The organism is Bradyrhizobium dasycarpum (assembly GCF_042019905.1).
GTDB classification, from domain to species: Bacteria; Pseudomonadota; Alphaproteobacteria; order Rhizobiales; family Xanthobacteraceae; genus Bradyrhizobium; species Bradyrhizobium japonicum_B.
This window is the reverse complement of sequence record NZ_CP169574.1, coordinates 4,691,101-4,748,771: the sequence shown is the minus strand read 5'-3', so window position 1 is coordinate 4,748,771 and position 57,671 is coordinate 4,691,101. Positions and strand designations below refer to the sequence as shown.

Sequence of the window (57,671 nt, the reverse complement as noted above, 5' to 3'; positions counted from 1 at the left end):
GGTGCGGCTGCCGGACTCGTTGCCGTAATAGGAGGCCATGCCGGAGAAGCTATGGCCGCTGCCCGAGGTCGGATTCATCGACGCATTGGCGTTGCGCCAATCGGAGCTCGCATTGGTGTCGGCCTGGGCGTGGTGGCGGTGATGATGCTTGTGGTGGCGGGATTTGGCGGAAGCTTCGGTGGCAGTTCCACCGATCAGGAGAGTTGCGGCAACGAAAGCGATCGCCGTACGCGGCCGGGTCACAAAGCCCAGCGTCTTCAAAGACAGCATTTATTGGTCCCTAAGCTAGTATTGCCACATATGTGGCAAGTGGAGCCCCCATCAATTTGTGAGCGGTCTGGCGTTTCGATTCCCAATGCGGCGTGAATTGGGCAGTAAATCCGTTCTGTGTCGTCATGAAACATCTTGTTACTCAAACAGGATATTCAGCTCATGTTTCCTAATCTTCGCCTTTAACGATTTATTAACCTATGGATTACTTGCGAATACTGTAAAGCGAAGTTATCCCTTCCGGCGTTTAGAATTGGGTAAGTATTCGGCGAGTGATGCTGTCGGCGCTGGAATCACGGCTCAGCGATCCGTGTTCATGGCCGCTATGCACTGGGGGCAGGAACCAATCCGGGCAGCGCGGCGAACCCGCCAATTCCGCGACCGGGAAGATCGCCATCCAAGTCCTTGATCGAGTCCTGCTCCGATCGCCGAACCGGACCAAAGATGTCGCAGCGTGCGACGAACTGGCGACAGAACCTCGTGCCTTTAATTTGGCGTCATGTTGCACCTGCGCGCCTGCTATGTTAGCAAAGCCGCGATTTTAACGAGCCCGGCACGTCCCGTGCTGGTCGAAAATCGAAGTCCCGCTTGAATTCCAAGGGCTTGGATCGCTAGGCGCCGCTTCGTGGCGACGGTTTTTCCCTTGCGAGTTTGACAGCAAAAAGAGCGCGTCTGTGGCTGCAGAAGATACCTCCGTTTCCGGTGTGTCCGGCCGTTATGCAACGGCCTTGTTCGACCTGGCCCGCGATCAGAAAGTGGTCGACGAGGTCAAAGCCGATCTCGAGAAATTCGAGGCCCTGCTGAACGAGAGCGCCGATCTGAAGCGCCTCGTCCGCAGCCCGGTCTTCGCCGCCGACGCCCAGTCCAGGGCCCTGTCGGCCGTGTTGGCCAAGGCCGGTATCGCCGGCATCTCCGCCAATTTCCTCAAAGTGCTGACCGCCAACCGCCGCCTGTTCGTGGTTTCGGACGTCATTCGCGGCTACCGCGCCCTCGTCGCCAAGTTCAAGGGCGAGACGACGGCCGACGTCACGGTGGCGGAAGCGCTCTCGGACAAGAATCTCGACGCCCTCAAGGTTGCCCTGAAGTCGGTGACCGGCAAGGACGTCGCGCTGAACGTGAAAGTCGATCCCGCGATCATCGGTGGCCTCGTCGTCAAGCTGGGCAGCCGCATGGTCGATGGTTCGCTTCGCACCAAACTCAATTCGATCAAGCACGCGATGAAAGAGGCAGGCTGATGGACATCCGCGCCGCGGAAATTTCCGCGATCCTCAAGGACCAGATCAAGAATTTCGGCCAGGAAGCTGAAGTCTCCGAAGTCGGACAGGTGCTGTCCGTCGGCGACGGTATCGCCCGCGTCTACGGTCTGGACAACGTCCAGGCCGGTGAAATGGTCGAGTTCGAGAACGGCACCCGCGGCATGGCGCTGAACCTCGAAACCGACAACGTCGGCGTCGTCATTTTCGGTGCCGACCGCGAGATCAAGGAAGGCCAGACCGTCAAGCGCACCCGCGCCATCGTGGACGCGCCGGTCGGCAAGGGCCTGCTCGGCCGCGTCGTCGACGCGCTCGGCAACCCGATCGACGGCAAGGGCCCGATCCAGGCCGACAAGCGCATGCGTGTCGACGTCAAGGCGCCCGGCATCATTCCGCGCAAGTCGGTGAGCGAGCCGATGGCGACCGGCCTCAAGGCGATCGACGCCCTGATCCCGATCGGCCGCGGCCAGCGCGAGCTGATCATCGGTGACCGCCAGACCGGCAAGACCGCGATCGCGCTCGACACCATCCTGAACCAGAAGCCGCTCAACGCGCAGCCGGACGAGAACATCAAGCTGTACTGCGTCTACGTCGCGGTCGGCCAGAAGCGCTCGACGGTTGCCCAGTTCGTCAAGGTGCTGGAAGAGCAGGGCGCGCTCGAATACTCGATCATCGTCGCCGCCACCGCCTCGGATCCGGCGCCGATGCAGTACATTGCGCCCTTCACCGGCTGCACCATGGGCGAGTACTTCCGCGACAACGGCATGCACGCCGTGATCATCTATGACGACCTTTCGAAGCAGGCCGTCGCCTATCGCCAGATGTCGCTGCTGCTGCGCCGCCCGCCGGGCCGCGAAGCCTATCCCGGCGACGTGTTCTATCTGCACTCCCGCCTGCTCGAGCGCGCGGCGAAGCTGAACAAGGACCAGGGCTCGGGCTCGCTGACCGCGCTGCCGGTCATCGAGACCCAGGCCAACGACGTGTCGGCCTACATCCCGACCAACGTCATCTCGATCACCGACGGCCAGATCTTCCTGGAAACCGACCTGTTCTTCCAGGGCATCCGTCCCGCGGTGAACGTCGGTCTGTCGGTGTCGCGCGTCGGCTCCTCGGCGCAGACCAAGGCCACCAAGAAGGTTGCCGGCAAGATCAAGGGCGAGCTCGCGCAATACCGCGAAATGGCGGCGTTCGCGCAGTTCGGCTCCGACCTCGACGCCTCGACCCAGCGCCTGCTCAACCGCGGCTCGCGCCTCACCGAGCTGTTGAAGCAGCCGCAGTTCTCGCCGCTGAAGATGGAAGAGCAGGTCTGCGTGATCTGGGCCGGCACCAACGGCTATCTCGATCCGCTGCCGCTCAACAAGGTGCGCGCGTTCGAGGACGGCCTGCTCTCTCTGCTGCGCGGCAAGCACGTCGACATCCTCAACGCGATCCGCGACAGCCGCGACCTCTCCGACGACATTGCTGCGAAGCTGAAGTCGGTGGTCGAAGGTTTTGCGAAGAGCTTCGCGTAAGAAACAACCGTCAGGGCCGGGCTAAAGCGCGAAGCGCGTCTTCGCAACTGAAGTCCCGGCCATCCACGTCTCTCGGCGTGGCAGACGGCACGTGGATGCCCGGGACACGCCCGGGCATGACGAGTGGGATAGGCTAGCGGCTTGATCGCAAGGATCGAACCGCCGGGGTGAACGAAGAATGGCGTCACTTAAAGACATGCGCGTCCGCATCGCCTCCACCAAGGCGACGCAGAAGATCACCAAGGCCATGCAGATGGTCGCAGCCTCCAAGCTGCGCCGCGCGCAGACCGCCGCGGAAGCGGCGCGTCCCTATGCCGACAAGATGAGCGCGGTGATCTCCAACATCGCCAGCGCCGCGGCGGGCTCGCCCGGCGCACCGGTGCTGCTGGCCGGCACCGGCAAGGACCAGGTCCACCTGCTGCTGGTCTGCACCGGCGAGCGCGGCCTGTCCGGCGCCTTCAACTCCTCGATCGTGCGTCTCGCCCGCGAGCGCGCCTTGGCGCTGATGGCGCAGGGCAAGGACGTGAAGTTCTTCTGCGTCGGACGCAAGGGTTACGAGCAGCTGCGCCGCCAGTTCGACAAGCAGATCGTCGAGCACATGGACCTGCGCAGCGTCCGCCAGCTCGGCTTCGTCAATGCCGAGGAGATCGCCAGGAAGGTGCTGGCGCGTTTCGACAACGGTGAATTCGACGTCTGCACGCTGTTCTATTCCCGCTTCCGCTCGGTGATCGCGCAGATCCCGACCGCCCAGCAGATCATTCCGCTGGTGGTGGAGGAGGGCGGTGCCGCCAACACGACGTCCTATGAATACGAGCCGGAAGAGGACGAGATCCTCACCCGCCTGCTGCCGCGCAATCTCGCGGTCCAGATCTTCCGCGCGCTGCTCGAGAACAACGCCTCGTTCTACGGCGCGCAGATGAGCGCGATGGACAACGCGACGCGCAACGCCGGTGAGATGATCCGCAAGCAGACGCTGGTCTACAACCGCACGCGTCAGGCGCAGATCACCAAGGAACTGATCGAAATCATCTCGGGTGCCGAGGCCGTCTGACCAGGACGCTCAGCACCCATTACACGCAACATCCCGGTCACGCTGACCGCGGTTTAGAAGTTCGGATCGAAGGAGACATTCAATGGCAGCCCAGGTCGGTCGCGTCACCCAGGTCATCGGCGCCGTCGTCGACGTGCAGTTCGAAGGCCACCTCCCGGCCATTCTCAATTCGCTCGAGACCAAGAACGGCGGCAACCGCCTGGTGCTCGAAGTCGCCCAGCATCTCGGCGAGTCCACCGTCCGCACCATCGCGATGGACACCACCGAGGGTCTGGTCCGCGGCCAGGAAGTGACCGACACCGGCGCCCCGATCCGCGTTCCCGTCGGTGAAGGCACGCTCGGCCGCATCATCAACGTCATCGGCGAGCCGATCGACGAAGCCGGTCCGGTCAAGACCGAAGGCCTGCGCGCCATCCATCAGGAAGCGCCGACCTACACCGACCAGTCGACCGAGGCTGAAATTCTCGTCACCGGCATCAAGGTCGTCGATCTCCCTGGCTCCCTACGCCAAGGGCGGCAAGATCGGCCTGTTCGGCGGCGCCGGCGTCGGCAAGACCGTGCTGATTCAGGAGCTGATCAACAACGTCGCCAAGGCGCACGGCGGCTACTCCGTGTTCGCCGGCGTCGGCGAGCGGACCCGCGAGGGCAACGACCTCTATCACGAGTTCATCGAATCCAAGGTCAACGCCGATCCGAAGAACCCCGATCCGAGCGTGAAGTCGAAGTGCGCGCTGGTGTTCGGCCAGATGAACGAGCCGCCCGGCGCCCGCGCCCGCGTCGCGCTCACGGGTCTCACCATCGCGGAAGACTTCCGCGACAAGGGCCAGGACGTGCTGTTCTTCGTCGACAACATCTTCCGCTTCACGCAGGCCGGCTCGGAAGTGTCGGCGCTGCTCGGTCGTATCCCTTCGGCGGTGGGTTATCAGCCGACGCTGGCCACCGACATGGGCGCGCTGCAGGAGCGCATCACCACCACGCAGAAGGGCTCGATCACCTCGGTGCAGGCCATCTACGTTCCGGCCGACGACTTGACCGACCCGGCGCCGGCGACCTCGTTCGCGCATCTTGACGCGACCACGACGCTGTCGCGCTCGATCGCCGAAAAGGGCATCTACCCGGCGGTGGACCCGCTCGACTCGACCTCGCGCATGCTCTCCCCGCTGGTCGTCGGCGAGGAGCATTACGCGGTCGCCCGTCAGGTCCAGCAGGTGCTGCAGCGCTACAAGGCGCTCCAGGACATCATCGCCATTCTCGGCATGGACGAGCTGTCGGAAGAGGACAAGCTGACCGTGGCCCGCGCCCGCAAGGTCGAGCGCTTCATGTCGCAGCCGTTCCACGTCGCCGAAATCTTCACGGGCTCGCCTGGCAAGTTCGTCGACCTCGCCGACACCATCAAGGGCTTCAAGGGCCTCGTGGAAGGCAAGTACGACCACCTGCCGGAAGCCGCCTTCTACATGGTCGGCACCATCGAAGAAGCCGTCGAGAAGGGCAAGAAGCTGGCGGCGGAAGCCGCCTAAGCTGGCGAATAGCGAATAGGGAGTGGCGAATAGCTGCTCCCTGCTTCAACCACTCGCCATTCGCCACTCACCATTCGCAGGTTTCTTATGGCCACCTTCCACTTCGATCTCGTCTCTCCGGAAAAGCTCGCCTTCTCGGGCGAGGTCGACCAGGTCGACATCCCCGGCGTCGAGGGTGACTTCGGCGTGCTGGCAGGGCATGCGCCGGTCGTGGCGGCGATCCGCCCCGGCATTCTCACGATCACCACCGGCGGCAAGCACGAGAAGATCATCGTGCTCGGCGGCATCGCCGAGGTCTCGAAAGGGGCCTGACCGTGCTCGCCGACGTCGCGACGTCGCTGGCCGAGCTCGATCGTGCCCAGTTCGCCGAGACGATTGCGGAGATGGAAGAGAGCCTGAAGGAGCACGAAGGCGGCGAGCTCGATCACGCCATCGAGCGGCTCGACCACTTCAAGAGCATTCAGCATCAGCTCAACGCGACGGCTATGCACTAAGCCCCGGGGCACCGCTCCGGGGCTCAAGTCTGAAATTTCTGAACAGGCTCAGCGCTCGTCACCGACCGTGGCGGGCGCTGAAACTTTGTTGCTTGACGATGGCGGTCGCCCACACGCGCAACCGCAAACGGTCGGCCGAAATTCTCCAACGATTTCAAACCCCGTTCTACTGTGCATGGGGTTGTTTTCGCAGTTTTCAGTTTGCGAAGGGCGCAAACTGCCCGGCCACCGCGCGATAGACCTCGCGCCGGAACGGCACCACGATGTCGGCGACGCGGTCGAGCCGCTCCCAGCGCCAGGCGTCGAATTCGGCGGGCTGGCCGTTGCGCGGCGTCAGCGGATCGATCTCGTCATCCTTGCCGGTGAAGCGCAGCGCGAACCACTTTTGACGCTGGCCGCGGAATTTCGCCAGGCGATGCGTCTGCGGGCCGTCGTAGGGCGGGAATTCGTAAGTGTACCAGTCGGTCTCGCCGAGATAGTCCGCGCTGACGACGCTGGTCTCCTCCCAGAGCTCGCGCATCGCCGCGTCGCGCAAGTTCTCGCCCTCGTCTACGCCGCCCTGCGGCATCTGCCAGTCGAGGCCAGGCAGGATGATCTCGGGCCCGTCGCCCTTGAAGCGGTGGCCGACCAGCACGCGGCCATCGGCATTGAACAGCGCGATGCCCACGTTGGGCCGGTAGGGTTTTTCATTGGTCACTTGCAGATATCTCTTGTCGTCATTCCGGGGCGCGCGCAGCGCGAGCCCGGAATCTCGAGGTTCTCAGGTGCGCACTGCGCACCATAGTTCGATGCTGTCGCATCGCCCCGGGACGACGGCAAATCATTTATTCGTCCGCCAGCGCGGAAAATTCCTGCACCACGCGCTCATAGACCGGACGCTTGAACGGAATGATCAGTCCGGTCAGGTTCTTCATCGGTTCCCAGCGCCAGCTGACGAACTCGGCCTTGTGGCCGCCGCCGCCGGGCTTCTCGACGTTGATCTCGCTGTCCTTGCCGGTGAAGCGCACCGCGTACCATTTCTGGCGCTGGCCGCGGTAGCGGCCCTTCCAGGCGCGTCCGGCGACCGTGCGCGGAATGTCGTAAGTGAGCCAGTCCGGGACCTCGCCGAGCCGCTCGACCGAGCGCACGCTGGTCTCCTCGTACAGCTCGCGCTTGGCGGCCTCCCAGGTGTCCTCGCCGGGATCGACGCCGCCTTGCGGCATCTGCCAGACATGGGTGTCGTCGACATGCTCGATGCCGCCGGCGCGGCGGCCGATGAACACGCGTCCTTCCTTGTTGAGCAGCATCACACCGACGCAGGTCCGGTAGGGCAGATCCTCGTAACGCGCCATTCCGCCAGACCTCTCACATGCTGCCGGTACGGCTGAACCGGTCCCCCCGTCAGGACAAGCGCCGTACCAATCCGTTGATTTAGCTGGATTTTGATTTCAGCATCGCTGTTGTCAATGGCACCAGGAGGATGCCCCGGTCGGCCAATGTCTTGGTCCAGGCGGCGATGCGGTCGATCGAGACGGGCAGGGCGGAGGCCGTGCCGACCGCGATGCCGCGCTCGCGTGCCGTCGATTCGAGCTTGTTCAGGGCACGGTCGATCTCGGTCGCCGTCGGCACCACGTCGATCGCGATGTCGCCCTTGCCGAACGGCATGGCCTGGCTCGCTGCCGTCTGGGCTGCGATGCTGCGGGGCGAGGAGCCGTCGTCGAAGAAGCCGAGGCCGCGCTTGGCCGCCTCGCGGACGATCGGCTGCATCGCCGGCTCGGTCGCGATGAAGCGGGCGCCCATGAAATTGGCGATGCCGGCATAGCCCTGCATCCGGCTCAGATGCCAGTACAGGCGGTCCATGTTCTGGTCTGCGCTGAGCGAGGTCAGCAGCGTCTGCGGTCCCGGGTCGTTGTCGGGAAAATCGTAGGGCTCCATCGGGATCTGGAGGAAGATCTCGTGGCGCTGCGCACGGGCCCGCTCGGCGAGCTTGCCGGGATCGGCGCCGTAGGGCGTGAAGGCCAGCGTCACCGCCCCCGGCAGCTTCATGATGGCGTCCGTGGTCTTGGCAGCGCCGACGCCGAGCCCGCCGATCACGATGGCGACGACAGGCATCTTGGCGGCCTTGGCGCGATCGGCATCCGCGGCATAGACGTTGAACGGCTTCAGCCCGTCGGCCACCACCGGGATCATGCCGTAGCGCGATTTCTCCAGCAGTTTCGGATTGATCCCGGCCATCACGGGCGGCGGGGCCGACGCTGCGGCATCGCCCTTGTCGGCGCCATCGCCGGCACCGATGACCACGTCGTGGCGGGCGCCGGTGGAGCCGTCGATCATCGTGACGGTCTTCTGCTCGCCGGGAGAGGCCTGCTTCGGCGCTTCCTTGGTCTCGTGCCTGCTGTCCTGAGCGGCGGCGGGCTTGTCATCCGCCGCCTTGTCCGCCGGCTTGATCGCGATCCGGGTCATCGGCTCGCCGCCGAGCGGATCCTTGTTGAAGAGGGCGAAGCCGGCAAAGGTGACAAGGAACAGGCCGAGCAGCACGGCGAGCAGCTGCGTGGCCGTGAACGGCAGCCGCAGCCGGCGTTTCCGGCGCGGCTTGTCCTGTCCGAGCGGAGCGCTCAGATCATCGGCCGTTTCAGTCATGCGCGATCCCGAATCACTGCGAATGACGATACCACGCCGAGGTCAAGCGGCGGCAGGCCGGGAGAGGCCGGGGATGCCGGGAGTTCCCAAGCAAAAAGGGCGGCTCCTGGAGCCGCCCTTCAGGGATCGCGATACGCGAGCTAGTTCGTCGACCTAGTTCGCCGCCTTCGGCTTGTCGGTCGTGGCCTTGCTATCGCCGCCGGGCGCAGGCGCGGCCGAGGCGCTGTTCTTGATGCCGTGGAGCAGGTCGCCGGCGAGCTTGAGCGCCTTGTCGTCCTTGGCGTCCGGCGGGACGTAGGATTGCGAGCCGGTCTTCTCGTCGCCGTCGTTCTTGAGATGGCCGCGCAGCGAAGCCTCGCCCTTGGTGTCGGTGCGCGCCTTCAGCTCGTCCGGCACGTCCTGCAGCACCTCGATATCGGGCACGATGCCCTTGGCCTGGATCGACTTGCCCGACGGCGTGTAATAGCGCGCCGTGGTCAGGCGCAGCGCGCCGTTGCCGCTTCCGAGCGGGATGATGGTCTGCACCGAGCCCTTGCCGAACGAGCGCGTGCCGACGATGGTCGCGCGCTTGTGGTCCTGCAGCGCGCCGGCGACGATCTCCGACGCCGAAGCCGAGCCGCCATTGACCAGCACGATGACCGGCTTGCCCTTGGTGAGGTCGCCGGAATGCGCGGTGCGGCGCTGGGTCTCCTCGGCATTGCGGCCGCGGGTCGAGACGATCTCGCCCTTCTCCAGGAAGGAGTCGGAGACGGTGACCGCTTCCTCGAGCAGGCCGCCCGGATTGTTGCGCAGGTCGATGATGAAGCCCTTGAGCTTGTCGCCGCCGATCTGGTTCGTGAGGTTGCCGACCTCGCGCTTCAGGCCTTCGGTGGTCTGCTCGTTGAAGGTGGTGATGCGGATATAGCCGATGTCGTCCTGCTCCACGCGCGCGCGCACCGAGCGGACACGGATGTTGTCGCGCACCAGGGTGACGTCGATCGGATTGTCCTGGCCCTTGCGGATGATCTTGAGCTTGATCTTGGTGTTGACCGGGCCGCGCATCTTCTCGACCGCCTGGTTCAGGGTCAGGCCCTGCACCGCCTCGTCGTCGAGATTGGTGATGATGTCGTTGGCCATGACGCCGGCGCGCGAGGCCGGCGTGTCGTCGATCGGCGAGACCACCTTGATGAGGCCGTCTTCCATCGTGACCTCGATGCCGAGGCCGCCGAACTCACCGCGCGTCTGCACCTGCATGTCGCGGAAGCTCTTGGCGTCCATGTAGCTGGAATGCGGATCGAGGCCGGTGAGCATGCCGCTGATGGCCGATTCGATCAGCTTGGTGTCGTCGGGCTTCTCGACATAGTCGGAGCGCACGCGCTCGAACACGTCGCCGAACAGATTGAGCTGGCGATAGGTGTCCGCGGTGGCGGCTCGTGCGCTGGAGCCCATGAAGACCGCGCGCGGCTGGGTCACGAACAGCGTCAGCGCTGCACCGGTGGCGGCGCTGAGGAGGATTACTGAAGTCTTGCGCATCATCCGCGAACCTTCTCGCCTTCATTTGCGGCCCACCATGGGCCTGGATCGATTGGAGTGCCGTCCTTACGGAACTCGACATACAGCACAGGTTGACTCGCGTTCGTCGCGAGAATGGAGGCGACTTGAGATGTCGACCCCATGGTCGCGACCGGCTCTCCCGTGAGCACGAACTGTCCGATGTTGACCGAAATACGCTCCATCCCGGCGATCAGGACATGATACCCGCCCCCGGCATTGAGGATCAAGAGTTGTCCATAGCTGCGGAACGGGCCGGAATAGACCACCCAGCCGTCACACGGCGTTGTGACCTGGGAGCCGGGCTTGGTTGCCAGCGAAATGCCCTTCTGAACCCCGCCGACCCCGTCGGAACCGCCGAAATCCCTGATCTTGTTACCGTTAACCGGAAGCGGCAGCAGACCCTTGGCCGAGGCGAACGCGATGGCGGGGGCGGTCCGGGACCGGTCCTTGAATGCGCCCGGGCCCGACTTGGCGCTGGCGGCCGCCAGCTTGGCTTCCTTGGCCTCGGCCTGCCTTGCGGCCTCGGCTGCCTTCTCGGCGGCCTTGGCGGCGCTTTGCAGGTCCTGCTCCATCTTGGTGATCAGGCCCTGGAGATCGCCGACCTGCTTCGAAAGCATGATCGCGCGCGCGTTCTCGGCGTCGAGATCCTTTTCGCGCGCCGCCTGCTGGCGCTGCCGCTCCTCGACCAGGGCGGTGAGCCGGGTCTGGTCGCTGCGGACCCGGTCGCGGTCGGCGGCGAGCTGGTCGCGCTCGGAGGCGATGGTCTTGCGCAGGGCCACGAGCTCGCCGAGCTCGCTTGCGATCTTTTCGGCGCGGCCGCGCAATTCCGGCACCACCGCGCCGAGCAGCATCGCGGTGCGCAAGGATTGCAGCGCGTCTTCGGGCCGCACCAGCAGCGCCGGCGGCGTCCGCCGCCCCGCCCGCTGCAACGCCGCCAGCACCTCGACGATGTCGCCGCGGCGCGAATCCAGCGACGCGCGCATCTCCTGCTCGCGGCCGTTCAGGGCTTCGCAGCCGCGCTTCGGTGTCGTCGATCTTGGTCTCGACCATGCGCACATTGGCCGCGGTGTCGATCAGCTGCTGATTGAGCTGGGTGCGGTCCTTCCCCAGCGAGGTGATCTCGGCCTTGAGCTTGGCCTGTGCCTCTTCCGCGCTCTTCTGCCTGGCGCGGGCGGCTTCCAGCTCCTGCTCGCGCTGCTTGATGGCATCGGGCGAGACCGCGGCGGTCTGCGGCGGCGCCGTCTGAGCCTGCGCGAGGCTTGCGCCCAGAACGCCTGTTTGCAGGACGCTCGCGATCAGCAGCAGGTTGAGGACAGGCGCTCGCATTGCTTCAGGCAAAGATGCTCGTTGTGGCGCGCATCACGCGCGGTGATAGGGATGGCCGGCCAGAATGGTGGCGGCCCGGTAAAGCTGTTCCAGAAGCATGACGCGGACCATTTGGTGCGGCCAGGTCGCAGAGCCGAACGCGATCGCGAGCTTGGCCTTACGGCGCAATTCGGGCGAAAGTCCGTCCGCCCCTCCGATCATGAAGATAGTATGTCCGGCGCCTTCGTCCCGCCAGCGCGCCAGATGCCGTGCGAATACGGTGGAATCGAGATTCTGCCCGCGCTCGTCCAGCGCCACCAGGATGGATTTTTCCGGGACATGCGCCGAGATCGCCGCGGCCTCCTCGGCCATCCGCGTCGCTGTGTCCCGCGCGCGGCTTTCGGCGACTTCGTAGACGCTGAGCCCGCGGAATCCGAGCTTGCCGCCGGCTTCGCTGAACCGCTCGAAATAACGGTCGGCAAGCTCCCGTTCGGGCCCCTGCTTCAGCCGGCCCACCGCAATGACGGCAACACGCATGATCTTTTCAGGGTCGCGTTTTCAACACCGCGCGCATGATGCGCGCGCACGACGCCAGCATGCGCGTTAGCCGATTCGAAATCGGCCCGATGAGCCTAGATCGCCTTCGCCGCCCCTGGGCCCTGCGTGTACAATCGCCTCGAGATTGTAGAACTCGCGGACCTCGGGTCTGAACACGTGCACGATCACGTCGCCGGAATCGATCAGCACCCAGTCGCAATTGGGCAAGCCCTCGACATGGATGTTCTTGATGCCGTTTTCCTTCAGGCTCTTGGTGACGTTTTCCGCGATCGCGCCGACGTGCCGGTTGGCCCGGCCGGTGGTGACGATCATGTAGTCGGAGTACGCCGATTTGCCGCGAAGGTCGATGGTGACCGTCTCTTCCGCCTTCATGTCCTCGAGGCGGGAGAGGATCAGGCTCAGCGTCTTGTCGGCGTCGGGTTGCGCCTCCAAGGCCGCAGCTTTGGTCGATGTTTTACGCGCCGGCTTGGCAACCTTGGGTAAAACAGGCTTCGTCGAAGCTGACTTCGTGGAAGTAGACTTGGACAATACAGATGCGGTCAGGGACCATTCCTTTCACTGTATCGCGAACGCCGAATCCGGCGTCCACCGGTTACACTACATCATGTGGGGTTAAGGGTTTCAATATGCCAGAGAGGCCCGAAGCCCCCACGCCCCCCAAGGTCTGACTCACTTCGTACCTTTCCAGCTCCCGTCCGGGTTCCGCAGGCCCGTCGAGGACAGGTTCAGCTTCATTCCGGTCAGGAAGACCCAGGCCGGTGCCGGTTGATCCGCAAGGAGCGGGGCGTTCTTCTCGGGCAGGCGGTAGCGCGCCAACGCCTTGGCAGCGGGCGAGGCGAGGGCGCGAAAACTCTGCGGCGGGCGATCGACCACCGCAATCGGCACCTGGTCGGCGATGCGCCGCCAGTGCTGCCAACGATGGAATTGAGCGAGGTTGTCGGCGCCCATGATCCAGACAAAGCGCAAGCCGGAGAGGCGGCGGCGCAAGGTGTTGATCGTATCGATAGTATAGCGGGTGTGAATGACGGATTCGAGACAGCTGACCTCGATCCTGGGATCGTCGGCGACGTCGCGCGCGGCCTGCATGCGCGCGCCGAGCTCATGCAGCGGGCCGTTCTCCTTCAGCGGATTGCCGGGGGTCACCAGCCACCAGACGCGATCGAGTTGCAATCGCTTCAGCGCGAACTGGCTGATGGCCCGATGCGCCTGATGCGGCGGATTGAACGAGCCGCCGAGCAGGCCGATGCGCATGCCTTCGGTGTACGGCGGTACGGCCTGCGCGAAGAAGCGTGGCACGACGAAATGGTTGCTCAATGCCCCGCGCCTTGCAACGTTACCTACGGCCGCGTCTGCCCGGTGCCGTGAACGCGGTATTTGAAGCTCGTCAATTGCTCGGCGCCGACAGGGCCGCGGGCGTGGAAGCGACCGGTGGCGATGCCGATCTCGGCACCGAAGCCGAACTCGCCGCCATCGGCGAACTGCGTCGAGGCGTTGTGCAGCACGATCGCGGAATCGACCTCGCTCAGGAATTTCTTCGCAGCCGCTTCATCCGCGCTCACGATCGCATCGGTGTGATGCGAGCCGTGGGCCTGGATATGCGCGATCGCGCCGTCCACGCCATCCACGACTTTCGCGGCGATGATCGCATCGAGATATTCGGTGTCCCAATCGTCTTCGTTCGCAGGCTTGACGCGTGCATCGGCCTTTTGCACGGCATCGTCGCCGCGTACTTCGCAGCCGGCCTCGATCAGCATCTCGACCAGCGGCTTCAGGTTCTTCGCAGCAGCGGCGCGGTCGACCAGCAGCGTCTCGGCCGCGCCGCAGACGCCGGTGCGGCGCATTTTCGCGTTGAGCACGATCGACTTCGCCATGGCGAGGTCGGCGCTGGCATCGACATAGACGTGGTTGACGCCTTCGAGATGCGCGAACACGGGCACGCGCGCCTCCTGCTCGACGCGGGCGACGAGGCTCTTGCCCCCGCGCGGCACGATCACGTCGATGGCGCCGTTCAATCCTGACAGCATCATGCCGACCGCGGTGCGGTCGCGCGTCGGCACCAGCGTGATCGCAGCTTCAGGCAGGCCGGCTTCGCGCAGGCCCTGCACCAGGCATTCATGGATGGCGCGGCAGGAGCGGAAACTGTCGGAGCCGCCACGCAGGATCACGGCGTTGCCCGACTTCAGGCACAGCACGCCGGCATCCGCCGCAACGTTCGGCCGGCTCTCGAAGATCACGCCGACGACGCCGAGCGGCACGCGCACGCGCTCGATGGTCATGCCGTTCGGCCGCTGCCAGCTTTCGGTGACGGTGCCGACCGGGTCGGCGATGCCGCGCACAATGGCGATACCCTCGGCCATGCCCTCGATCCGCACCGGCGTCAGCGTCAGGCGGTCGATGAAGGCGGAGGTGGCATTGCCGGAGGCGCGGGCCTCGGCGACGTCCTCGGCATTGGCGGCGAGAATGGCGGCCGCATGGCTGCGGATCGCCCGCTCCATGGCCTCCAGCGCCCGGTTCTTCTGCTCCGGCGGCGCCAGCGCCAGCACACGCGCGGCAGCGCGGGCACGGGTGGCGAGATCGGACATCAGCGCCTGGAGATCGCTGGCACGATCGGCATTGCCGTCGACGGCTTTGAGGGGGCGGCCATTGGAGTTTCAACCTTCTGCTAAGGCAGTGTCCTAGCACGGAAATCCCGGGTTTGCGAAGGGCGGGCAGGGTATGGCTGGTACTTCCGAGACGGGCCGGCTAGGGTAGTCCGCCGTCATTCCGGGGCGATGCGAAGCATCGAACCCGGAATCTCGAGATCCCCGGTGCGCAATTGCGCACCTGAGGTCTGGTCCTTCGCGCCATCCCGGAATGACGGCTCGGGCTCTAGCCGCCCACCACCAGATCGTCGCGGTGGATCATCTCGGCGCGGCCGCTGATGCCGAGGATGGCCATCACGTCCGGGGAGGAACGGCCCCTGATCCGCTCGGCCTCGTCGGCGTCGTAGGCGATCAGGCCGCGGCCGACCTCGCTGCTGTCGGGGCCGCGCACGATCACGGCGTCGCCGCGGGCGAACTGGCCCTCGACCTTGATCACGCCGGCCGGCAGCAGGCTGGCGCCGGCGCGTAGCGCCGTGACCGCACCGGCATCGATCGTCAGCGTGCCCTTCGGCTCCAGCGTGCCCGCGATCCAGCGTTTGCGCGAGGTGATGGGGTTGGCGGGCGTCAGGAACCAGGTGCAGCGGCCGCCATCGGCGATCGCCTGCAGCGGATGCTCGATCTTGCCGGACGCGATCAGCATATGCGTGCCGCCTGTCGTGGCGATCTTGGCCGCCTCGACCTTTGTGCGCATGCCGCCGCGCGACAGCTCGGATTCGGCATCGCCCGCCACCGCTTCGATCTCCGAGGAGATGCTCTCGACCACCGGAATCAGCTTGGCGTTCGGGTTGTTCTTCGGCGGGGCGTCGTAGAGCCCGTCGATGTCGGACAGCAGCACGAGCAGGTCGGCACTCGCCATGGTGGCGACGCGCGCGGCGAGGCGGTCGTTGTCGCCGTAGCGGATCTCGTTGGTCGCCACCGTGTCGTTCTCGTTGATCACGGGGATGGCGCGCCATTCCAGCAGCTTGCCGATGGTGGAGCGCGCGTTGAGATAGCGGCGGCGCTCCTCGGTGTCCTGCAGCGTCACCAGGATCTGGCCGGCGCCGATGCCGTGGGCGCCGAGCACCTCGGACCAGATCCGCGCCAGCGCGATCTGGCCGACTGCGGCCGCGGCCTGGCTCTCTTCCAGCTTCAGCGGGCCGCGCGGCAATTTCAGCCGGCTGCGGCCCAGCGCGATCGAGCCGGAGGAGACCACGAGGACGTCGCGCCCTTCCTCGTGCAGCTTGGCCATGTCGTCGGCAAGCGCGGCCAGCCAGGACGCCCGCACCTCGCCCTTGTCGGAATCGACCAGCAACGCCGTGCCGACCTTGACGACGATGCGGCGGAATTGACTGAGTTCGGGGCTGGCCATCATTCGCTTGGACGATCTGCACTGCGTTGGAAACGGCGGAGCGAAAGAGCGGCGCCGATAGGCCCGCTTTTGCAGCAGGACGATGTCCGGCGCAAGGCGGCCGGCATGGTAAACGGCCAAGATCGGCCTTGTCCGGGACGCTGCTCCGGTCCTAATTGATACCAATCAAAATGGGGTCAAAGGGGAAACGCATGGATCGCCGCGAATTCATGGCCGGATGTATCGCTCTGCCGCTGCTGGCGCAGGCGGGTGAGACGCACGCGCAGGCCGGGCTGACCAAGATCATCTTCCCGTTTGCGGCAGGGGCCGGCGGCGACACGCTGTGCCGCTTGCTCGCGCAGGAGATGGCACCGGTGCTGCAACGGACCATGGTGGTCGAGAACCGCACCGGCGGCGACGGCCTGATCGGCATCAAGGCGGTGAAGGGGGCTAGCCCCGACGGCAGCATGGTGCTGGTGACGACGGGACCGACCATGTACCTGCTGCCGATGGTGGAGAAAACACCGAGCTTCGACACCGCCAAGGATTTCATGCCGGTGTCGCTATTGGCGCGGTTCGAATTCGCGCTGGTGATCAATCCGGCGGTCGAGGCGGCCGATTTCAGGAGCTTCGTGGCGTGGCTGAAGGCGCATCCGGACAAGACCTCGTTCGGCGTGCCGAGCAACGGCACCATTCCGCACTTCACAGGCTCCAAGCTCGAGAAGGACCTCGGCATTCCCCTCACCCGCGTGCCCTATCGCGGCAGCGCGCCGATCCTCAACGACCTCGTCGGCGGTCACATCGCGTTCGGCATCACGACGCTGGCGGATGCGCTGCCGCAGCACCGCGCCAAGGGCGTCAAGATCATCGCGGTGTCGAGCGCCGAACGTTCGCCGTTCGCGCCTGAAGTGCCGACGCTGAAGGAGAGCGGCATCGATCTCGTTGCCGACGCCTGGTACGGCATGTGGCTTCCCGCCGGCAGTCCGCCGGACTTCGCCGGCAAGCTCGCCGCGGCCGCGAGTGCGGCGCTGGCCAAGCCGGAGGTGAAGGAGAAGCTGACGGCGATCGGGTTGATTCCGGTCGGCTCGGCCCCGGACGGATTGACCAAGGAACTCGCCGCCAACACCGCGTTGTGGCAGCCGATCGTGAAGGCGACGGGGTACAAGATCGAGAATTGAGTCTCTCCTAACGTCATTGCGAGGAGCCCTTGCGACGAAGCAATCCAGAATCTCTCCGGGAAAGAACTGGATTGCTGCGCGGCGCTCGCAATGACGGCGTGGATGGATGTTCGATCGTATCGACGTTTCGAACGCGCGGAGCAGTTCACATCTTCGCGCGCTGGGCGATGCCGTCCTTGATGGCCGCGAGCTCTTTCTCGTCCCAGATGCCGATCAAGACCCCGTTCTTTACCTGGAGCTGATTATCCGCATAGGCCGCGATCTTCTCGCGGGGCGTGGTGATGTGGCCGTTCGGATGCAGCGCCCAGTCGAACAGCTCGGCCTGCAATCGCGCGACGATGCCGGCGCAATCGGGATCGTCGCCGCGATCCAGATATTCTTCCGGATCGGTCTCGAGGTCGTACAGCATCGGGCGGAAGCCGGAGGCGTGGATGTATTTCCAGCGGCCGTCGAACACCATGAACAGGCGGCAGCGCTCGATCGGCTGGTTCAGCTTCAGCCTGACGTCCTGCATGGCGTAGTCGTATTCGGAGAACGCCACCTTGCGCCAGTCCGGGGGCGTCGGCCCGCGCAGCAGCGGCAGCAGTGAGCGTCCCTCGAGGATGTGGCCCGGCACCTTGCCGCCGAAATAATCGACGAAGGTGGGGGCGAGGTCGATGGCCTCGACCAGCGCGTCGCTGCGCGTGCCGCGCGTGGAATCGGCCTCCTTCGAGGGGTCGATGATGATCAGCGGAATCTTCGCGGATTGCTCGTGGAACAGATCCTTCTCGCCCATCCAGTGATCGCCGAGATAATCGCCATGATCGGAGGTGAACACGATCATGGTGGTGTCCAGCAGATCGCGCTCGCCCAAGAACTTCATCAGCACGCCCATCTGGTCGTCGATCTGCGTGATCAGGCCCATATAGGTCGGGATCACCTTCTCGCGGGCATCGTCGCGCGCCATGTTGCGGGAGTAGCGCATGTCCAGATAGGCGCCGAACACCGGATGCGGATTCTGCCGCTCGCGCTCCGAGCGGATCACCGGGATCATGTCTGATGTCGAATACATGCTGGCATAGGGCTCGGGCGCGATATAGGGCCAGTGCGGCTTGATGTAGGACAGATGCAGGCACCACGGCTTGCCCTCGGTCTCGGCCTCGCTGATGAAGTCCATCGCGCGCCGCGTCATGTAGGGCGTCTCGGAATGCTCCTCCGGCACGCGCGCGGCCTTGTCGGCGTGCACCAGCAGCCAGCCGTTCTGCAAGCTGCCGTCGTCCGCCGCGCCGGAATTGGCCCAGTGCTCCCAGGGATTGGTGGCTTCAAAGCCCTGCTGGCGGAGATACTCATCGTACTTCGGGCGCGGCCGCCCCGTCGGATGCAGGCCATCGTCGCGCTCGTAGGGCTCGAAGCCGCATTCGGCGACATGCACGCCGATGACCGATTCCGGCGGGATGCCGAGCGCCTTCATGCCCTCGAGATCGGGCGCCATGTGGGTCTTGCCGACCAGCACGTTGCGCACGCCGATCTTCTTGAGGTGATCGCCGAGCGTGGGCTCGCCAACGCGCAGCGGCCAGCCGTTCCAGTGCGAGCCGTGCGAGCGCATGTAGCGGCCGGTGTAGAACGACATCCGCGAGGGCCCGCAGATCGGCGATTGCACATAGGCCTTGCTGAACAGCACGCCGCGCCTGGCCATGGCGTCGATATTGGGCGTCTTCAGCGTGGGATGGCCGGTGCAGCCGAGATAGTCATAGCGAAGCTGGTCGCACATGATCCAGAGAACGTTCTTCGCGCGCGCCATGCGTCGTCCCTTGTCGCTTCTTGATTGTTCGATGCTGCGCTATTGACGGCGTGAAGACAAGCCAGTGCTCAAATTCGGCTGTATCACAAGCGCCGAACCTCATCCTGAGGAGCCCGCGCAGCGGGCGTCTCGAAGGATGGCCGCAGCTGAGAGCCGGGCCTTCATGGTTCGAGACGCGCGTTCCGCGCTCCTCACCATGAGGGTTTCTCAGCGAGATCCACTACGCCGACCAGGGCTCCGCTTCCGCCGCGCTCTTCGCCTTCGCCGACACCGGGGCTTCGCCGATCACCTCGGCCAGCGCGCGCAAGGCTTCCTTGACGCCCTGGCCGGTTACGCCGGACAGCAGCAGCGGGGTCTTCTTGGCGGCGCGCTTCAGCCGCTCCTTCTGCTTCTTCAATTCGTCCGGCTCGACCGCGTCGATCTTGTTCAGCGCGACGATCTCGATCTTGTCGGTGAGCTGGCCGCCATAGGCGTCGAGCTCCTTGCGCACCGTCTTGTAGGCCTTGCCGGCATGCTCGCAGGTGGCGTCGACCAGGTGCAGCAGCACGCGGCAGCGCTCGACATGGCCGAGGAAGCGGTCGCCGAGACCGGCGCCTTCATGGGCGCCCTCGATCAGGCCGGGAATGTCGGCCAGCACGAACTCGCGGCCGTCGGCGTTCACGACGCCGAGCTGCGGATGCAGCGTGGTGAAGGGATAGTCGGCGATCTTCGGCTTTGCCGCGCTGACCTTGGACAGGAAGGTCGACTTGCCGGCATTGGGCAGGCCGACGAGACCGGCATCGGCAATCAGCTTCAGACGCAGCCAGACCCAGCGTTCCTCGCCGGGCTGGCCGGGATTGGCGTTGCGCGGCGCGCGGTTGGTCGACGACTTGAAATGCGCGTTGCCGAAGCCGCCATTGCCACCCTCGGCCAGCACGAACTTCTCGCCGACCTTCGTGAAATCGTGGATCAGCGTCTCGCGGTCCTCGTCGAAGATCTGGGTGCCGACCGGCACCTTCAGCACGATGTTCTTGCCGTTGGCGCCGTGACGGTCCGAGCCCGAGCCGTTCTCGCCCTTCTGGGCCTTGAAGTGCTGCTGGTAACGGTAGTCGATCAGCGTGTTGAGGCCGTCGGCGACCTCGATGATGACGTTGCCGCCGCGGCCGCCATTGCCGCCGGAGGGGCCGCCGAATTCGATGAACTTCTCGCGGCGGAACGCCACGCAGCCGTTCCCGCCGTCGCCGGAGCGGATATAGACCTTTGCTTCGTCAAGGAATTTCATCGGCCATAGGTAGGCCAGCCGGTGCCTTGCGGCAACCCGGATAGACCCGCAAATCGGCTGAAATTCCGCGAATTTGGGGCGTGCTTAACCGGCCGGCCGCTTCCGGATCAGGAATTTCTGCATCCCGTCCAGCACCAGCTCCTTGCGCTGGTTGAACACGGTGCTGCGCAGCGTCACCGCGCCGGTGGTGCGGCCCGGCAAGAGCTCGGTGACCTCGAGCGCCGGATAGATCGTGTCGTCCGCGAACACCGGCTTGAGAAACCGGCTCGACTGCTCGAGGAAGCCGACCAGGGATTCCTCGACCATGAACGGAAACAGGCCGGCGCCGGGCGCGGTGTGGATCAGGGTCTGGAAGCCGTGGGCGAGCAGATGCGGCATGCCGCGGCTGCGGCAATATTCCACGTCGTAATGCACGGGATGGGTGTCGCCGCTCGCGGTCTGGAACGCCGCGAAGATCGCCGAGGTCTGGGTGCGGCCCGGCAGCACGAAGCGCTCGCCGACGACGAAATCCTCAAACCAGCGTTGCGTGGGGATCATGCGATGCTGGGTCGGATCGAAATCGGTCATGTCGGAGCTCTCTCGGTCGCTGAGCGTTTATCGCTACCGCGATGCGAGGAGTGCGACAATCCGTTCAATTCGGCGGATGCGGGCTTGTCCGGCGCGGCCACGTCATTAAAACGACCGCAGGCGACTCTAATCGTCGGATTTCCGCGCTCTCTCCGCTCGTCATTGCGAGCGAAGCGAAGCAATCCAGCCTGTTTCTGCGGAAGCAGACTGGATTGCTTCGTCGCACCAGCGCAAAATTGCTTCGCAATTTTGTCGCGGGCTCCTCGCAATGACGGCTCCCACACACTCACGACGGCAATGCCCCTCTTCAAGACTCCCTCCGCCTATGACGACCGCTCCGCGCGGCTGGCCGGCATTGCGCTCATGGTGCTGTCGATCTTCATGTTCTCGTTCGGCGATGCCATGGGCAAGTTCCTGGTCGGGACTTATTCGGTGGGGCAGCTGTTGTTCCTGCGCGCCTGCGCGGCGCTGCTTTTGCTGTCGCCGCTGATCTGGAAGCAGCGCGACCTGTTCCTGCATCTGGAGCGGCCGGGCCTGCAGCTGTTCCGCGTCGTGCTGTCGACGCTGGAGGTCGCCGCCTTCTTTCTTGCGACCGTCTATCTGCCGCTTGCCGACGTCATCACCTATTATCTCGCCGGCCCGATCTTCGTCACCGCGATGTCGGCGATCTTCCTGGGCGAGAAGGTCGGCTGGCGGCGCTGGACCGCGATCCTGATCGGCTTCTGCGGTGTCCTGATCGCGCTGCGGCCGTCGGCCCAGACCGTCAGCCTGCCGGCGCTGATCGCACTCGGCGGCAGCCTGTCCTTCGCAACCCTGATGCTGATCACGCGCAGCCTGCGCAAGACGCCCGACATCGTGATGGCGTCCACGCAATTCGTCGGCACGTTCTCGCTGGGCGCGGTGCTGTCGGCCTTCAACTGGGTGCCGCCGACCCCTGGCAGCCTCGTCATCTTCGCGGCCGCCGGGCTGGTTTCGGTCACCGCGCTGTTCTGCGTCAACCGCTCGCTCAAGCTGGCGCCGGCCAGCGTCGTGGTGCCCTACCAATATTCGATGATCGTCTGGGCGGTGATCTTCGGCTTCGTCGTGTTCGGCGACGTGCCGTCGGTCGCAACCCTCGTCGGCGCCGCGATCATCATCGGCGCCGGGTTCTACATCTATCTGCGGGAGCGGGATCTCGGGCGGGAGAGCGTCGAGGTGAATCCGCCGGCGTAGCCACAACGTCGTCACGGGGCGCGCGCAGCGCGAGCCCGGGACCCATACCCACAGGCGGATGTTTTGCGAAGACTTCGGAGTGGGCGCGTCGCCCCGCACCCCCGGTTGTGGTTCTGGGTCCCCGCCTTCGCGGGGACGACAATTGTGTTTGTAGGAGCGCCGTCGCCTACCTCATCCGCCGCGCGCTGCTCCAGCTCTTCAGCGAGGCCCACACGCCGCGCGACAGGCGGAAGCAATCGACCGGCGTCGAGGAGCCCAGCGCCAGAAATCGATGCAGCTGCACGCCGCTCCATTGGAAGCCGCACTTCTCCAGCACCTTGCGCGAGGCGGGGTTGGTGACGCGCGCGCCGGCATGGAGATGCTCGTCCTCGAACTCCTCGAAGAAGAAGTCGATCGCGCCGCGCGCCGCCTCGGTGGCAAAGCCGCGGCCCCAATGCTCGACGCCGAGCCAATAGCCGAGCTCGGCATTCCCAGGCGTGGAGCAGTCGATGCCGACCATGCCGACCGGCACGGTGTCGTGCTCGATCAGGAACACGGTCTCAGCTCCGAGCGCGGCGGTGGCGCGGATGAATTCGACGGCGTCGTTCTGCGAATAGGGATGCGGCAGGCGGCGGGTGTTTTCCGCGACGCGGCGGTCGTTGGCGAGCCGGGCGATGGTCCTGACGTCGGCCAGCGTCGGCCGCCGCAAGGTCAGCCGTTCGGTGGCGACGACGCTGGGTCTCGCCTCGGCCAAGGTCACGCCTCGAGAAATCCTGCAACATGTCCGGCTCCGTGAAAGTCACTAAGTCAAAGTGAACAAGTCAAAAGAAAAGGGGAGGCCGGTTTCCCGCCTCCCCTGGAGCCTTCGATCGCTATGATCTGGACTCCGCCGGTTCAGTCGGGACCGGCGGACTCCATTTGATCCACCGTCTATTCAGCAGCCTCTGCGATCGGGAGTACCGATACGAAGGTGCGGCCGTTGGCTTTGGCCTGGAACGCAACACGACCCTCGATCTTGGCGAACAGGGTATGGTCCGTGCCCATGCCGACATTAAGGCCGGGGTGCCAGGTGGTGCCGCGCTGACGCGCAATGATGTTGCCGGGAGTGACGAGCTCCCCGCCGAACGCCTTGATACCGAGGCGCTTGCCCTTGGAATCGCGTCCGTTACGCGATGAACCGCCTGCTTTTTTGTGAGCCATGGCTCGTCTCCGAAATCCTGCGTATGTCTAGGTCAATTCCTTGACGGAATCATTTCAAAATTTCTCACGCCTCAATTCGTGAATGGGCGTGATCGATCTTGCGTTACTCGGCGGCTTCCGCGGCCGGCTCCTTCGCCACCTTCTCCCGCTTCGGACGCGGGCCCTTGGTGGGCTTGGCGCCGTCGGTCAGGATCTCGCTGACGCGGAGCACCGTGATCTCGTCGCGATAGCCGCGCTTGCGGCGCGAATTCTTGCGGCGGCGCTTCTTGAACGCGATGACCTTGGGGCCGCGCTTGTGGTCGAGCACCTCGACCGCAACGGACGCGCCTGCGACCGTGGGAATGCCCAGCACCGGCGTGTCGCCGCCGACCACCAGAACTTCATTCAACTGCACGATCGAGCCGACTTCGCCTTCGATCTTGCCTACTTCGAGAACATCATCCGGCACGACGCGGTATTGCTTGCCGCCGGTTTTGATGACTGCGAACATCGTTCTTTCTCCGTGTTCAATCCCGGCCTCGTGACGGATTGTCCGGGCCGGCTTTTTGTCAGTCGCTACGGGTTTATCTACGTTTTGTGCGGGTGGGACTTATCCCTTTGAAAACCCACGCAAAAACAAGCGGCGCGAGAAACGCCCCGCGCCGGCTGTGGGACTTATAGCCGCCATCGGCCACAAGTCAAGGAAAACCGCGGAAAAAGGCCCGGATTTGAAGGATTTGGCCGCACTGCCGGCTTTCATCCGAAATTCGACGGCCGTTGCAACAAACCGGTTCCCGCGCCGTTGTCCCGGCCGGAACAGGTAAGCGGGCAAGGGCTCTTCAATGGCAACGGACGAACTGGTCAAGACGACGACGGGCATCGCCCATCACGGCGCCGAGCGGCTGCCGTCGGTGGACATCGACAGCTTCAACATCGAGATCAAGGACGAGGACGGCTTCCTCGGCGACCGCGCCAGCAAGGGCGCGTTCCGCGACATCCTCGACCGCTGGCGCAAGCCGCTGCGCAAGACCGGCGAGGACCCGTTCGGCAAGGTGCCGACGGAGGAGATCAACAAGAAGACGCTGGATGCCATCATGATCGGCGACGACGCCGAGGCCGCGGCCGTGGTGCACAGCGCGATCGAGGATTTCGCCCAGGAGCTCGCTTATGTCACGCGCCGCTTCCTCAAGACCAAGGCCTGGGCCAAGACCGAGCGCATCATCGTCGGCGGCGGTTTCCGCGATTCCCGGCTCGGCGAGCTCGCGATCGCGCGCGCCGAGATCATCCTCAAATCCGAGGAGTTCAAGATCGACATGATGCCGATCCGCCATCACCCCGATGAAGCGGGCCTGATCGGCGCGCTGCATCTGGCGCCGTCCTGGATCTTCGAGGCCCACGACAGCATCATTGCGGTCGACATCGGCGGCACCAACATCCGCTGCGGCCTGGTGGAAACCGGCTGGAAGAAAGCCAAGGACCTGTCGAAAGCCAAGGTGGTGCATTCCGAGCTGTGGCGCCATGCCGACGACGAGCCGACGCGCGAAGGCGCGGTGAAGCGGCTCACCAAGATGCTGAAGGGGCTGATCACGGAAGCCGATAAGGAAGGCTACAAGCTCGCCCCCTTCATCGGCATCGCCTGTCCCGGCGTGATCAACGCCGACGGCTCGATTGAGAAGGGCGCACAGAATCTTCCCGGCAATTGGGAGAGCAGTAAGTTCAACCTGCCGGCGAGCCTGCTCGAGGGCATTCCGCAGATCGGCGAGCACGACACCGCGATCCTGATGCACAATGACGGCGTAGTGCAGGGCCTCTCCGAGGTGCCGTTCATGCAGGACGTCGAGCGCTGGGGCGTGCTCACCATCGGCACCGGCCTCGGCAATGCCCGCTTCACCAACCGCCGCAAGGAGAACGGCAAGGACCGGGATTCCACGGACAACGGCAAGAAGAAGGGTAAAGACAGCAAGAAGAACGACGACGAGTAACCTTGACCGGTTAGGTTAAGGACCGGATTGCGTTGCGCACCGGCCGCCGCACGCTAGGGTCGAATCGTCGCCTCGCCTGGCCGGCGAAGCCGCCCTTCACGGCCAGTATTTCAATGAGCGGCACCGGGACCGCCAGTGTTTACCGCGTCTGGCGGTCCCACCCCGTTTTTCCGACCAGATCGGTGATTCGGCACCCGTGCGCGACCCGGCCGGCGCGCCGGCTGAGAAGCGGCCCATTTCCCTCAAGGTGCCGCCCAAATCCGCAATTGGCCTCGCCGCCACCGCGACATCCCAGGACCCGGCTGGAAAACCGGTCTGATTTTCCTCTCCCGCGCCTTGTCTGGCCGGTCATCCTCGCCTATTAACGCCCCAACCACAGGGGCCCTGCCTCTATATGGCGCCTTCAGGAGAGGTGGCAGAGTGGTTGAATGCACCGCACTCGAAATGCGGCATAGGTGCAAGCCTATCGGGGGTTCGAATCCCTCCCTCTCCGCCATAATAAAACGGCTTCGAGAAAGCCCCGTAAAATCAGGCCTTACTGCACGCCAGAGGTCTCTGGTGTAGCCCCGAGGTGTAGCCCCTCGGGTAGCCCTTAGCTTGCCATGGCTGCCGGCCTAAGGCAACGCGTCCTCGCGGCAAGGGCCGCCTTCTCGCGGCCAGCATCGAAACCGTTGTGTTTCGCCGAAGCGCGGCGTTCCGTTTGAGGTGCCGCGATAAATGCAGGCTCTGTCTGCATCGGCCCGTAGTACGGGAAAATTTGCTAGTGACGCAGCTTGAGTGGACATTGCGTCGGTCATGAGCTCGCATTCGTTAGGATTGACGCTTGGAGGGTGTCCGAGAAAGCTGGGCTAAGACCAGGCCATTGCTGATCAGGCGCGCGTTGTCCCTCTACGCCGATCGATTCAGTTCGAGCAGGCTCGCTATTCCTCGCTTCTGCCGATCTCGAAATCCGCCGCGCTCAACCGGGTCCACCTTCGCCCGCCGGCCCCTCCTCGATCTTGTGGGCCCCCAGGGCGATGCCGTTGTGGGAGCCGCAGCGGCACCGCCAATGCGTTCCCGGAGTGAGTTCGTGCGGCCAAAGCGGAAATGTCTCGGAGCAGCCCTCGGAAGGACATCCGACCAGGGTCGTCTTCGGTTTGAACTCAACCGCGCCGCCTGGGTGCGCGACGAGCGTGTAGATCGCCTTACACTCGAAACATTCGGCCTCGATTTCGGTCTTGCCGTGCGGAATGCGCTTGCGGACCGGCCGCCGGCAGGCCTCGTTCATGCATTCGGTGAGCTGAGCGAAATTGCCCAGCGTAACGTTGTAGACCGGCGAGCCGAGCACCGATTCCAGCGCCGCCACGACCGCCTCGCACCTAGTCCGCAACTTCGCTGGATCGGCGATCTTTCCGGCTTCGAGTTGCTCCAACGAGGGCATGTGCAGATGCGAGCCGATCGCGTCGTAGTGCGATTTGATGTCCTTGAGGGTGAGCACCTGGTCGGTACCGAGAATTTCCAAGTTCTCGGCCTGCTTTCCGCATTCTGACTCGATCCCGACCGCGATGGTCGAGGTCATCCCGATCGACGGATCGATGTCAACCAGCACGGCCATCAGCTTGCGTGGCTGCCACGTCCTGTATTCTTCCGGCGGAATCTCGTCCTTGAACGCAAGCGCGCGGTCGTAGGTCACCGCTTCCATGGCATCGCGCAGTTCCAGCGCGGCGTATCGCAGCCGGTGAAGATCCTGGGTTGCGAGTTCGGCCTTGGCGCGCGTCAAGGATTCGCGCGCCAAGTGCCGATAATTGGGGAAGCCGATCATCGCTCGAACCGTTGTTTCGAAAGACCGCAACAAGCCTGACACGATTCGGTCCGACCGTCATGCGGGGACCTTGTCGGCGGCCGTGGGGCGGCTAGATCGTCGAATGCGCATCGTAGGCGCGCGAGACCGCCGGAATGGATGGACAAACCGCGGTAAGCCCGGTCAATTGTCCAACCGATTGATCGCAGCGAGCTTTAAGTGACCGACACAGAAAAAGATGAAGATGTCCTTCGTCCGTTCGCCGGGCTGATCGGCCGCGAGTTTATCGAATTCCTCTTCGATCAGGCCCCCCGCAAAGTGGTGTCCAGAATTGTCAAGTCGATGGACCACTTCGTCAAAGCGCAGAAGCTGGGCGGCATCGACGACGAGATGGGAGTCATACGGTGCATCGCGGCCGAGGAGGAACTCGTCGTCGCGATTTTCGAATGGCTCAAGCTCAACTCGGATAGATTGCCGGCGCATAGCGATTTCATCGGCAAGTACAAGAACCATCGCGTGAAGCTGGCCTTCTATCCCGTGTTGTCGCAGTTCAGGTCCGTCCTGAGTGACATGATCAAGCACGGCATTACGTTTCCCGGGTTCGAACAAGTGCTGCTGATGAAGATCGATCCTTCGATCGAAGAGGGGCGCCTCGTTCTGCGGCTGGCCTCGAGTCTTCCCGGCTCGGCTGGCGCATCGATCCCGCTCAACCCGTTGAATGTATCGGTATCCCGCGACGATCTCGATCATGACGAAATCGCCGACGAGCTCTATCGCGACTTCGAAAAGGAGGTCCGAGAGAACAACGACATGACGGTCCGCGGGTTCGTGACCGCTCGGGCCGAGTTTCGCAATCTGCTGCTGTACGCTGGAGACGCAGGGCATCAAGCTATGAGCGAAACGCTGTCCGATCTGATGCCGATGTTCGAGAGAACCTTGCGGGACTTGTTGTGGACGCTCTGCGTGCTCGTCGGCAATGCTCCGTCGAGCAAGGAATGGGGTTTGGTGAGCCAGTTTATCGACCTCTATCGACGGGTGCTCGTCGAAGCGAAACTGGTGTGAGGTTGAGCCGGTCGGACCGCTCGCAGACGAAGGAGGCAGGTACCACCATGGACCGTCACTTCCTGATGGATCGGCATCGCTGGACGACCGCGGCGTTGCACCACTTCGCGGCTTGGGAGCGCGAGGAGCGGGAGATCTTTGCCCGGATGGTGCCGTGCGTAACCGGCGAAGGAATCGCTCTCGCCGGCGGATATTACCGTGTCGCGCGGCATTTCCCGAAGGATCGTCGACAGGCCTTGATCGGTATGATCGAGAGTGTGGCTCCCGTCGAAGGAGCGGCCGAGCGGCGTTTCGACGGTTTCGTCCGGTCTGTCAGAAGTCTGGCGAACGGAGTGGCGACGGCTCCCGCGGAGGGCGACCGCGCGCTGAGACCGCTCAGTGGGATGTCCAAATTCCTCTGGTATCGGTTCCCTCTGCACGGTTTTATCTACGATTCTCGCGTCCTCGCGGCCGTGTGCCGCAACGGGCTCACTGTAAGGTTCGATGCGATGATCGACGACTTCGGCGGACGGCCGTCCGACTCCGGCGAGTGGAATTTCCTGATCGCCGCCGCGAGCTATCGAACTTTCGCTTTTCCCCTTCACAAGCCGCTCGCGGAGGTCTTCGAGGGCTTTGGTCTGCAGGCTGAAAGGGCTGTGAGGCTGATCGACACGCTGTTTTGGCTTGAGGGCGGCGCGTCCGGCCCGAAAAGGGAGCCTACGGACGAAGCCGTGTGCCGATTGGCGCACGAAGTAGGTATCGAAGCTTTCCGTCGATGCGAGGAAACGATGGCGGATCTGCTGCGTCGCGCGTGATCCTAGGTATGCCTTCTGCCTATTCCCCAGCCATGCTCGACCCGATGGTTGAGCGAAGTGGCCGGGAGAGCCGCCAAGTTAAATCCTCTCTCTTTTTGCAATTCATTGTAGGGCGACCATTTGAAAGTTAATTAGGACCGTGCCGGGTGCACGGTAGCCGACCGCATCACTCAACAGTCGCCACCTTGAGGCTTCGGACATGTCGATGCCGAAGCGCATCGGCGATCACCGTCTCGGCATGCTATGTGACGGGGAACGACGGTTGAAGCAGAGCCGTATCTGACCAACCCCGGAGGGCGCATGGTTTCCGTTGCGGACATAAAAAAAGAACTACCCGAGTGGCCAGACGACGTCGTCGAGCAATGGCTTCACTACTTTGCAAATGAACCCGATTGCGGCTGGCCACCACCTGAGCCGCTCGGCAATCATCGTTGGGCGGGACTTTTGGGCGGGAAGCCGTTGCGTGGTGGAAGCTAGTCTCTTGGAAGCAAGTAACGACCCGTTGCACTCTTGACGATCTGGCCGCCAAGGCGAAGGCGGATGTCTCGGACATAGTGACCGCGTTCAATTCGGGCAGAGCCGACGCGACAACCAAGAGGAGGGTAGCGCAGCCGTGGATTTACATTCGCGACAACGGGGCCTTTCCGCGCGCACTCGTAACGATGCAGCGTGCTGACGGCACGAGTCTGATCGATGGCTCCCATCGAATGGCGGCGTTCGTCATCCTTCAGAGCTTGTCAGATGCCGATCTAGCCAAGATCAACGTCAAGAGACCGTCTCTCGATCAAATCGTCTGGCGCGGAGAGCACCGGAACGGTGAACTTCCGGATCACTGAACAGACCCGCCGGCGTCCGTCGATGCAACAGTCAGATCGCCCTTTGACGGACGCCGATCGAGCTATAAAGAGGATGTGTCGACGAGCGGGTTCGACCATCGTCCTCTTGCGAACCAGTTGTCCAGTCGGCATAATACACCTGAAATCAAGGGTATAGCTGTTCTGAGGGGCCAGTCGGCATTTTCAAGAATAACGAGACAGCGTGCCTGGCGGCTTGGTTCGGGTAGCGGTTTCGGTACATGACGATGTTCGGGGCAAACAACGAAGATAGCTTTGCGCGCTCGGCTACCTCTGGAGTGGCGAGTTCCGGCATCGCCGGATTAGTCCAAGAGGGTGTCCGCAAGGCTCGCGAAAAGCTCATCGATCTCAGCATGCGAAACGCCATGCTGAATTTCCGGCATTCTGAAACGTCGGCAAAGCACGTTCGCGTCGTCGATGAGGATTTGGCGCTTTTGATCGGAGCCTTGGCGTCGGGCAAGTCCCTCGATGTCATTCCGATTCCGCCTATCGAGCAGGTCCCTCGGGACGAGGAGATTGACGATTTCCGAGCCGCCCTAAAGACGGCTAGGGAAACCGACCCCGACTGGCTGGCCGCCGAGGATGCGCGTCGCGCTGCAGGTAATCGCCGCCGCGCGAAGGACAAGGTCGCCGAACGGGCGCTCCGCGACCGTATTCGGGCTAGGCTCGGGATGCCGGAATGGCGGGTCGCGACCGATGCGCGAGCAAGGGCCCGGGAACTTGGAATCGACCCATCTTACGATTTACCGCCGTCCAAACGCTCCGCTCAGAAGCACCATGCAGATAACACTCTGCAGACACTCTTTTTCCCGGATCGCTTGGAGCCGAAGCTGGCCAGCATCCACAGTGCCGCGCGGGCGCTCCAGGAGGATGCCGGCCTCAGCGCGCTATACTTCGCGGTCGGCTTCCTCGAATGGTACGAACAGGACGATTCCACTGATCCATTGCACGCGCCCCTCGTCTTGTTGCCCATCAACATGGAGAAGCGCATCGCGAGCGGTGAGTACGTCTACTCCATCGCGGGGCGGGACGACGACGAAGCGAGCAACGTCGCGCTTCGCGAAAAGCTGAAGCGCTTCGCGATAGATCTGCCCGAATACGATCCAGAGGCCGGAATTGAAGCCTATCTTTCCGGCGTAGCCGCTTGTCTCACCAACAAGCCTCGATGGAAGGTTCGGCGCTTCGCGACCGTCGGGCTCTTTTCGTTTGCCCGGCAGGCGATGTGGAGCGATCTCGACTCGGCGCGATGGCCGGCCGACTCCCGTCCAGAGACTCACGAATTGCTGGGACAAGTCTACGGTGATGTCGCCGGAAACCACGGCGACAACGTCGCTGCAGTCTACGACGTCGACCATCCAGAGCTCGAGTCCCAAGCCCCCGCATTGGTCATCGAGGCCGACGCCTCGCAGCTCAGTGCTGTGATCGACGCCACAAGCGGGAAGAATCTAGTCATCCAAGGGCCGCCAGGCACCGGCAAGTCGCAGGCGATCACCAACATCATCGCCAACGCTCTTTGGCACGGCAAGACGGTCTTGTTCGTCTCCGAAAAGATGGCCGCACTGAAGGTGGTCAAGGATCGACTCGATCATATGGGGCTTGGCCTCTATTGCCTTGAGGTGCACTCGGCAAAAGCTTCGAAGGCTTCGGTCCTCAAATCGATACGCGAGCGCATGGAAACGCCGCGCGGTGCCGCGAACGTCCAGGAAGTCGAGAGCGCCCGCGAAGCTCTGCGCCAGGCCCGGCAGCGTCTCACCGAATATGCGGGTCTGATCAATAGCCCGGCCGGCACTACCGGCCTCAGCATTCATCAGGTCCTTTGGGGCGACTTCACCAGAGCTGGTCAAGAGCCTGCGCCCCCAAGACCGACGACGGAGTTCCGCTTTGCGGAAGCGTTAGGCATCGACCGTTTCAAGCTCGCCGAACTGGTCGGGCTCGGCAAAGCCCTGGACGATTGGGCGACGGCGATGGGAGCCGCGGCCGAGCCGAAGCATCAGCCTTGGCGCGGCGTCGGCAACCTCAATCTTAACCGCTTCGATCGGACCAGGGCCGTTGAAGTAGTGGCGGGTTGGGGCGACGCGCTAAGGCGGCTTCTGCAGCACATCGAGACACTCGCCAGTGCGACGTCGTGGGAAGGCCTAAATTCGCCGGCCGACGCCTCCGCGGCCGCGACGGTCGTTTCCGATCTACCCTCACCGGCGGGGGACGTCGACGAGAAGTTGCTCACCCTTGCGTCCGGCGAATCGGCTCGAAAGTCGCTCGACGATTGGGTCGATCGCTGCCTAAGAGCCCACGATCTCGAACTGCGGGTCTACGGAATCTGCTCCAGACAGGCGCTCGAAGCCGATGGTGGAGCCGTCGGACCGCTGCTTGAGAGGGCGACGGCTCTCGAAGTCGCCACTTTATCGGTCGAAGAGATATCGAGGACTCTCGATGCGGCCAGACAATCCGCAGCCAGACTTGGTTCCTTGGTTCGACTGATGGCGGACCTGCTCAGTGCGGCGAACCGCGATCCGAATGCGTCCTCTGACGTCAAGTCAGAAGCGATGGCTGCGGGCTACCTTCTCGTCGTTCCCAAGATCCGGCAGGACAATCTTCGTTATCGCTCGCAGGCACTCACGGCGGAAGCGGTGATCGACGATTTGGATTCCGCACGCGAGCTTGCTGGCGAGGTCAAATCCGCGGCGGCCGAAGCAAGGTTCTCGGAGCAAGCGACGACGAACCTTGCCGACACGATTCCATCCGTGGCCGAACTGCGTCGGGCTGCAGGAACGCTTCGCTCTACCGGATTCTTCGGCAAAATCTTCGGAGGAGAATGGCGGGCTGCGCGCGCCGTCTGCCGCCAAACCTTTCCGAACGAACCCAAGCTTCCTCCGGCCGATGCCGCAAAACGGCTGATCGCCGCGGCGCTGTGGAAGGATCGTCTGCAGCGGTTGGAGGAATGCGGCGAAGCGAAAGCTGCTGCCGGTCGTCACTGGAAAGGGGCGGAAACCCCGTTCGACCACCTTATAGAAGTGTCGGAATGGATGCGGTCGGTCCAAAAAGTGACTCCTCCCGGTGAGTCAGGTGCAAAAGAATTGCGGCGACTGGCGTTCGAAGGCGGCTCCGACGAATTTGCGATGCTCGTCCGCTTCGCGGAAGCCGCCGGCAGCTTGAATCTCATTGATGCGTTTCAGACAGCGTTCGCTGCGCGATCGACGATCCACGCGGAGGCCGATCGCCATGAGGCTCGCGCGTCAGCCCTCGATTCGATCGTCACGACCAGTCAGAAGTTCGGTATTCTGCCGAGCCAGCCGGTGGCCTCTCTTCCGAAGGCTCTGCAGATGCACGCAGAGGTCAAGGTCCTCCGGCAGCAAATGGCCGCCGATGTGATGGCGACGAATGCCTGCGCATCGATCGCTGCGGAATCTGAACTGGAGCGGGCCGGACGTGTTCGAGCGACGACTCGCTTCGTCCAAAGAGTGCAGTCTCTGCAGCTCCCTCCTTCCGTCACACGCTATCTCCTGCAGGAAGGCTACGGCGGCCGATCATCCAGCTTGAGGCGCACCGTAGAGGATCTGAAGGCCGCGATCGCCGACGTCGACCGAGCTGCCGAGGAGGCGGATGAACTCCTCAAACTTCGAGCGGAGGAATGGTGCGGCGGCCCCTGGAGAGTTGCGCCGATCCGGACGCAATTGCAGAAGTGCGACCGAGCGTCTCAGGCTCCCGATGCTCTCGAAAAGCAGATCGCGTTGCTGTCGACGGAGCTGGAAGCCGCAAGCCTTGGCTTGAGTGACCTCATTCGTTGCTGGCCGACCGAAGGGGTACGCTACTCGGGCGTCGCCCTCGCCGTCGAAGCCGCATTCTATCGCTCGGCTGCCGAGAAGCTCATGAGGGAGCATCCCGTCTTGACGCGGCATGCCGGGAACACTCACGAGCAGGTGCGCAAGCGGTTCCAAGATCTGGATCGCGAGATACTTCAACTGAATCGCAAGATGGTCGCGGCCCAACTTCGCGCTCGGTCGATTCCACCCGGTCGTCGCGCAGGCTCGACACGCGACTACACGGATAATGAGATGTTGACGCATCAAACCGGCCTGCAGCAGCCGCGGATCGCACTGCGCCGACTCTTCTCAAATGCAGGAAACGCCATTCGTGCGTACACGCCCTGCGTGATGATGAGCCCTATGTCTGTGGCGCAGTACCTTGAGCCTGGCCGGCATAGCTTTGATCTACTCGTGATCGACGAGGCTTCACAGATGCGCCCCGAGGACGCGCTGGGTGCGATGCTGCGTTGCAGGCAGGCCGTCATCGTGGGGGACCCTGAACAATTGCCGCCCACGGATTTCTTCAGCGCGTCGGACGACCCGAGCGATGAAAAGGTCGAGGATGCTCCTGAAGAATCGATTCTAGAACTTGGTCGCCGCTGCTGGCATCCGATGCGGATGCTGGAAGTTCACTATCGTTCACGACACCAGAGCCTCATCGCATATTCGAATCGCGAGTTCTACGGTGAGCGACTTCTCGTGTATCCCAGTCCGGTACTCCGGGATCCGGACTACGGCGTGTCGTGCCGAAAGATCGATGGAGACTACGAGGTCGGCCAAGGAAGGAATCCCAAGGAAGCCCGAGCGATCGTGGAGGAAGCGGCGGAACTGATGCGAACTCGTGCGGATCGTTCGATCGGCATCGTCGCGATGAACCAAGCGCAGCGAGATCTCATCGAGACCTTGATGGACGAGCGAGCTACTTCGGATCCGGACGTCCAAGCATACCGTGAGAAGTGGGCCGACAGTCTGGAAGACTTTTTCGTCAAGAACCTCGAGAACGTGCAAGGCGACGAACGTGATGTCATACTGATTTCGACGGTCTATGGGCCCACGGCCGAGGGTGTTTTCCGGCAGAACTTCGGCCCCTTGAACCGCGCGTATGGTCATCGGCGACTCAACGTGCTGTTCACGCGAGCGAAGTGCAAGCTTACGGTCTTCACTTCGCTCGATCCCGGTCGCATCGTGGCGGACGGAAATCGCCGCGGAGTTCGAGTTCTGAAGGAATTCCTCGAGTATGCCGATCATGGCACCTTTACGCCGGGACGTGGCACCGGAGAGGAGCCCGGCAGTGATTTCGAGCGATGGTTCCTGGCGCGCCTGAAGGCAGCGAATTACGAAGCTCATCCCCAGGTTGGCGTGGCAGGATACCGGATCGATATTGGCGTCGTGAACCCCAACAAGCCGGGCAGTTACATCCTAGGTGTGGAGTGCGACGGAGCGACCTACCATTCCTCGAAGTCAGCGCGGGATCGCGACCGTCTGCGGCAGGACGTCCTCGAAGGACTGAACTGGACGATCTACAGGATATGGTCGACCGATTGGTATCGAGATCCGGAAAGAGAGTTCAATCGATTGATCGAGCGCATCGAGCGGCTCAGCGCGCCCGCATAGATAGCCGCGGGCCCGCGGTCGCGGCGGCCAGAGTTCAGTCCAAAGCCTGTTCGATCGTCGATCGCAATTCCGTCAAGGTCATCCCGTTGTCGGCTACGGTGAAATTGCGGCTGCACTCTTCCAGGACGCCCCGAACCCGCTCGATCACGTGGTCGTCGAACGTAAGCAGGCCTACAACGATCGGAAAGGCTCGTGCGGCTTCTGCGGGTAGATGGACGCAAATCGCCGCTACCAAACCTGGCACCAACAAGATTTCCAGTGCCGGCGGGATGTTGGCGACATCGTGAGCTGAGATGACGAGATCGAACGCTTCGCTGACGTGCTTTTCAGGTCTTCCTGCTACAAGGTCGATAGTTGCGCTTCACGAAGCGTCGGCCCGACTTCGCATGCAGTTGTCGCAAGGTATAGGGAATGACATTGTTCTGAATGGTTGTGTGTGGTCGCCAGCTCTGGCGTTCGCGACGCCGCCCGCGGAAGGCCAGGCTTCGGGTTCGCGTCGGTTTGATATGAGGAGCCCAATGAAAGGCTTTGCAGTGCCCGACGGCAACGAGATTTTGCGGACGGATATCCCTGCAGTCGCCGAGCTCATCGCGCGAACGGCAAGATGGGTGCATCCCGAGACCTTCCGCGCGTTGCCGATCTGGGCTCCACATGCCGCCCGTGGAATGCCACTCTTCGACGCGGCTTGGTCGCGGCGATACACCAACACGAAGAAATCCACGGGAGTTACTTCCGACAAATACGAGGGCAACGTGGCTGCCGGGCACGCGCTGTTTGCCGCCCTCGACGTGGCTACGCCGAGGCCCAAAAATTGGACGGTCTGCCACATTTGGGGATACGACGATCCTTCGTTCGCCAAGCATAGCGGCGTTGTCCAGGACCGTCGCTTTTTTTCGTGCGTCGGCAATATGGTTTGGCTGCCAACGTCGCTCAAGGGGTTTACCGACACGCTTCCAGAGATCAAGGTGATGCTGCGCGTGTGCGCCTTTCATCTCTACGGCTGGGCTTGCGAGCACGAATCGGTCGCCGCGCAAGCGGCTGAAGTCCGATCCGGACGACTACCGGACGATTATCCGGGCGACTGGCCTGATGGGAAAAGTCCAGGTCGGCTGCCGCCTGGCACCGCGCCGTTTACCGACAGGATCCAACGCGCGATCGCCGCGAGAAAGGCGAAAATCAGGGCCGATCTCCGGAACGCCGACTACCTTCATTATCCGAGGGCAGAGGTCGAGGAGGTGCTGAAGTTCTGGAAGATCGATCTCGGTTAGCTCCCCCGCCGTTACGGCACTTCGATGTTCACGATTCCTTGCAGAAATGTCTGAGCAGATCCAAGTTTTTGTGCGACACGTGGAGCGTGTTGTTGGGATTTTGGACTTGGGTGACTAGGAACTCCCCATCGAGTTCGTGTAGTCCCAACTGCTGATTGTCCTGCGTCCAGGTGGACACGTTGTTTCCCGTGTCGACGGGTTGATGGTGCATCTTGCGCTTTGGTAGGTCGAACAGAAGCTTGGAGTCGGCGGTCAGATATCCCTCGATTATCGACATGCTCATCGGGAAACGGGCATCGGCCGCCTGCATGAGCTCCCTGCTGGTCTCTTCGGGCGGATACATCAGGCTGACGAACATGCCGTCTTGAACCAACGCGTCGATCAGCGGCTTGAAGTCGTTGTCGCCGGTCAGAAGGGTGGCCTTGTGCATGTTTTTCCTAAACGAATGGGTCAGCATGTCGACCGTCAGCATTACGTCGACCTTTTTCTGCTCGAGGCCTCGTCGGCGCCGTCTGCGGGCGTCACCTTCGTAGACGTGAACGCCGTCTACGTTCGCGGCGGAGTCGAGAACGTCTCGCATGGGCTTCGAGCGCAGCTCGTAGTCCTGTTCGGTTTCGCCATCTTCGCGGACAGGTAGCGCGTCGTAGTAAAATACCTTGGTGTAGTTGCGGCCTACCTTCGCGAAGTCGATGTCGACCGTCACTCCTCCGAAATATCTATTGCTGAGATTCTGGATGCGGCCGCGCATGGCGCCACCGTCGATGAAGAGGTAATGGACCTCGCGCGGTCCGTTGTAGGAGCTACCGAATAGGGCCATCTGCAGATATCCGCTTGAATTGAAAGTCATGGGATAGTCAAGAAACTGGACGATTCCGTCACGAAGTCCTTCAAGGGTTTAAGAGTTGCGCCCTGCGGAACATCTTGCCTGCAGGCTCGATCATGCGGCATCGCTCCACGATATCGAACGCGGGAACTCGGCGGAGCTGTACGTCGTCAAGGTCGTGTCCGCGGACTCGAAGCCGTGACGAGCGAGACGATCGAAATGCTCACGCGTCAACGCGGCGAGATCGGTGGGGTGATCGAGTGCGGCCGACGCGTCCGCGTCCGGCTGTACAGGTGTCGTAGAAGCCGGCGACTCGCGCCGTGGCCGCTTTGACGTCTAGGCTTCGGACTGAATTTCCCATGCGGACGAGGGCGCCGCGGATTCGTTTGGATGCGAGGTCGGCGACCAGCATTCGGCTCCGCAACGATCGGATCTGGTCGCTAGAAACGTCGAACAAACGCGGGGCCGCGAGCTTGCCACGCAGCAACGAGCGAATGGGCCAGCCGGACGCCGGTTTCAGTGGGCCGGACGCGTCGCTGCAGATGAGGAAATCGCAGTCGATCAGTTCGCGGCCCGGCTTGTAAATCGATTCGAGTCCGAGATTCTCGTACGCGCCGCCGTCCCAGAGATGCACCCGCGCAAGACGAGGTTGGGTCGCCGCCACGGGCTTGTTCGTCGCCGGGTCGGTCCGCCACCAGCCATTGGACGGCAAATCGAGCGGCATGGCGCCGATGAAATACGGCACCGCCGCCGATGCCGCTGCAGCGGTGGCTATGGGAACGTCGGGTGCATAGTGCTTTCCAAAGCTCCAGTCGCCCATTTCCCGTTTTTGAAACCGCCAGTTCTTGCCAGTCTCGATGCAGGTCGCGTTGACGATCCAGCGCGGAGTATCGGGTAACTGGCCTATCAGCCCAGTCACGCCCCAATTGCTCTCCAGCAGGTCAGCCAGGGTGGTCGCCCGCTCCCGCAACAATCCAAAATGTCGCCGCTTCAGGACGGACCAGTTGAGAGCACGAATGCTGAACAGATCGACACCGGTCAAAAGTTGGCTCATCGCGGGGTAGATGTCCCGGACGAAGCGCTCGGATGATGGCCACTTCACTCCCGCCCGTGAAATCATCGCTGCGGTGACCAGGCTTCCTCCGGACACTGTCGACACCACAGAAACGGATTCGAGCAGATCTTCGTGAGCAAGCCGTTTGAGCAGTCCCAGGTGAAAGGCAGCGGCTCGGACGCCGCCTCCCGAAAGGGATAAGCCTATGGATGGATTGCTTGCGTGGATCATGTGTCTGTCTTCGGAGCGCAATTGCGAAGGATGACCTTCAGTACGCCGTTGCGCTTGCATTGCACCAGGTCGAAGGTGAGCACCGAGAAATCTCCCCGATCGGCGGCAATCGCCATGAGGCCGGGCAAACCGTCGGCCGCGAGTTCGCCTCCCAGATAGGCGAGCTGGGCGATGTCGGTGTCGCTCGGAAGGGCGTTCGCGTAACGCGGATGCGAATGCCATTCACCCAGATAGCGCACCTGATGCATTGATCGCTGCGCCGCGTCATCGATCGACTCGGCCAAGCCAACCACACCGCGTTCGAAATGCGCCGGACTGCTGCGGCTGTCCTCGGGCTCAGGAAGCGCATGAGCCAAATGAAGGGCATTGCGGCTCATGTCGGCGATGCCGACAATTGCGCCGCCGGTTTCGTTGGGGAGACGTTGATCCCGCAGCGCCGATAGCTGCGCGAGAAACCCGCGATCGTAGTTCAACTGCCACTTGCCGACCGCGACACGGTTGACGGGTTCGCCGTCGCGCTGCACGACGGCGACCGAACCGTCCGGTGAAAGGGTCCAAACGGTGATCTTGGCAGCGTCGCGCTCAAGCGTGTCGGCGATGCCGCGAGCAGCGAGGGCGCTTAAGATGGCTGCGCGGGTAGCCGGAATCTTGTTGGTCAGAGATCGGCACGACCCGCTATAGCGCACGCCGTCTTCCGAAGCGGCGAGGTGCTCGGTCAGAGACGGTTCGGTGAGGATGAGACGGTGATATTGCGCCTCTAGATCACGCAGCGTGATGCCGCGCTGCACGTCTTCGGTGAGCAGCACCACGGAGGTGCCTGACGGATTGAAGAAGGCGCATACGCGGCGAGCCGCACAGGGCAAGTCGCTCATATGGCGTGCCACCCCAACCGAGGCGGACGCGTCGATGATGATCGATGCGGCGCCCAAGGCCGTGTCCAGTGCCTTCGCCTGCTCGGCATCCGGCGAGAGCACATCGGTGATGATTGCGGACTGCTTCTCGTTCAGCAGCATTCCGATCTGACGGGCCAGTGCTGCCGCTTTCGGCGCGCCTATCTCAGAAGCCAATAGGGCGTGCCGCGCTAGATTGTGCGGGAGCAGAGCGTCACCATCGACGACGGTCCACCCGTTGGCCCCTTCTCGCGCAAGATCTATGCCGAGCTGGGACCCGAGCGAGCCCGCGCCGATCAAGACCGCCTTGCGACGGTCTGCGGTTGCGCGGCCGGCAATCGAAGCCGCGAGGTCCCGGTCGAAGGCAAGGTGCACTTGCGCCGGAATGACAGGCATTGAGGCTCCTGCGATCGGAGTTTCAATGACGGCGCGGACGTAGCCCTTGCCGACTTTGCTGTTGTTCTCGTGGAGCACGCCCAGAATGATGCCAATCTCACCCGCCGTGTTGTCCGTCACGAAAGCTCGGAAATCGTTGGCGGTACGACCGCCGTCCGCAGCGACAGGAAGGGCGACGACGATCGCGAGACGTGCTGCCATCCGCCTGGCGCCTTCCCCCGCGATGCCTGTCCATGCCTTGAGCTTGTCCTTGATTTCGTCGCGCAGGTTGAGGCCGGTCGGCGCCAACTCTTGGGCTAGGCCCTCGAGCGTCTGAGGCAAATGCCGGATCGAGGTCATGGCTTGCGGCGGGAGCGCGAATGCCATGACCGTCAAATGAACGCCGCCTTGCGGGTTTTGGTTCAGCGGGCGAGCGATGACCAGGCCTGGGTTCTCGGGATGCATGAACCCGGCGAACTCGGCGGCAGCCGAGCCGGCGTCGAACACGCTGCGTGGTAACACCAAGGACATGTCGGTAGCGTAGAAGAACGGATCGGGCGGTTGCGCAGGATCCTGGAGTTCGCCGCGCGCCGCCTTGGCGAGCCAGAGTTGGATAAGCCGCGAGAACTCAGCCGGCGTGTACGTCAGGCGTGCCTCGGCCCAGGGCCGGTCGTCCACGCAGAGCGAGAACGGCATGCCGGGCGGCACGCTGTTCTGATGCATCGTGTGAGGAAAGGCATCCCGCAGAGCCAGCACCGAGGGGCGGATCGACCGCGGGCCGAAGAGAATGCCGATCGGTTCCTGCGCCCGGATTGGGTGGGTTAGGTCTTGCGGACGCTCCACGTCGATTTCGACATGGACGCCGATGTACCCGGTGGCTCGGTCGTCCTTGATCTCGACCAGGGTGATCGCAGGCATGCCGGCAGTCACCGCTTCCGTGAAAGCGCGCGCCGGGCCTTCGGCCAGTGCGTCAATCGTCGTCGCTTGGCCGAAGGCGGTCCACCACGCGTGGATCGGCATGACTTTAACCCGCGCGGACCGGCGTGGCCGCGACGCTGACCGCGCCGGCCGTAACGGCGGAGACGATCAGCAGCTTCGCGCCGAGGTCGGTGATCTCGATGGTGCTCGGCTTGGGCTTGCTTTTGGACGGCAGGTCCATGGTGACCTTGAACTGCCCGTCCTTCAGCTCGGCGACCGACCGGTAATAGTTTGCGGCCTGACGATGCGGCGGCTGCGCATCTTCGTCTTCTTTGCTGCCCTTGGAGGGGATCGACCAGCTCGTGGACATCATAATGGAGCGCGCACGCCCCTGCGTCTCGCACAGCCATTTGACCTCGTCGGTCGGCTTGGTGACGTCGTTCCCCTTCTCCGGCCCGATCGAGAGATAGGAGCAGTGGTGCGGGATCTTGAAGATGTCCCACAAGAGCCGCGCCTCGTTGCCGTGGCGCTTCGACGTTTTCACGATCTGCTCGATCGAGTCGTGGTTGATGTCGGACATGAACAGCGCGTAGGTCTCGCGGGCGCCTTCGAGGAAGGTCGCCTGGAAGACCACGCTGTCCTGGTTGCGATCGACCACCTCATTGTCGTTCTGGCGCCAGCCGAAGGGGCTGTGGATGAAGAACTGCACCCGCTCGGGCCCGAACATCGAGAAACCGGGGACGTACTGGCCGGCGTCGGTGATCAGATGGGCGCGGGATTCGAGCGTCAGGCCATTCTTTTCCAGCCATTCCTTCAGCTTGGCCGGCCGAGAGAACACGCGGATGCCATAGCCCTTCTTGAGGCGATACCGGGCTTCCTGGCGGATGATGCGGGCGCTGTCTTCGCAGCCCTCCTCCAGGATGGCCGCCGCCGGGACCCACAGCTCGTTGATTTTGACGCGGCCTTCGCCCTGGTACTTGGTGGCGTGGTCGAGCCAGAAGAAGTCGCCGGAGCCGCAGCAATGGTCGTCGTCGAGATGGGTGTAGCAGACTACCTCGTAATGGTTGCGCTTGGCCGCGCGCAGGTCGGCCTTGAGAACCTCGGGGAGGTCGACGCGGACATCCCACATGTCATCGGAGTTCCGCATCTCGGCATAATCGACCAACATCTTGTGGCCATTAGCCAGGTCGATGCGGGTGCAATCGGCATTTCCGAGAGGGTGAAAAGTTAATTTAGCTGTCATTGTTGGCTCCCGCCGAGTTAAAAACAAAATTACCGTTGTTTATCATACGGTTACGCTGCATCGCCCGGCAGGAAGCTCCTGTTGACGAATCTATTTTGGCATTGACGGCACGCCGAGTTCGTAGATAAATTAGGCGCACGTCGCCATAGTGCATCTATTTTATAGAAGTGTTCCAAAAAATCAAGCAGAGAAATGCGACGCGTATGAGCGGCAATCCGACCGAAAAACCGGCCGAGCCGGTGAAATTGTCCGTCCAGCGACGGCTGGAATTCATTGATTTTCGATTGCTGTGGTCGGGAAGGTTCAACAGGCAGGACTTGGTCGACGCCTTCCAGATCTCGCCTCAACAAGCTTCGGCTGATATCGCGACCTACCAAGAGCGGGCGCCGCTGAACCTTGAATACGACAGGACTCTCAAGTCGTACGTTCGTGCCGACACCTTCCGCCCAGTGTTCATGCAGGGCGAGACCGATCGATACTTGTTGCAACTGGTTGGAATTCAGAGCGGCTGGATTCGAAAGGAAAATACCTATTTCGATACGCTGCCGCCGTCCGAGGTTGTCACACTTGAGCGGCGTCGGACCGGTTGGAAGGAACTCCAAGCCGTCCTCGACGCGATCAGAGAAGGTCTTGAGATCGAGGTCGCATACAATTCAATTACTTCGCCCGACAAGAAGGAGATGCGGTGGATCGCCCCGCATTCGATGGTCTACAGCGCGGAGCGTTGGCACCTGCGTGCATGGTCTCGAGAGCGGAATGAATTTCGAGATTTTAACTTGAACAGAATTGATAGTGTTGGCGAGAGGCGTCTGATCAAGGTCGATAAAAACCTCGACTATGCTTGGAACACGACGTTCGACCTAAGGCTTCAAGCAAATCCGAGCCTTCCAGAAGACAGCAGGCGCGCTGTCGAACACGAATACAATATAGTTGATGGAATTCTGACAAAGACGATTCGTCTCAGCCACATCTTCTATCTTACTGTCGACTACTTCCTTGATATCGAGCCCGGTAAGCTAAATCCTGCTCTACAGCAATTGCTCCCGTTGAATCTTGACGAGGCCCTAGCCGAGCTGAACTTGGCGCGCAAAATGTCCAAAGATGCTTTGCGTAGAGCGATAGGTCACACGTCGATCGCATGAAGATGGTCAACACGAACGCATCGCAAGCTAACTCCTGATGCCGATCTGGTCGATGGCGCTTTTCGGAAGTCGTGCGCGAGGGGACGATGAGCCCAACTCGGATATAGATCTTCTGTTCATCACGGACGAGGCAAAGCCGCGCCTGATAAATTCAAACAGGATGTCGTGTTCGTTTTACCCATCGTCGCACTTATTTTCCAAAGCCGAAGAGGGTGATCTATTCGTCCTACATCTCGTCCGCGAAGCGAAGATATTCTATGATGAAAAGGGCGACTTCGATGATATGTCCAAGGCATTTCGTTTTAAGGAGAGCTATGCGCCGACTATTGAACAAGCGTCGTCTCTGGGAAGCTTTATCCTAGAACACAGAGAAGCATTCGACGACGCATCGTTAGCCAACAAGCGCATTGCTTGGTGCGTTAGAACGATTCTCATTGCTCGTGCAGCCGACGTTGGCAGGGCCATTTTCGCCGCCCGCGCTTTGGCGGAGTTCGCCGGCGAAGCGATTGTCGAGGAGTTGATCCAAAACAAGGCTGCGCCACTGCTGAGCCCAGCGATGCTATTGAACTTCCGCAAATTTCTGAATCGGTGGGGACAAAGCGACATTGCGGAAGCTTCCTCGATAAAGGCTTACCTGCAGCACTTTCGGCGCACGGGAAACGCGGTCGGTTTGCGAACGTATTTTGCAAGTCGAGACAGTTTCTCGGGGCTCTACGAATGAAGTGATATCTTAAGCAACGGAATTGAACCATTCGGTTTGACGCCGAGCGAATTTCTAGCCTGCTACCCAAACGACTTCACCCAGGCTCATGTAGACGATCGCTCCTCTTGAGACGCCAATCGCGGCGACGTAGTCGGACAATTGGGCAATGTGGTCGGATCTGTCCTGGCTACTCGGAGTTACGTCGCTCTTCCAGTCCAGGATGGCGAAAGCTTCTTCGCCTCGCACCGCGACAGCATCTGCGCGCCCGGCGATCAACTGACCATCGCCGGAATCACACCAGAGGGAGATCTCGGGAACTAGATGCTGCCTTAGTGCCGCGACGTCATGAAGCTTGAGCGTACGGATTGCCGTCCGCGCCATCTCTACAGGATCTGGATCGGCCGAGGATGTCGGCTCTTCCATACTCTTGAGTTCTAAGAGCAGGTCCGCCGCACGGGCCTCGACGCCAGTATCCTCGTCGTCCAGTTCTCCCGTCAGGAACTCCTCCATCAGCTTGTGCAGAACGATGCCGCGAATGCGGCCGCCGGCGATCGGTGGGACGAACTGGAACGTATCGTCTAGACTGCGCTCGACGACCGCTAAAGCTTCCGTTCGATCCCGATCATGAGTGCTCGGAGTTCTCCAAGACAATGGCGGCGAAGCGGTCGCGACGGACCTTGCTTCTTCCTCGAACGCTTCCTGGGTTTGTTCGTTCGGAGGCTGGACTTCCTTCGGTGAAGTCGACGGGACGAGGGCCGTCAGGTCGATTTCAGGCAGCGAGGTGTGGCTCAGATCCACGATTCTGGACCACGATCGCGCCGAAGCCTCGGGCAAGTGGGGAATGATGAGCAGGTCGCGCGCCCGCGTGCACGCTACGTACCACATGCGTTGATGTTCCAGCGTCTGCTCCCGCCTTTCCTCCTCTCGGGCGGCAGCAAGCTCCGGCGGCATCACTCCCCCGAGAACCCAATGCAGTGTGTCGTCGGACCGGCGATGGATGAAGCGCGGTGGCGGTGGAAATTCCGTGGACGTGTTGATCGGAATTACGACAGGCCATTCGAGCCCCTTCGAGGAATGGATCGTGACCAGTTCCACCGCCTCGTTCGACGCGTCGATGCGGCCCTCGGAGCGTTGCTCGCGGGTCTCCCAATCCGACTGCAGGTCCCTGATGAAGGCCTGAAGACCCGACACGTTGTAGGGGCGTGCCATCTCGATAAGGGCGTCAAGATTGGCGAGCGCCCGTGCACTGCGACTTCGATGCCTGGCGGCGAGAACCATGCGGAGTTGCAGGCGTTCGATCGCCTCGGAAAGCAGTATCCGCGGGGTGGTCCCGGCTGCGCGGCGCCGAAGATGTTGAAGGACCTTCTGCACTTTCCTCGCGACCGGATTCGAGATCCGGTCCAGTGGCGTCCTGACGTCGAAGTTGCCCGTGCCGGCTCCGTCCTCGGCGGCTCGGACTTCTTCGGCGATATCCAGCAGTTCCTCGTCGGTCAGTCCGACCATGGGCCCGCGCATGAATGCGCCGAAGGCAAGCGTGTCGCGCGCGTCGGCGAGTGTACGAAGCAAAGCAAGGACGTCTTGCGTCTCCTGCTGCAATAGCAGCGTCTTACCCGCCTGCGAGGCGACGGTCAGTCCTTGCGCTTCGAGCGCCCTTTCATACCGCCACAGGTCCTTGCCCGTCGGCGCCAGGAGTCCGATGTCTCCGGCCTCGAGGAAGCGTGATCGAACCATCCGGGCGCTTCACGCGGATCGAACCGATTAGACTCCGGCAGATATCCGCGACGAGGGCGGCTTCCGCATCGCGTTGACTATCTGCGGATGGGGCCTGTGGCAGCGCGACGGTGACTTTCGCTGCACACGGTAGGCCGTGTTCGGCAGGGTCGAGCGTGGAAGTGAGAGCCACGTAACCAGGCTGGCCCCGCGCTTGGAGAACCGGTTCGAAGCAGTGGTTCACGTGGTCGATGATCCGCTTCTGCGAGCGGAAGTTCGCGGTAATCTCGACGATGGCTCCCCTCGTCTGGGCGGCCACCGTCGCGCGTGCTTCGTTATATGCCTCGATGTCGGCTCCGCGAAATCTATAGATCGCTTGCTTCGGATCGCCCACCAGGAATAGCGAGCTGGGTCGAAGCGCGGCGTCCTCCCAGCGCTGAGGTCTATCTTCCGCGGCGATCGAAAAGATGATCGCCGTCTGGATCCTGTCGGTGTCTTGGAATTCGTCGACGAGTATGTGCTGGAACCTGCGACTCAGTGCCATTCGTACGGGCTCATGTTGTCGGACCAGTCCGTGAGCCATGACGAGAAGATCGTCGAAATCCAGCACTGCGGCTTCCTGCTTGCGGCGTGCGTAGGCAGCGACGACGTCATCGAGCGCGATGGAAAGAGCGTTCACCAGGCCGTCCGCGATTTGACCGAGCAGCTCGCGATAGGCCTGCTCTGCGCTCGCAAAGAGGGTTTCGGCCTCGCGATTGAGCGATTCGCCCCGGCTCGCTCCATAGCTCCGGACCCAAGCGGTTTTTCGACGGTAGGAAAGGAGCCTGAAACTCCTTTTCTCCATGGCATCGACCCGCGGCGGATGGCCCAGTCGCCACAGATCGCGGAACGTGGGTTCGGACTTGAAGCAGTCGAAGTAGAAAGTGGACAGGGATCGAAGGTCCCTCAGCAACGCTGCGGTGCGAGCCTCTTCCGGATTGGCGGCGAACCACCGGACGAATTCATCAACGGCTTCGACTAGTTCGATGTCGGTGCGACGCGTGAAGTCGGCTCTTCTCGTGGTAGCCCTCGGATGGTCACGCTTGAGATCCGCCAGATCTTTGACCAGTTCGACGACATTCAGGGGATCGTGTTGGGACAGCACGACGACCGGATCGTCTGATCCGACCTTTCCAGAAAGACGGTCGGTAAGCCATGACCGGAACACGCCCTCGAACATCGCGTTGGCGCTTGGCGCGTCCATGACGCGCGACCCCGGATCCAGCGCGGTCTCGATGGCGTAACTTCGGATGATCTCCTGACAAAAGCCGTGAATGGTCGACGTGCTGATCTCGTCGAGATGCTCGGCCGCGGAAGTCAGATTCTTTCTCTGTTCCTCGCTCAATCCTGCAGGCAGCGCGTCTTTCAGCACGTCGGGGATCTCTTTCGCGAGCAGGCGTGAGACGTACCCTCGAATGCGTAGTGCCAACTCGCCTGCGGCGAGTTCAGTGAACGTGATGGCGGCCACTTGGGAGGGCTTCGCACCGCGGGCGAGCAGCATGGCAACGCGGCCCGCGATGAGCGAGGTCTTGCCGGTGCCCGCCGCCGCCTCGACCAGCAGCGTCGTATCGATATCCGTCAGGACTCTTAGCCGTTGTTCGCGATCCGCAAGCTTCACGGCGTGCTCCAGAGTTCATCGAGGTCGCGGGCGAGCCTTCCGAAGGCCTTGGCCTTGCGTGCGAGATAGGCGTCGAGTTCGGCCGGCAGAGCAAGACGCATGTCGTTGTATGACTCACGTGCGGCCGGTCCTGGACATGCATGCCCGCGTTCGAGCAATTCGCAGGCCTTGTCGAGGAAGCGTGCGACATCGTCCGCGGCCGCCTCCAAGGCATCGCGACTGAGCGCGAACGGCGGCGATTCGCCGTCGAGGTAGATGAGGCGCGAGACGATTTGGGACGTGTCCGGAACGAGCTGCTTGACGGCTATGGCGTATAGTACGCGCTGTAACTCTTTGCCTCGGTCGAGCACGACCTTATCGGGGCGGCGGGGCGTCGCGCCGGTCTTGTAGTCGGAGATCCTAACGCCGCGACCGCCGGAAGCGAGATCGACGCGATCGATCCGTCCGGTGAGCTTCAATCTCGAGGATCCGACGAAGACCTCGCCGTCTGACGGCCAGGGTGACTGCGTTCCTTCGCGGGTCGGAGGAAGGCCAAAGCTCACCTCGGTCCAGCTCACCGTATCTGCCTCGAAGCTCGTGTCGATCGTCAGTCCTCGCAAGCTCCGTCGGGCGGCCTCCTCCAGCGAATGGTTCCAGAGAAGGGCTGGGGGGACCGGGCGTTCGAGTGGCCAGTGCCGAGAAACGTGGTCGACCGCGTCCGCCAGCGCGAACTCGATTTCGTCGCGCGATGCGCGTACGAAGCCTGGCGCAGGCTCGAGCGCACTGATCGTGCGTGCGACCAATTCGTGGACTAGTTCGCCGAAGGCGAGGTGATCCAGGGCCAGAGGCACCTCGGAGAGCGCAACGGGGCGCATGTCCAGGGCGTATTTCCAGAGGAAGCCGAGCGGATCACGCGCCATGAGCTTCAGCGAAGTCGCCGAATGGAGCCGCGTGACCGCGCGACGGACGGCTGGATGTCCTGCGCGAACCGTACCGTCGTGGGCTGTCGCGTCCTCCCGGTTCCAGTCCCGCCAGCAACTCGAGGCGGCTTTGATCCGGTCGGACCTTCCGGCCTCGGCCGCTCGCGCCAGCAGCCGATCGGTTTCGCTGAAGGCATGCTCCGGGATGCGGCTTCGTGTGCATATCCGGACCGGAAGCGTGGTCGGCCACAACGCGCTGGCGGATTGGAGAGCGCCCTCTGTCGAGCGACGACTGCGCGAGAGGACGATCTCCTCGGCAGTACGCGAAACGAGCAGCTCGAAGCACGAGCGGTCTCTTTCGGTAGTCGAGATGGGTACGAGGCGACGGCGTGGAAGCACGTGATCCGGCAGAAGAGGGTCCTCCGCGTCCGACCGAGGCCAACTTCTTCCCGCGACGCCGAGCAGACGCATCCAGCGCCGCGGCATACCGATCAGATGGGAAGCCGGGCACCAGACGACGCTGTTTGCCGGATGGCGAGAGTCCCGGATCCGAAGGCTGTCGAGCGACAGAGTGACTGCCGCTGCAGGTGCATTTCGGAGCGCGTCGCGCCACAATCCGAGGCTCGCTCCGCCGAGAAACGCCTTTCCGGCCTGTTCTGCATTCGCAAGCCCGGGCGCCAACGCCTCGAGCAGCGGAAGAAGCGTCCGCTCGGCTGCGCCTGGATCCGAACGGTGGTCTCGCGCGTAGCTCAGCGCGCGCCGCCATTGGTCGACGTTGAACAGTCCGGCCTTGCGCGGAAGGCCGGCGGTCCAGTCGGCCGGCACGGCGGCCGCCTCGGTGGACGACGAATGGGCGAGCAGCCGCCTGACGCGCTCCTGGCTGATGCCGTTGCCGAGCACGTCGGCGAGCGCCGCGCAGGACTGTCCCTCCCAAGAGCCGAGTGCGGGTAGCCCATGCGAAAAATGGACCGGCAACTCGGCGTGACCCGCCAACACCAGCATGTGTTCGTCCCAGGTCGGTGTCGACGCCGCGGTAATGGCGATTTCGTTGGCGCTGACGCCCCGGCTGAGGAGCTGGCGCGCCCACCTGAGCGCTTCGACGACCTCGGCCCTGGGATCCGCACACAACTCGCCGCGGATGACCTTCGGAGACTCCACCGTGGCCACCCATATCTGTCCAGGGAACCAGTCTCGCCCCGGTTTCGCCGGCGCATTCCACGAAACTTCCAAATGCGCGGAGAGTGCAACCAGGAGGGGCCGCCATACCGGTGCGACGTCGACGAGACCTTCCAGCGAAATGCTTCCGAAGAGCGCGGCGGCAAAGCGGACCCGCTCGACCGCGGCATCTCGCAGTGGGCGCGGCAGCATGGCTCCGCGAGGTAGCGCTTCGCTCACTCTGTGCTCCAAGAGGGCGAGGTCGGCGAGCCGCCCGGATGTGGGCGCAAGGGCCGTCAGGTCGAGATCCGAATCCCATGCGCGGTCCAGCGTTTGCGTTGCGGCCCGGACCATCCCGGGGAGATCCTTGACCTTATCGATCTGCAAATACCCGTCGCCGCGAAGTGCCGCCGCGACGGCCGCGGACAGCATTTCTCTGTCGGCGGCGCGGCGAAAGCCTCCGGCCAGCCGAGCGGCCAGCAGAGGCAGCGTAAGGATATCGGAGCCCACCTCGTTCGCCTCGGCGGCCCAAAAGCGCCTCATGCCCAGGGCCAGCGGCCCGTCTACGATGATGACGCGTCGTTTCATTGTTGCTGGTCGATCATGGGGATGAAAAAGGCGAAGTCAGATCTCTCTTCCGCGCGGGCGCCTAGCAGGACGATGAACCGCAAAACAGAGCACCAGTCTCGCAGAAAGGGACAACTAACTCTATAGACAATCTAAAGTAGTCGACAGCCAAATGGCTGATGGACCGGCGTTCGTCTCGATCTCAATGCAGCGTTCTAGAACGATGCGGATGATCGCGAGTATCTGTCGCGCATTCGTACTGGCGACGTGCACATCTGCGGGCCGCGCCCACGGTCTTGAGGCGCTCAAGCTGCTTTCCGAATGCACGTTCGATGATGACGTCTGGCGTCAATGCGCCGACTATCTGCGTCGTATACACGCCGACGGATGGCAAGCGATGCGTCGATGCATCACTCGGTACGAGGCGGCCTGGACTTGTGCCGGGCCCGGCGGGTACGCGGCAGACTTCTCTGACGAAGGCAATCTCGTCGCGGTCCGGCTAAGGCCGTCGCGCACGGGCGGGGCCGCGCGAGCTACGCGTGGCAGGGGGCGTCCGAGAATCTCGTGCTAACGACGCTCACCGGGGGGTGACGCCCCGGGACTTGCCAGAGGACTTCGTCGAAGCAGCGGCGCAGACTGCCGTCGATGCCGTTGCCGATTGGTCATCGCCCGACGCCAGAAAGCGACGAGGTCGCCCGCTTCGATGAAGTGGAACGTCGCGCCATCGAGAGGGGCGTCGCCAACGCCGACGGCAATATTGCCGCCGAGAAGTGATGAAGTTCAAGCCTACGAGGTCTGACGCTTCGTATCGCCCTGGGATCGATCGACCGTGTTTGCTGCGACCAGCAAACTTTCGGCCTTCGCCGGCGCTGAGCTTCCAGCAGGTCGCCGATGTGTGCGTCAGCGCGTGGACAGGTGCGACCGAGGCTGCGCGCGCCGCTCGTAGCTGCCGTCCTCGCGACGAGGTCGCGCTGCCGGTTTTCGAAGTCGACGGTACCCTCGATGGTCTTGTCGGACACGCCTTCGACGTGCGCGTAAAGACCGAGATCCAATTCCTGGTTCACGACTTCAAGGACGAAATCGGCGACGATGAAGAAGCGCATCCGTTCCACCGCGGCGTCCTCGGCATCCGGGCTTGTAGGTCGAAAGAGTCCGCAGGAAGTCTTCTTCCCACTTCCAGCCGGCGAAGCCCTTGTACTTCATCAATGTCTCGATCGGTCCCTTCATTCGCTTTCTGCCTGTTTCCGTTGAGGCGATCTGGAAATCTCGGAAATCGCCCGAAGATCGTGCTGGTCAGCCCAGCGCGCTTGCTTGTCGGGCCCGCCTGAGCGCCGTCCATATGTCCAGAAGGCCGAAACCATGCGCCGGACGCCGAACGTCAGAGAGACGAAGCGCTGCGGGAATTCGACGTAGAACCTGACGTAGATGTCGGCCCTCCACCGTCCGTAATGTTCTAGGTTCGATAGGTAGTCTTCTTCCCGATCGAAGAACCCCAACACGCACTCCAGCGCTTCGATGACGTTGTGCTCGGGTCGGATCCCCGCCGTGAAGTCGAAATCCGGACCTCGTTGTCTGAACAACCCCTTGAAACGATAGCCGTGAAACTCCGGCTTCAGGTCTCTCATCCACTCAACCGTCGTCACGCTGTCCTTGACCGCCTCGGCCCCCAACACGGCGCAGACTAAGGTCGCGGCGTCCCTGCGTGACATCGCCGGCGCATTGCGTCCCCGACCGCCGGCAGTGACGAGCGGAAGTCCCTCCTTCGCTCCCTTCGCTTCCCGCAGGTTCTTGACGTGCTGCGCGGTCGACGTCTGCGGCTTGCCGAGGGCGATAGCGACCCCTTCGGCAAGCTGGCGGGAATTAACCATCGGGGGCCGGCCCATTTGACTCCACGGAATTAAATTCCGTAGAGAAATGGCCAGTCGCCGTCAAGTGACGCGACAGCACCCCGAAGGGAAAACTCGACATGACGGACCAAGCGAGCTCGCACCAGGTAAGGCGCAAGTTGTTCGAAAGTAACGGCTTTCGCCGGGAGGCCTCCGAGCGGCTCAATCTCGACCGCAAGATGGTCCAGCAGGCAATCGAGGCGCTCGTCGCCGCCGGCGTGGTCCCCTGCCTGCGGCCGGACAACGTCGAAGCGCTCGCCATGGACGGAGCATGGCTGCTGATGGGTATCGGAAGCCGGGTTCGCCCCGACGCGATCGCGCGCGTGACGCCGCGCTTCGCCTCGATGACCCTGCAGATCGACGGAGCCAATCCGCGAAGCGTGCCCAAGGCGGGCGTGTCGTTCGAGGAAGAACTGGCAGGGATGTTCCGCAAGATGTGGTGCGAGGCCGCGATGCCGCCCGTCCAAGGCGTCGGCCTCCATTGGATCGACGGTCGCGGCACCGTGCTCTTCGGCACGATTGACCGGTGGGAGCGCGGCGGCCCCAAGCACCAAAAGGTCTTCGCTTCCGAGCCCCTACAGCTTCCTCAGGCACCGGGAGGAGAGTGGGATTTCGTCCACCTGCTCGATTCGTTCCGCCTGCCGGCGGTGGGAGGCATCTCCATCAGTCCGCTCCCGCTGTTGGGCTTCATCGAGCTCTTGGCTGAACGCGTCGAAGAGACGGCGGCGAGCGTGCTCTGAGCCCGTCCCGTCCGCACGGCGAAGAGCAATTCGCCTACGAAATCCGACGTTCAGGAAAATCACGCCCGTCTTGGTCGTAGGGCCGCTCGCTTCGCACGACCAAGCGAACATGCCCGGATAACGACCCGGGTTGGTTGCCAAACCAGCCAGAACAGCGGCCGCAGCAACCAGTACAGAAGCTGAAAGAGCAGAAGATAAGCGAGGAAAATGCAGACCGGTCCGTTGAGACCGAGTCGCTCCGCAGTCCAACCGACAGCCGACGCGACCAATGTCGGATGGGTGAGAACGACGTAGAGGACGGCTATGTTGCCTACCGGTCCGACGGCTATCATGCCAACGTTCCGCAGTATATTCGTCGCATTCGCCGCGACGATGCGGGGAGAGGCCCTGCCGACGACGGCTTCGCCCACGCGCGCTTCTTTCGCAAGAAGACCGACGCCGCCCGCTACGACAGCGACGTCCAAAGCAGCGTCGCCATAGTCCTTCCACGTCGGCGATTCCCCGCGCGCCCAAACAGTTTCGAGCTTGTGAATCCCGCCCAAGACCAAGTTCTTTGTCCCGAGCACGGTCGCCTCTATCGATTTTCGCTTCGCCTGCCCGTCGACGATTTCGAACTCCGCTAAGACTTCCGCACCGCGCTCGTCGAGCTCCTGCACGGCCATGAAGCCCATCTGTTCGCCACTGGGTCCATCGCCCCACGAGGGCATGCGACCCTGGGAGACCTGTTGGAAGGCCCCTTGAAGCCTGGCATTGACGCGATATCGGTTGGACCCATGCTCGACAAAGTAGCCGACCACCGGGACAACCATTTGCCCGTAGCGTTCGAACACGGACTGGAATAGCGGATCCTCGCCGTAAAGCGCGAAAACCTTCGTTGCTATCGCCGGATATCGCCGTGCGGCCTCCATCGCCGTCAGCCCATAGGCAACGCAGATCGAAAGAACGTCGAGATCCAGCGTTTCCGCATAGGCTTTCGAGATGGGACACTTGGCCCCCGGTTTGGATACCTCGTCCGAGATCGCCGTTCTGGTGGCAACCTCCTTGAAGTCTCGCCGATCGGTCGCCGTCGCCGACGCTCCCGCCGCGACCGCGATCAGAAACAGTGACGTGACGAGTGATTTGGTGGGCATGGCGCGCCTCGCGTTCCGTGATTCGCCATCAAATAGCTGACAAAAGCGCCCAATCGTTGACAGGTCACCTCGCTCGTGCTGGAGCTGACGCCGACCGAGCTCATGGTGAAGGGCGTCTACGTGAACGCGCCGGAGGATTGCGCCATCTAAGAGGCCACTCATGACCTCGCCGAGGACTTCGGCCATATCGTTATTGACGAATTCGATATCGACGTGGGTACGCCCGACATGGTCTCCCATTTGTCGCAGCGCGCCGTGACTGCTCCCGTTCACCGACCGGGGATCCTGGCCTTGTCGTCAAAAATCGGTTGGTAACGGTCGACGGGGCACGGATTAACCTCGCGTTTACCATACTGAGAGCTTCCGTAACATTACGCTACCGATCCGGGTCTGCAGCCTGTATATGACATGTCACATGATGTGATTTATCACATAAAGGCAAATCATGAGCGGCTTTGGTCGATCGGCGACCGGACATCTCGAACGGCTCGCGCTCTCTCTGGAGAGCTGCGGCGACTATCGGTTGCTGCGGCGACTGAAACCGCGCCTTTTCGCGCCGGCGAGCGACGGCCCGCCGACGCGCCGCGCCGTATTTCTCGACGTCGAGACCACGGGCCTCGATCCCGAGGTCGACACCGTCGTCGAGCTTGCCATGCTGCCCTTCGATTACGACCCGGAGGGCAGGATCGTCGGCGTCGGCAAGCCGTTCGCCGCTTTCCGCGATCCCGGCCGCGCGATTGCCCAGGAAGTGGTGGCTTTGACGGGCATCACGAACGAGGCGGTTGCGGGAGCGACAGTGGATGAAGAGGCCGTCCGGCAAGTGTTGGAAGGCGTTTCGCTCGTCGTGGCGCACAATGCGGGATTCGATCGTCCGTTCTGCGAGCCCTTGTGGCCGCTGTTCGCCCGCAAGGCTTGGGCTTGCTCCCTGAAGGAGATCGACTGGGCCGGCGAGGGCTTCGAAGGGACCCGCCTGTCCCATATCGCGGCGTCCTACGGATTTTTCTTCGACGCTCACCGCGCCGTCGAGGACTGTCATGCGGGCGTCGAGATACTTGCTCGCGAGCTTCCGCGCAGCCGGCGCACCGTCCTTGCCGCGCTTCCTCGAGTCGGCCCGCGCGCCGAAGCGGCGCGTCCGCGCGGAGAAAGCACGTTACGGTGCGCGCAACGTTCTCAAATCGCGCGGATACCGTTGGATGTCGAACGGAAAGGACGAACCGCTCGCCTGGTGCGCGGAAGTCGCCGAGGAAGCGCTGGAAGCTGAAATCGCATTTCTGCGGAGGGAGGTCTACGGGCGTCCGGACGCCGAGATCCCCCACACGCGCGTGACGGCCTACGACCGCTATTCCCGCCGAAGTCGATGAGGACGCCGACGCAACGGCGCCGACAATGCATGAGGAAATCGAAGATGAGCGACAAAAGTGAGGGACCTTTTGGTGCGCGGGCCGAAGCCGCTTCTCGTCGTCGGAAGGCGTCGAAGCGCCAGGCCGCACTGACGGAGGAAAGGCAGCAACTTCTGCGTGGCGTGCTGGCCGTGATGGCGGCGGCCGCACTGAACGAGGAAATTCGCCGTCGGTCGGATAAGGCGAGGAGGAAGCTTGCGCGGGCGTCGCGACGGGCTGCCTCCGAGGAGCCGGCCGACGCCGACGTTCATCGATCCGTCACCATGTGAGATGCCGGGGGCAAGCCGTTAGGCGCAACTTAAAGCTTGCCTGGAAACCCTAGCTCAACCCGACAGAATCCGACCGACAAACTGCAAAACCCGATTGGAATGTGAAGATGAACTCGTTGATCCGCACAGCCGCAGGAAACGATACCATTTCGGTGGTGCCCGCGGACACCGTCCGCGTCGTCTGCTATGCGGGCAAATCGAGCAAATACGACGTGCCTCTCCAGGAACAGATGGATGCGATGACGGAGTTCTGCTCGCGGCAGCCGGGTTGGACGACGATCGGCGTCTTTGGCGAAGCACACGAAGGCAAGCGCCTCTCACAGCGCCGCGACATCCGGAACATCCAGGACCGAATGCGGGCCCGAGAGGTCGACGTCGTGTTAACGACGAGCCTGCGTCATTTGAGCCGCAACCCCGCCGAACTCTCGCGCTTCTTGGCCGACGCCGAGCACTTTCGTGCGCAGGTCTGGACCCTGGAAGGCCGAGTGGACCCTTTCGTCCGCGCATCACTTCAACTCGTCGTGGGGCTGGAGCTTGGCGGCAACAGGCAGGCTATGAACGCGCGGAAGAACAGGGAAATGATCACGGACGGCCGACACGTGGGGCGCGCTCCCTACGGATATCGGACCGTCACGGCAGCCGGCCAGCCGGGCCGACTCGAGGTCGTGCAAGAAGAAGCGCACATCGTCAGGCACGTCTACGAACGCTATCTGAGCGGAACGTCAATCTCCAATATCCTCCGGGAACTCAAGGAAATGGGTGTTCGGCCGCCTCGCGGATGCGTGTGGAAGGCGAGCATGCTGTCGGAAAAGGGCGTCGCCGGCATTCTTCACGACCGGGTTTATACAGGGCTGGTCGTCTGCGGCATGTACCTGACCTATACGGACGGCCTTACCGGCATGCGGCATCGAATTCTCAAGCCTCGCAAGGACTGGATCATCGGCGCAGGTCGGCACACTCCGCTCGTGAGCCGGGATAAGTTCGAACTCGTTCAGAAGCGCTACCACCAATCTTCGACGGCAGAAGCCGGGAACTAGCGCTGGCCATCCACTCCCGAATCTCAGACGTACGGTACCGTTGAGCATCTCGGACGTCCGGGAGCAAACTGCGATCTACTTCTCCGTGGTGAGCCGAGCCACCAGCCTTCCGATCAGAACGTGCCCCTCAGGCGGAGCGGCCGAGTGTCCGCCGAGCAGCACACCTGCCGCCGGCACCGTAGAAGACGAACTCGCCACCGGCGGTCGCATCGCGCCTCGACGTGTCGACGAAGAGCCGGTCTCCCTGCTCGAGACCTTGCATCGGCTTCTCGACGACCAAGATGACCGTGTCGCTCGCTGCGGCACCGAACAGGTTGGTGACGAGGCCTTTCGGCAATTTCCAGGTTCTAAGCCGCCGGGGTGACGCCGGCGATCGGACGATGCTGGCTGCCTCCACCTCGTGGACCTCGTCCTCTTCCGATGTGGCCGCCGGCTTGCGCGCTTTGGCGGCTGCCACGAGCAGATTTATCTTCTCGCGGTCGAAAACGGTCGCGGGAGTTGCGATGCGGGCCAGATAAGCGACGTCCAGCGAGGCCAGGGACGCAGTGCCCGCAATCATCTTGTCGGCCTCCTCTCCGAGACCTGTCGGAAGCTCGCCGCGGGTGAGCCACCTAGCCGATACGGACAAAGCCTCCGCGTATGCTTCGGCCATTCTTTCATTGACCGGACTGTTGCCGACTTCGTGAGCTCCGTAGCTGGATTGGACGATGCCAGAGGCCACGCTGAATTCGTAGGCGCTGGCGTATCCGCGAACCTTGCGCGCGAGCTTCAACCGGGCGCCGACGGCAGCAGGCCGGATTTCCGTCGAGGCATTTTCTTGGAAGGGCTGCCCAATCCGCAACCTTTCGATCTCGGTTCTGGCGGCATTGCCGCCACTGAAGGCCTCCGCCGTCATCCCGAAGGCGGCGGCATATTTCTTCGCGTCCTCCGGGCCGATCTTCCTTGTCCCACTCTCGTGCGCCCTCATAGAGGGTTCTGACCAGCCGAAATGGATTGCTGCCGCCTTGGCAGACGAGAAGCCAGCCAGACTCCGCGCCAGGCGCAAAAGCTGGCCTGTTTCGGGGATTCCGAGGTTTTGGATCCTCTGCGCCAAGAAAAACGCCTCCAGTCGTTAAAATTGACGTATCAGTTACCAGTAACTTGGTAACGGATACTTGGTAGCAGTGCGCTCAGTCAGTGTCAAGCACAGGAGAGCGCAGATGAAGGTTTTGGAAGTCGCCCATCAGAAGCCTTGGGAAGGAGCCCGGTTTTGCTTGTACGGGCGCGTTTCCACGCCTGCGCAGCAAGAAGCTCTGGACGCTCAGATGAGCGATCTCAGGACGAGGGTGCTGGCGAAGAACGGCGTCATCGTCGCCGAGTTCACCGACGTCGGTACGGGCCGGACGGCCAAGCAGCGCCGCGGTTATCAGCAAGTCCCTCTGCTCATCGAGGGGCGTCAGATCGACTATC

42 protein-coding genes, 1 tRNA gene and 6 pseudogenes (2 of these 49 only partly in view) are annotated in these 57,671 nt (G+C 62.8%); 20 read left to right on the top strand and 29 right to left on the bottom strand.

The genetic code is table 11. From position 1 onward, the window contains the following. A protein-coding gene (locus ACETMP_RS22715) for a septal ring lytic transglycosylase RlpA family protein (RefSeq protein ID WP_375157947.1) crosses the window boundary here: on the bottom strand, positions 1-270 show its 5' portion. Its footprint begins 228 nt before the window's first position; only the first 270 of its 498 coding nucleotides appear in the window; it begins with the start codon at positions 268-270; its stop codon lies beyond the left edge, outside the window. A gap of 674 nt (positions 271-944) precedes the next feature. On the opposite strand from ACETMP_RS22715, the gene ACETMP_RS22710 reads away from it, so the two are divergent. The 5 genes and pseudogenes from ACETMP_RS22710 to ACETMP_RS22690 all read left to right on the top strand — a co-directional run bounded on the left by ACETMP_RS22710 (position 945) and on the right by ACETMP_RS22690 (position 6,096). After that, on the top strand, positions 945-1,505 hold the full coding sequence (locus ACETMP_RS22710) for a F0F1 ATP synthase subunit delta (protein WP_375157946.1): 561 nt from the start codon (positions 945-947) through the stop codon (positions 1,503-1,505). Further along, complete coding sequence (gene atpA / locus ACETMP_RS22705) at positions 1,505-3,034, top strand: F0F1 ATP synthase subunit alpha (protein WP_375157945.1); 1,530 nt, start codon at positions 1,505-1,507, stop codon at positions 3,032-3,034. The genes ACETMP_RS22710 and atpA overlap by 1 nt, the downstream gene beginning before the upstream one ends. Before the next feature lie 178 nt (positions 3,035-3,212). Continuing rightward, positions 3,213-4,085, top strand: a complete 873-nt coding sequence (locus ACETMP_RS22700; RefSeq protein ID WP_375157944.1) for a F0F1 ATP synthase subunit gamma — start codon at positions 3,213-3,215, stop codon at positions 4,083-4,085. Between the two features lie 82 nt (positions 4,086-4,167). Beyond that, positions 4,168-5,602 (top strand): annotated as a pseudogene (gene atpD, locus ACETMP_RS22695) (F0F1 ATP synthase subunit beta). Positions 5,603-5,689: 87 nt separating this feature from the next. Beyond that, a pseudogene (locus ACETMP_RS22690) lies at positions 5,690-6,096 on the top strand (F0F1 ATP synthase subunit epsilon). Between the two features lie 196 nt (positions 6,097-6,292). On the opposite strand, the gene ACETMP_RS22685 reads toward ACETMP_RS22690, so the two are convergent. The 10 genes and pseudogenes from ACETMP_RS22685 to proB all read right to left on the bottom strand — a co-directional run bounded on the left by ACETMP_RS22685 (position 6,293) and on the right by proB (position 16,101). Beyond that, positions 6,293-6,793 carry an RNA pyrophosphohydrolase gene (locus ACETMP_RS22685; RefSeq protein ID WP_375157943.1) on the bottom strand — a complete coding sequence of 167 codons (501 nt, stop codon included), beginning with the start codon at positions 6,791-6,793 and terminating at the stop codon, positions 6,293-6,295. Between the two features lie 127 nt (positions 6,794-6,920). Beyond that, positions 6,921-7,427 (bottom strand): RNA pyrophosphohydrolase, encoded by a 507-nt coding sequence (locus ACETMP_RS22680; RefSeq protein WP_375157942.1) that lies wholly within the window; start codon positions 7,425-7,427, stop codon positions 6,921-6,923. A gap of 79 nt (positions 7,428-7,506) precedes the next feature. Next, positions 7,507-8,715, bottom strand: a complete 1,209-nt coding sequence (locus tag ACETMP_RS22675; RefSeq protein ID WP_375157941.1) for a divergent polysaccharide deacetylase family protein — start codon at positions 8,713-8,715, stop codon at positions 7,507-7,509. 153 nt (positions 8,716-8,868) lie between these two features. Continuing rightward, positions 8,869-10,230, bottom strand: a complete 1,362-nt coding sequence (locus ACETMP_RS22670) for a S41 family peptidase (RefSeq protein WP_028133254.1) — start codon at positions 10,228-10,230, stop codon at positions 8,869-8,871. Continuing rightward, positions 10,227-11,574 (bottom strand): annotated as a pseudogene (locus ACETMP_RS22665) (murein hydrolase activator EnvC family protein). Before ACETMP_RS22665 ends, ACETMP_RS22670 begins: the two are co-directional and overlap by 4 nt. Before the next feature lie 33 nt (positions 11,575-11,607). Then, a complete protein-coding gene (gene rlmH / locus ACETMP_RS22660) occupies positions 11,608-12,090 on the bottom strand; it encodes a 23S rRNA (pseudouridine(1915)-N(3))-methyltransferase RlmH (protein ID WP_257178857.1) in 483 nt (160 codons plus the stop codon). 95 nt (positions 12,091-12,185) lie between these two features. Then, a pseudogene (rsfS, locus tag ACETMP_RS22655) lies at positions 12,186-12,543 on the bottom strand (ribosome silencing factor). A gap of 237 nt (positions 12,544-12,780) precedes the next feature. Further along, positions 12,781-13,425, bottom strand: a complete 645-nt coding sequence (locus ACETMP_RS22650; protein WP_375157940.1) for a nicotinate-nucleotide adenylyltransferase — start codon at positions 13,423-13,425, stop codon at positions 12,781-12,783. Positions 13,426-13,448: 23 nt separating this feature from the next. After that, positions 13,449-14,693 (bottom strand): glutamate-5-semialdehyde dehydrogenase, encoded by a 1,245-nt coding sequence (locus ACETMP_RS22645; protein WP_375157939.1) that lies wholly within the window; start codon positions 14,691-14,693, stop codon positions 13,449-13,451. A 286-nt stretch (positions 14,694-14,979) separates the two neighbouring features. Continuing rightward, a complete protein-coding gene (proB, locus tag ACETMP_RS22640; protein WP_375161965.1) occupies positions 14,980-16,101 on the bottom strand; it encodes a glutamate 5-kinase in 1,122 nt (373 codons plus the stop codon). 191 nt (positions 16,102-16,292) lie between these two features. On the opposite strand from proB, the gene ACETMP_RS22635 reads away from it, so the two are divergent. After that, a complete protein-coding gene (locus tag ACETMP_RS22635) occupies positions 16,293-17,258 on the top strand; it encodes a Bug family tripartite tricarboxylate transporter substrate binding protein (protein ID WP_028133247.1) in 966 nt (321 codons plus the stop codon). A gap of 145 nt (positions 17,259-17,403) precedes the next feature. Here the strand turns inward: ACETMP_RS22635 and ACETMP_RS22630 are convergent, their stop codons facing one another. The 3 genes from ACETMP_RS22630 to ACETMP_RS22620 form a co-directional block, all read right to left on the bottom strand. Then, positions 17,404-19,038, bottom strand: coding sequence for an alkaline phosphatase family protein (locus ACETMP_RS22630; protein ID WP_375157938.1), 1,635 nt, complete (start codon positions 19,036-19,038; stop codon positions 17,404-17,406). Positions 19,039-19,258: 220 nt separating this feature from the next. Then, positions 19,259-20,299: a GTPase ObgE gene (obgE, locus tag ACETMP_RS22625; RefSeq protein ID WP_375157937.1), complete on the bottom strand. Its 1,041-nt coding sequence runs from the start codon at positions 20,297-20,299 to the stop codon at positions 19,259-19,261. An 84-nt stretch (positions 20,300-20,383) separates the two neighbouring features. Further along, positions 20,384-20,866 carry a MaoC family dehydratase gene (locus ACETMP_RS22620; protein WP_375157936.1) on the bottom strand — a complete coding sequence of 161 codons (483 nt, stop codon included), beginning with the start codon at positions 20,864-20,866 and terminating at the stop codon, positions 20,384-20,386. A gap of 297 nt (positions 20,867-21,163) precedes the next feature. On the opposite strand from ACETMP_RS22620, the gene ACETMP_RS22615 reads away from it, so the two are divergent. Further along, positions 21,164-22,078, top strand: coding sequence for a DMT family transporter (locus ACETMP_RS22615; RefSeq protein WP_375157935.1), 915 nt, complete (start codon positions 21,164-21,166; stop codon positions 22,076-22,078). Positions 22,079-22,244: 166 nt separating this feature from the next. Here the strand turns inward: ACETMP_RS22615 and ACETMP_RS22610 are convergent. The 3 genes and pseudogenes from ACETMP_RS22610 to rplU form a co-directional block, all read right to left on the bottom strand. Continuing rightward, positions 22,245-22,839: pseudogene (locus tag ACETMP_RS22610) on the bottom strand (GNAT family N-acetyltransferase). Between the two features lie 148 nt (positions 22,840-22,987). After that, entirely contained in the window at positions 22,988-23,257 is a 270-nt protein-coding gene (gene rpmA, locus ACETMP_RS22605) for a 50S ribosomal protein L27 (RefSeq protein WP_028133240.1), read from the bottom strand. 103 nt (positions 23,258-23,360) lie between these two features. Next, a complete protein-coding gene (gene rplU, locus ACETMP_RS22600; RefSeq protein WP_028133239.1) occupies positions 23,361-23,747 on the bottom strand; it encodes a 50S ribosomal protein L21 in 387 nt (128 codons plus the stop codon). A gap of 331 nt (positions 23,748-24,078) precedes the next feature. On the opposite strand from rplU, the gene ACETMP_RS22595 reads away from it, so the two are divergent. Next, entirely contained in the window at positions 24,079-25,218 is a 1,140-nt protein-coding gene (locus tag ACETMP_RS22595) for an ROK family protein (protein ID WP_028133238.1), read from the top strand. A 406-nt stretch (positions 25,219-25,624) separates the two neighbouring features. Next, positions 25,625-25,714, top strand: a tRNA-Ser gene (locus ACETMP_RS22590). 462 nt (positions 25,715-26,176) lie between these two features. On the opposite strand, the gene ACETMP_RS22585 is transcribed toward ACETMP_RS22590, so the two are convergent. Then, complete coding sequence (locus tag ACETMP_RS22585; protein WP_375157934.1) at positions 26,177-27,019, bottom strand: hypothetical protein; 843 nt, start codon at positions 27,017-27,019, stop codon at positions 26,177-26,179. Positions 27,020-27,217: 198 nt separating this feature from the next. On the opposite strand from ACETMP_RS22585, the gene ACETMP_RS22580 reads away from it, so the two are divergent. From ACETMP_RS22580 to ACETMP_RS22565, 4 genes are all read left to right on the top strand, one after another. Next, the gene (locus tag ACETMP_RS22580; protein WP_375157933.1) at positions 27,218-28,060 is read left to right on the top strand and encodes a hypothetical protein; all 843 of its coding nucleotides are present in this window, start codon (positions 27,218-27,220) and stop codon (positions 28,058-28,060) included. Between the two features lie 47 nt (positions 28,061-28,107). Further along, positions 28,108-28,854, top strand: coding sequence for a hypothetical protein (locus ACETMP_RS22575; RefSeq protein ID WP_375157932.1), 747 nt, complete (start codon positions 28,108-28,110; stop codon positions 28,852-28,854). Between the two features lie 1,075 nt (positions 28,855-29,929). After that, a complete protein-coding gene (locus ACETMP_RS22570; RefSeq protein WP_375157931.1) occupies positions 29,930-35,125 on the top strand; it encodes a DUF4011 domain-containing protein in 5,196 nt (1,731 codons plus the stop codon). Between the two features lie 518 nt (positions 35,126-35,643). Beyond that, positions 35,644-36,393 carry a hypothetical protein gene (locus ACETMP_RS22565; protein WP_375157930.1) on the top strand — a complete coding sequence of 250 codons (750 nt, stop codon included), beginning with the start codon at positions 35,644-35,646 and terminating at the stop codon, positions 36,391-36,393. Between the two features lie 28 nt (positions 36,394-36,421). Here the strand turns inward: ACETMP_RS22565 and ACETMP_RS22560 are convergent, their stop codons facing one another. The 4 genes from ACETMP_RS22560 to ACETMP_RS22545 all read right to left on the bottom strand — a co-directional run bounded on the left by ACETMP_RS22560 (position 36,422) and on the right by ACETMP_RS22545 (position 41,831). Further along, positions 36,422-37,210, bottom strand: a complete 789-nt coding sequence (locus ACETMP_RS22560; protein WP_375157929.1) for an NYN domain-containing protein — start codon at positions 37,208-37,210, stop codon at positions 36,422-36,424. Positions 37,211-37,439: 229 nt separating this feature from the next. Next, positions 37,440-38,501 (bottom strand): patatin-like phospholipase family protein, encoded by a 1,062-nt coding sequence (locus ACETMP_RS22555; RefSeq protein ID WP_375157928.1) that lies wholly within the window; start codon positions 38,499-38,501, stop codon positions 37,440-37,442. After that, positions 38,498-40,786 carry a Mov34/MPN/PAD-1 family protein gene (locus tag ACETMP_RS22550; protein ID WP_375157927.1) on the bottom strand — a complete coding sequence of 763 codons (2,289 nt, stop codon included), beginning with the start codon at positions 40,784-40,786 and terminating at the stop codon, positions 38,498-38,500. The genes ACETMP_RS22555 and ACETMP_RS22550 overlap by 4 nt, the downstream gene beginning before the upstream one ends. Before the next feature lie 4 nt (positions 40,787-40,790). After that, positions 40,791-41,831: a hypothetical protein gene (locus tag ACETMP_RS22545; protein ID WP_375157926.1), complete on the bottom strand. Its 1,041-nt coding sequence runs from the start codon at positions 41,829-41,831 to the stop codon at positions 40,791-40,793. Between the two features lie 299 nt (positions 41,832-42,130). Here ACETMP_RS22545 and ACETMP_RS22540 point away from each other — a divergent pair, with 299 nt between their 5' ends. Both ACETMP_RS22540 and ACETMP_RS22535 read left to right on the top strand, forming a co-directional pair. Continuing rightward, positions 42,131-43,069 (top strand): WYL domain-containing protein, encoded by a 939-nt coding sequence (locus ACETMP_RS22540; protein WP_375157925.1) that lies wholly within the window; start codon positions 42,131-42,133, stop codon positions 43,067-43,069. Between the two features lie 37 nt (positions 43,070-43,106). Next, entirely contained in the window at positions 43,107-43,790 is a 684-nt protein-coding gene (locus tag ACETMP_RS22535; protein ID WP_375157924.1) for a nucleotidyltransferase family protein, read from the top strand. Positions 43,791-43,844: 54 nt separating this feature from the next. Here the strand turns inward: ACETMP_RS22535 and ACETMP_RS22530 are convergent, their stop codons facing one another. The 5 genes from ACETMP_RS22530 to ACETMP_RS22510 all read right to left on the bottom strand — a co-directional run bounded on the left by ACETMP_RS22530 (position 43,845) and on the right by ACETMP_RS22510 (position 51,628). Then, positions 43,845-45,503 (bottom strand): 3'-5' exonuclease, encoded by a 1,659-nt coding sequence (locus ACETMP_RS22530; protein ID WP_375157923.1) that lies wholly within the window; start codon positions 45,501-45,503, stop codon positions 43,845-43,847. After that, on the bottom strand, positions 45,427-47,139 hold the full coding sequence (locus ACETMP_RS22525) for a UvrD-helicase domain-containing protein (RefSeq protein ID WP_375157922.1): 1,713 nt from the start codon (positions 47,137-47,139) through the stop codon (positions 45,427-45,429). The genes ACETMP_RS22530 and ACETMP_RS22525 overlap by 77 nt, the downstream gene beginning before the upstream one ends. Then, positions 47,136-49,781 (bottom strand): PD-(D/E)XK nuclease family protein, encoded by a 2,646-nt coding sequence (locus tag ACETMP_RS22520; protein ID WP_375157921.1) that lies wholly within the window; start codon positions 49,779-49,781, stop codon positions 47,136-47,138. The genes ACETMP_RS22525 and ACETMP_RS22520 overlap by 4 nt, the downstream gene beginning before the upstream one ends. Positions 49,782-50,422: 641 nt before the next feature. Then, positions 50,423-50,863 carry a hypothetical protein gene (locus ACETMP_RS22515; protein WP_375157920.1) on the bottom strand — a complete coding sequence of 147 codons (441 nt, stop codon included), beginning with the start codon at positions 50,861-50,863 and terminating at the stop codon, positions 50,423-50,425. A 120-nt stretch (positions 50,864-50,983) separates the two neighbouring features. Next, complete coding sequence (locus ACETMP_RS22510; protein WP_375157919.1) at positions 50,984-51,628, bottom strand: hypothetical protein; 645 nt, start codon at positions 51,626-51,628, stop codon at positions 50,984-50,986. A gap of 98 nt (positions 51,629-51,726) precedes the next feature. Between ACETMP_RS22510 and ACETMP_RS22505 the strand changes: the two genes are divergently transcribed. Next, complete coding sequence (locus ACETMP_RS22505) at positions 51,727-52,386, top strand: hypothetical protein (protein WP_375157918.1); 660 nt, start codon at positions 51,727-51,729, stop codon at positions 52,384-52,386. Positions 52,387-52,445: 59 nt separating this feature from the next. Here ACETMP_RS22505 and ACETMP_RS22500 read toward each other — a convergent pair whose 3' ends face one another. After that, positions 52,446-53,516 (bottom strand): hypothetical protein, encoded by a 1,071-nt coding sequence (locus ACETMP_RS22500; RefSeq protein ID WP_375157917.1) that lies wholly within the window; start codon positions 53,514-53,516, stop codon positions 52,446-52,448. Positions 53,517-53,961: 445 nt separating this feature from the next. Here ACETMP_RS22500 and ACETMP_RS22495 point away from each other — a divergent pair, with 445 nt between their 5' ends. From ACETMP_RS22495 to ACETMP_RS22485, 3 genes are all read left to right on the top strand, one after another. Further along, positions 53,962-54,777, top strand: a complete 816-nt coding sequence (locus ACETMP_RS22495; protein WP_375157916.1) for a 3'-5' exonuclease — start codon at positions 53,962-53,964, stop codon at positions 54,775-54,777. Positions 54,778-54,921: 144 nt separating this feature from the next. Continuing rightward, positions 54,922-55,185, top strand: coding sequence for a hypothetical protein (locus ACETMP_RS22490; RefSeq protein WP_375157915.1), 264 nt, complete (start codon positions 54,922-54,924; stop codon positions 55,183-55,185). A gap of 107 nt (positions 55,186-55,292) precedes the next feature. Beyond that, the gene (locus ACETMP_RS22485; RefSeq protein WP_375157914.1) at positions 55,293-56,222 is read left to right on the top strand and encodes a recombinase family protein; all 930 of its coding nucleotides are present in this window, start codon (positions 55,293-55,295) and stop codon (positions 56,220-56,222) included. A 127-nt stretch (positions 56,223-56,349) separates the two neighbouring features. On the opposite strand, the gene ACETMP_RS22480 is transcribed toward ACETMP_RS22485, so the two are convergent. Continuing rightward, positions 56,350-57,315: a helix-turn-helix transcriptional regulator gene (locus ACETMP_RS22480; RefSeq protein ID WP_375157913.1), complete on the bottom strand. Its 966-nt coding sequence runs from the start codon at positions 57,313-57,315 to the stop codon at positions 56,350-56,352. A 106-nt stretch (positions 57,316-57,421) separates the two neighbouring features. Here ACETMP_RS22480 and ACETMP_RS22475 point away from each other — a divergent pair. After that, positions 57,422-57,671 (top strand): annotated as a pseudogene (locus ACETMP_RS22475) (recombinase family protein); its annotated part runs 611 nt beyond the window's last position; the annotation flags it as partial.

Bases quoted from the DNA above. Each gene is read 5' to 3' on its own strand.
- ACETMP_RS22575 (WP_375157932.1), top strand. From the start codon at position 28,108: ATGGACCGTCACTTCCTGATGGATCGGCATCGCTGGACGACCGCGGCG.
- atpA (WP_375157945.1), top strand. From the start codon at position 1,505: ATGGACATCCGCGCCGCGGAAATTTCCGCGATCCTCAAGGACCAGATC.
- ACETMP_RS22630 (WP_375157938.1), bottom strand. From the start codon at position 19,038: ATGGCGCGCGCGAAGAACGTTCTCTGGATCATGTGCGACCAGCTTCGC.
- ACETMP_RS22510 (WP_375157919.1), bottom strand. From the start codon at position 51,628: ATGGTTAATTCCCGCCAGCTTGCCGAAGGGGTCGCTATCGCCCTCGGC.
- rpmA (WP_028133240.1), bottom strand. From the start codon at position 23,257: ATGGCTCACAAAAAAGCAGGCGGTTCATCGCGTAACGGACGCGATTCC.
- ACETMP_RS22560 (WP_375157929.1), bottom strand. From the start codon at position 37,210: ATGGCCCTATTCGGTAGCTCCTACAACGGACCGCGCGAGGTCCATTAC.
- ACETMP_RS22530 (WP_375157923.1), bottom strand. From the start codon at position 45,503: ATGGTTCGATCACGCTTCCTCGAGGCCGGAGACATCGGACTCCTGGCG.
- ACETMP_RS22550 (WP_375157927.1), bottom strand. From the start codon at position 40,786: ATGCCGATCCACGCGTGGTGGACCGCCTTCGGCCAAGCGACGACGATT.
- obgE (WP_375157937.1), bottom strand. From the start codon at position 20,299: ATGAAATTCCTTGACGAAGCAAAGGTCTATATCCGCTCCGGCGACGGC.
- ACETMP_RS22490 (WP_375157915.1), top strand. From the start codon at position 54,922: ATGAGCGACAAAAGTGAGGGACCTTTTGGTGCGCGGGCCGAAGCCGCT.
- ACETMP_RS22485 (WP_375157914.1), top strand. From the start codon at position 55,293: ATGAACTCGTTGATCCGCACAGCCGCAGGAAACGATACCATTTCGGTG.
- ACETMP_RS22700 (WP_375157944.1), top strand. From the start codon at position 3,213: ATGGCGTCACTTAAAGACATGCGCGTCCGCATCGCCTCCACCAAGGCG.
- ACETMP_RS22535 (WP_375157924.1), top strand. From the start codon at position 43,107: ATGCCGATCTGGTCGATGGCGCTTTTCGGAAGTCGTGCGCGAGGGGAC.
- ACETMP_RS22565 (WP_375157930.1), top strand. From the start codon at position 35,644: ATGAAAGGCTTTGCAGTGCCCGACGGCAACGAGATTTTGCGGACGGAT.
- ACETMP_RS22495 (WP_375157916.1), top strand. From the start codon at position 53,962: ATGAGCGGCTTTGGTCGATCGGCGACCGGACATCTCGAACGGCTCGCG.
- ACETMP_RS22615 (WP_375157935.1), top strand. From the start codon at position 21,164: ATGCCCCTCTTCAAGACTCCCTCCGCCTATGACGACCGCTCCGCGCGG.
- ACETMP_RS22505 (WP_375157918.1), top strand. From the start codon at position 51,727: ATGACGGACCAAGCGAGCTCGCACCAGGTAAGGCGCAAGTTGTTCGAA.
- ACETMP_RS22635 (WP_028133247.1), top strand. From the start codon at position 16,293: ATGGATCGCCGCGAATTCATGGCCGGATGTATCGCTCTGCCGCTGCTG.
- ACETMP_RS22620 (WP_375157936.1), bottom strand. From the start codon at position 20,866: ATGACCGATTTCGATCCGACCCAGCATCGCATGATCCCCACGCAACGC.
- ACETMP_RS22670 (WP_028133254.1), bottom strand. From the start codon at position 10,230: ATGATGCGCAAGACTTCAGTAATCCTCCTCAGCGCCGCCACCGGTGCA.
- ACETMP_RS22540 (WP_375157925.1), top strand. From the start codon at position 42,131: ATGAGCGGCAATCCGACCGAAAAACCGGCCGAGCCGGTGAAATTGTCC.
- rplU (WP_028133239.1), bottom strand. From the start codon at position 23,747: ATGTTCGCAGTCATCAAAACCGGCGGCAAGCAATACCGCGTCGTGCCG.
- ACETMP_RS22515 (WP_375157920.1), bottom strand. From the start codon at position 50,863: ATGCGCTTCTTCATCGTCGCCGATTTCGTCCTTGAAGTCGTGAACCAG.
- rlmH (WP_257178857.1), bottom strand. From the start codon at position 12,090: ATGCGTGTTGCCGTCATTGCGGTGGGCCGGCTGAAGCAGGGGCCCGAA.
- proB (WP_375161965.1), bottom strand. From the start codon at position 16,101: ATGGCCAGCCCCGAACTCAGTCAATTCCGCCGCATCGTCGTCAAGGTC.
- ACETMP_RS22645 (WP_375157939.1), bottom strand. From the start codon at position 14,693: ATGTCCGATCTCGCCACCCGTGCCCGCGCTGCCGCGCGTGTGCTGGCG.
- ACETMP_RS22585 (WP_375157934.1), bottom strand. From the start codon at position 27,019: ATGATCGGCTTCCCCAATTATCGGCACTTGGCGCGCGAATCCTTGACG.
- ACETMP_RS22595 (WP_028133238.1), top strand. From the start codon at position 24,079: ATGGCAACGGACGAACTGGTCAAGACGACGACGGGCATCGCCCATCAC.
- ACETMP_RS22520 (WP_375157921.1), bottom strand. From the start codon at position 49,781: ATGAAACGACGCGTCATCATCGTAGACGGGCCGCTGGCCCTGGGCATG.
- ACETMP_RS22500 (WP_375157917.1), bottom strand. From the start codon at position 53,516: ATGCCCACCAAATCACTCGTCACGTCACTGTTTCTGATCGCGGTCGCG.
- ACETMP_RS22680 (WP_375157942.1), bottom strand. From the start codon at position 7,427: ATGGCGCGTTACGAGGATCTGCCCTACCGGACCTGCGTCGGTGTGATG.
- ACETMP_RS22675 (WP_375157941.1), bottom strand. From the start codon at position 8,715: ATGACTGAAACGGCCGATGATCTGAGCGCTCCGCTCGGACAGGACAAG.
- ACETMP_RS22545 (WP_375157926.1), bottom strand. From the start codon at position 41,831: ATGCGGAACTCCGATGACATGTGGGATGTCCGCGTCGACCTCCCCGAG.
- ACETMP_RS22555 (WP_375157928.1), bottom strand. From the start codon at position 38,501: ATGATCCACGCAAGCAATCCATCCATAGGCTTATCCCTTTCGGGAGGC.
- ACETMP_RS22570 (WP_375157931.1), top strand. From the start codon at position 29,930: ATGACGATGTTCGGGGCAAACAACGAAGATAGCTTTGCGCGCTCGGCT.